The sequence below is a fragment of the Pedococcus sp. P2_D9 genome, assembly GCF_056404275.1.
Genome location: NZ_JBFUEI010000007.1, coordinates 1 through 54,667 on the forward strand (window position 1 = coordinate 1; position 54,667 = coordinate 54,667).

A 54,667-nucleotide genomic window follows, 5' to 3' on the forward strand; every position below is an offset into this window, starting at 1 on the left:
GCGCACGCGCACGAGGTTGCCGCCGTCATCCTGGAGCCGCTGCTCCAGGGCGCGGGCGGGATGCGGTTCCACAGCCCGCACGTGGTGCAGGTGCTGGCCGAGCTGGCGCGCGAGCACGGTGCGTTGGTGATCTTCGACGAGATCGCCACCGGCTTCGGGCGCACGGGCACCCTCTTCGCGATGGAGCGGGCTGACGTCGTCCCGGACATCCTGTGCGTCGGCAAGGCTCTGACTGGCGGCTACGTGTCCCTGGCGGCCGTGCTGTGCACGGAGGCTGTGGCCGAGGGCGTGAGCAGCGAGCGGGCCGGAGGCGCGCTCATGCACGGGCCGACGTTCATGGCCAACCCGTTGGCCTGCTCGGTCGCCCTGGCCAGTCTGAACCTCTTGCAGGACAACGATTTCAGCACCCAGGTGCGCGGTCTCGAAACCGGACTCACCACAGGCCTCAAGCCGGCCGAGGACATCGATGCAGTGGCTGAGGTGCGCGTCCTCGGCGGCGTCGGCGTGATCCAGCTGCGAGAGCCGGCCCGCGTCGCCGACCTCACGGCGGCCGCGTTGCACCGAGGGGTGTGGATCCGACCGTTCCGCGACCTTGTCTACACGATGCCGCCCTACGTCACGACTCCCGAGGACCTGGGCACCATCTGCGACGCCATGGTGCAGGCCGTTGCCACGGTCCACGGCTGAGAGGATGACGTCGTGAGCACCTTCCTCGACTGGCTGGCCGACCGGTCCAACGAGCGTGACCGCAAGGGACTTCGCCGCGAGGTCAGGCCGTTCAAGTCCGGTGAGCTCGTCGATCTCGCTGGCAACGACTACCTGGGACTGCGCCGGCACCCGGCCGTGATCGCGGGTGCCGTCGCCGCCGCCGAGACCTACGGCGGTGGGGCCGGGGCGTCACGGCTGGTCACCGGCACGCTGGAGGTCCACGAAGAGCTGGAGCGCGCCCTGTGCCGCCTCACTGGGGCGCCCTCGGCCCTCGTGCTGTCGACGGGATACCACGCCAACCTCGCGGTGCTCACGTCGCTGTCCGACCCCGAGACCCTCATCGTCAGCGACGCCCACGCGCACGCCTCCCTCATCGACGGTGCCCGCCTCAGCCGAGGCGCCGTGGCCGTCAGCCGCCACAACGACCTCGCGCACGTGCGCGAGCTGCTCGCCGCCCGCAGGCAACCCCGGGCGATCGTCGTGGTGGAGTCCGTGTACTCGGTCCTCGGCGACGCCGCCCCACTTGGCCCTCTCGCGGATCTCGCCGAGGAGCTCGGGGCTGTGCTGGTCGTTGACGATGCCCACGGACTCGGCGTCGTGGGGGAGCACGGTCAGGGCGGAGCCGCCCAGGCCGGCCTCATGGCCCGCGAGCACGTCGTGGTGACGGTGACGTTGTCGAAATCGCTTGCAGCCCAAGGCGGGGCGGTGCTGGCCCACGATACCGTGCGCGACCACCTCGTCAACACGGCACGGCCCTTCATCTACGACACGGGGCTCGCGCCGGCCGCCGCGGGCGCCGCGCTCGGAGCGCTCGACGTCCTGGCCCGCGACTCCGGTCTACCTGCCGCGGCACGGGCGAACTCCGCGCTGCTCGCCGCGGCCTGCGGGGTCGCCACCCCTGCGGGAGCGGTCCTCTCGGTCACCATGCCGGGACCGGACGAAGCGGTCGCAGCGGTCGCCCACGCTGAGCAACGCGGCATACGCATCGGTTGTTTCCGTCCGCCCTCGACGCCAGACGGCAGCTCGAGGCTCCGGCTGACGGCTCACGCCGACCATGGTCCCGACGTCCTCGACCATGCCATCGAGGTGCTTCGTGCCCTGGTCTCCCATGACTGAGCCGATCTCGCCTGAGCCGATCGCGTCCGACCCGATCTCGCTGCCCAAGGTCGTCCTCGTCACGGGCACCAGCACCGGGGTCGGCAAGACCGTGGTGACGGCCGCCCTCGCCGTGATGCTGCGCAGACGGGGCGCCGCGGTGGCAGTGGTGAAGCCCTTGCAGACGGGGGTGAGCGCCGACGAGGACGGCGACCTCCAGGTCGTGCAGGCMCTCGTCGGCGACGACCCGGGTGTCACCCTCCACGAGTTCGTGCGCCTGGACGCGCCGCTGGCGCCGGACACGGCGGCCCGACTGCAGGAGATCACGCTGCCCCCCGTCGCTGAGCACTCACGGTCGATCTCCGCCATCGCCAACGAGGTCGACGTCGTGCTCGTGGAAGGGGCCGGTGGCCTCCTCGTGCGCCTCGACAGTCGCGGAGGGACCCTGGCCGACCTGGGAACAGCGCTGCGCTACAAGGGAGTCAGCGCCGGCTACGTCCTCGTGGTGAGCCCTGGACTCGGCACCCTGAACCACACCGCCCTCACCGCCGAAGCCCTCGCCGCCCGAGACCTGCCGCTGCTGGGCCTCGTGGTGGGGTCCTACCCGGACGACCCAGACCTTGCCGAGCAGACGAACCTGCTCGACCTGCCGCGGGTTGCCGGCGCCCCGGTCCTCGGGCGCCTGCCAGAGGGGGCCGGCGCGTTGACCAGCGACGAGTTCCGCGACCAGGCGCCGCATTGGCTGTTCAGGACCTAGGCGTCACGTCGTGAGCGGCTCCGACGAAACAGTCTCGTTCCGGCTCTGGCCGCCGGTCGCCATCGGCGCGCCCCTGCTCGTGGGGTGGCTGGCCACCGCGCTCTGGGGAGACCCGGTCGACCTCGGCGCGTGGCGGGTTCCCGTGGGCTGGGCCCTGCTGCTGTTCTTCGTCGTGTTTAACGGCTGGTCTCTCTGGCTGTTCGGCCGTCACGAGACTGGTCTGCTGCCGGGGCAGGCGACGCACGCAATGATCCAGGAGGGGCCGTACCGCCTGTCCCGCAACCCGTTGTACGTCGGCCTCCTCGCGTTGTACCTCGCGGTGGCGTTGCTGGTGCCCACTTTCTGGGCGCTCATGCTCTTCCCGGCCGCGGTGCTGCTCGTCCTGTGGGGTGCGATCCGCCCCGAGGAGCGCTTCCTGCGCCAGCGGTTCGGCGCCCCCTATGACGACTACACGCGGCGCGTGCGTCGCTGGCTCTGACCGGGGCAGCGGTCGTCACCGATTCCCTACGCCCGCAGCCGAGCAGGAGGTAGATTCACGAGGGACGGGCAGACAGTTCGTCTCGGGGAGGTCGTGGCGAATGTTCGCAGTCATCCTGTACGCCTTGTTCGGCCTGGGAGCCGCAGCCTTCCTCGCGGTGCTGGTCCTCGGCGCAGTCAACCGGGTCCGGGGTCGCGACAACGGGGAGTGGCAGGACGAGCGACCCGACGGCCAACCGCCGAACGTGCGTCCGGGCCCCGGCTGGGGCAACGGGGGATCCTGGAACTGACCGCTCACGGGTGCCGCAGTCCCCGGGACGGCTCGGGATCCGCTCAGGTGGCGTCGGTCGCGCGATAGACCTGGATGCAGGTCGGACCGATCTCGACGGGACCCGGAGAGGTCGGGGGAGCCGGGGGGCCGGGCCGCTCGTTGGTCGAGTCCCACAACAGCTGGTATGCCGTGAGGCCGGGCACTTCGGGGAGCGTCACCTTCTCTGGGTCGCGGCCGCCGTGGAGCACGACGAGCACCGACGCGTGACCGACCCAGGCGCCGTTGAGCAGCATCTGCAGGGTGCGCGTGGAGGGGTCCTCCCACCGCCCGTTCTCCATCAGCTCGCCATCGGCTGCGAACCACGCCAGGTCGGTCGACCCGTCCTCGTGCACCTCGCGGCCGGTGAAGAAGGTGCGTTGGCGCAGCACGGGGTGGTCGGCACGCAGGCGGGTGAGGAACCGCGTGGTGGCGAGGAGGTCCTGCTGCCAGCCCTCGAGACGCCAGTCGAACCACGACGTCTCGTTGTCCTGGCAGTAGGGGTTGTTGTTGCCCCCCTGGCTGCGGCCGAACTCGTCGCCCGCGTTGAGCATGGGTACGCCGGTGGCGAGGAGCGTCGTCGCGAGCAGGTTGCGCGTCGAGCGGCGCCTGGCCTCCTCGACCTCCGGTTCGGCAGGGCCGGTCTCGGGTCCCTCGACTCCGTGGTTCCAGGACCGGTTGTTGTCGCTGCCGTCACGGTTCCCCTCGCCGTTGGGGCCGTTGTGCTTCGAGTTGTAGCGAGTCAGGTCCACCGTCGTGAAGCCGTCGTGTGCCGCCACGAAGTTCACCGACGCGACGGGTCCGCGGTCGCGGGAGCCGAACAGGTCCTGCGACCCGGCCATGCGGGTCGCGAGCTCGCGCACCCCGTGGCCCTGGTGGTGGCCCGCCGACTGTGCCTTGAGGTCGTCGAGCCAGAAGGTGCGCACCGAGTCGCGGAACCGGTCGTTCCACTCGGCGAACGGCGGCGGGAACTGGCCGGTCCGCCAGCCGTGGATGCCCACGTCCCAGGGTTCGGCGATCAGCTTGACGCGGGAGAGCACGGGGTCGGTGCGGAGCGCGACGAGGAACGGGTGGTTGGGGTCGTAGTCGTCGTTCTGGCCGCGCCCCAGGGCCACTGCGAGGTCGAACCGGAAGCCGTCCACATGGCACTCGTTGGCCCAGTACCGCAGGGAGTCGAGCACCATCTTGCAGACCATCGCGTGACGGAGGTCGAGGGTGTTGCCGCAGCCGGTGACGTCGATGTCCTGGCCGCGCTCGTCCAGCCGGTAGTAGGCACGGTTGTCCAGCCCGCGCCACGACAGCGACGCCCCGGTGCGACCGGCCTGCTCGGCGGTGTGGTTGTAGACGACGTCGAGGATGACCTCGATCCCCTCGGAGTGCAGCAGCCGCACCATGCCCTTGAACTCGTCGAGGGCGCCCTGAGGGTCCGTGGCCGAGGCGTACATCGAGTGCGGGGCGAAGAAGCCCAGCGTGTTGTAGCCCCAGTAGTTCGTCAGCCCGCGCTGGACCACCTCGGGCTCGGACGCGAAGGCGTGCACGGGCAGCAGCTCGACCGCGGTCGCTCCCAGCGCCTTGAGGTGGGCGATGACGGAGGGGTGGCACAAGCCGGCATACGTGCCTCGCAGGTGCTCGGGCACCTCGGGGTGCTGCATGGTGAGGCTGCGCACGTGGGTCTCGTAGACCACGGTGTCGGCGAGCGGCGTGTGCGGCGGGGAGTCGTCGCCCCAGTCGAAGCCCTCGTCGATGACCACGCAGCGCGGCACCGACCCGGCGCTGTCCAGCGGGCTGAGGACCAGGTCGTCGCCCTTGAGCCGGTGGCCGACGCGGTGGGCGAACACCTCCGGCCTCCACGACACGTCACCCTCGATGGCGCGGGCGTAGGGGTCGAGGAGCACCTTGGCGGGGTTGTAGCGCAAGCCCTCGGCGGGCCGCCACGGTCCGTCAGCGCGCAGGCCGTAGCGCTGACCGGCCACGACGCCGGGGAGGAAGCCGAACCAGATGCCGTGGGTGCGCTCGGTGAGTGGCACGCGACGCTCCGTGGTGCCGTCCTGGTCGCCTGCGTCGAAGAGGCAGACCTCGACCGAGTCGGCGTGACCTGCATAGACGGCGAACTCCGCCCCGCCCTCGACGAGGGTCATGCCCAGGGTGGGAGGAAGGTCACGCGGGCGCGGGGCGTGCGACATGGCCCTCAGCCTAGGCAGTGGTTACGGTTGGGCACATGACGGACCTCATCCGGCCTTCCGCCTCGACCCTCCGAGCCTCGCTCGTCCCCCTGTCGTGTCCCCGGGAGGTCCTCGCATGACCGACCCCACCTCGCTGCCCAACTTCCCGCCCCCCGCCAACGAGCACCCGCTCCGCGGTCGGGTCCTGGACGCCCTCATCGACCAGGGACTGGCGCCCAACGTGGACAACGACGGCGACGTCGCCTTCAGCGTGCAGGAGCAGCAGCTGTTCGTGCGGTGCACCGAGGGCGACTTCCAGATCATGCGCGTCTTCGGCCAGTGGGCCATCAGCGACACCGTTCCCAGCGACCCGCTGACGCGGCTGGCCACCTGCAACGAGATCACCCTGCAGATGAACGTCGTCAAGGCCGGCCTCGCCAACGACACCCTGGTCGTGACCAGCGAGCACATCGTCGACCAGGCCAGCAACGTGCCCGCCCTCGTGAACGTCTCGATCCAGCTGGTCCTGGCCGGCGTGCAGATGTGGCACGAGCGGATCATGGGCGGCGGGGACGACTCCGGCCCCGGAGCCGGCCAGCCCGCTCCCGAGGGCGACCCGGCATGAGCGAGGGCACCTCCACCAGCGTCGTCTCCCTCGAGGTCGAGGGCGGCATCGCGACGATCAGGATCAACCGTCCGCCGATGAACGCGCTCAACGCAGAGGTGCAGAGCGCCCTCTCGGCGGCGGCCGTCGAGGCTGGCCAACGCCGCGACGTCTCCGGGGTGATCCTCTACGGCGGCGAGAAGGTCTTCGCTGCCGGCGCGGACATCAAGGAGATGCAGCGGATGTCCTACACGGACATGGCCGACCATTCCGGCTCACTCCAGGACTTCACCCGCACCATCGCCAGGATTCCCAAGCCGACGGTCGCCGCCATCACGGGCTACGCCCTCGGCGGCGGGTGCGAGGTGGCCCTCGCGTGCGACTTCCGTGTCGCTGCCAGGAACGCCAAGCTCGGCCAGCCCGAGATCCTGCTCGGCGTGATTCCCGGTGCCGGCGGCACCCAGCGGCTGGCTCGCCTCGTCGGGCCGGCCAAGGCCAAGGAGATCGTCTTCTCCGGCCGGTTCGTGTCCGCCGACGAGGCGCTCGCGATCGGGCTCGTCGACGAGGTCGTCGAGGCCGAGGACGTGTATGCCGCCGCGAAGGCGCGGCTGGCTCCGTACGTCGGAGGCCCCGCCTACGCGATCCGCGCGGCGAAGGAGGCGATCGACCGTGGCCTCGAGACCGACCTCGACACCGGGCTGGAGATCGAGCGGATGCTGTTCAGCTCGCTGTTCGCGACCAGGGACCGTGAGATCGGCATGAAGTCCTTCGTCGAGAACGGCCCCGGCAAGGCGAAGTTCGAGGGCGCCTGAGCGATGGCACCCCCGACCAGAGCGGCCACGGCCGAGCAGGTGGCCGCTGCTTACGCCGACAACAAGCTGGCCCAGGTGCTCTACCACGACTGGGAGGCGCAGACCTACGACGACAAGTGGTCGATCTCCTTCGACGAGCGCTGCATCGACTACGCCCGCGACCGGTTCGAGGCCATCACCGGCTCGCCCGACCCGCTGCCCTATGCCACGGCGCTCGAGCTCGGGGCGGGCACCGGATTCTTCTCGCTCAACCTCAAGCAGGCCGGGATCCTCGACGCCGTGCACGTGACCGACCTGTCGCCGGGGATGGTCGAGGCCGCACGGGCCAACGCCGAGATGCTGGGATTCTCCGTCGAGGGCAGGGTCGCGGACGCGGAGCGAATTCCCTACGACGACAACATGTTCGACATCGTCGTCGGCCACGCCGTGATCCACCACATTCCCGATGTCGAGGCGGCGTTCCGCGAGATCCTCCGGGTGCTGAAGCCCGGCGGGCGGTTCGTTGTCGCCGGCGAGCCGACCAGGGTGGGAGACAGGTACGCCCGAACGCTCGGAAGCCTCACGTGGCACGCGACCAAAGCCGTCACCCAGCTCTCACCCCTGCGTGAGAAGTGGGCCAAGGACCAGGAAGCCCTCGACGAGTCGTCCCGCGCAGCCGCCCTCGAGGCGGTCGTCGACCTGCACACGTTCGACCCGGACGAGCTGGCCCGGACGGCTCTGCGAGCGGGTGCCATCGGGGTGCGCACCCAGACCGAGGAGCTCACTGCGGCCTTTGCCGGCTGGCCGATCCGGACCTTCGAAGCGGCGGTGAAGCCCGGCGTGCTGGGATGGAGCTGGGCGATGTTCGCCTACGGCACCTGGAAACGGCTGTCGGCGGTCGACCGGGTCCTCGCCAAGGCCGTGCCCGCGCGGTTCTTCTACAACGTCGGTATCACCGGCGTGAAGCCCTGACCGCTCGATCTCGCAGCGACGTGCACCGATCCGGAATGAGCCACGAGACCTCGGCAGCCGACGCGGACATGTCGCCCTCCGACCACGGCGAGCGTTCCGAGCACGGGCCGTTCGGACTGCCCCGACCTCTCGCGTGGGCCCGCTGGGTGGGCTGGGCGATGGCCAACCGAGCCTTCACCCGCCATCACCTGCTGAGCTACCTGCGGATGGCGCGGGCGAGTGCCCGCTACCCCTCGCTGCGGTTCGAGGGGCCGTGCTTCATCGGTCCGGACGTCCGGTTCGAGGTGCGCGAGGGTTACGGCCGGCTGGTCGTGGGCGCCTACACGCACGTCGGGGCGCACGCCCGGTTGCGGGCGCACGAGGGCACCCTGCGGATCGGCCCCAAGTCGGTCATCGGCATCCGCAACACGATCAACTGCTGGATCGACATCTCCATCGGGCAGGCCTGCCTGTTCGGCGACGACGTCTACATCTGCGACTTCGACCACGTGACGACGTCGCTGGAGGTGCCGATCAAGGACCAGGGCATCGTCAAGACGCCGGTGCGCATCGGCGACGACGTGTGGCTCGGCACCAAGGTCGTCGTCACCCGGGGCGTCGACATCGGCGACCAGAGCGTGGTCGCGGCCTCCGCCGTCGCGCGCGGTGAGTACCCGGCGCGCTCGGTCGTCGCCGGCATACCGGGCAGGGTCGTCAAGACCCGCGAATGAGCAGCGGACACGCGCCCCGCCCAGGCGCGAGGCGCGCGTCCACAGAGCTCACCCGAGTGAGAGCACGCCCGTCACGACCCCCGTGCCGGTGCCCGACTCGAAGTCCTGGGCGCCGACGTCGACGCCGTGGCCGCTGAGCTTGTCGTAGCGCCCCGTGCCCCCCATCAGGCTCACCGGCCCGGTGTTGGTGAGTCCGGTCTCGCCGAACACGATGAAGACGTGCTTCTGCGCGTAGAACTCGCCGCTGCCGTCCGCACAGGTGTAGACCGTCCGGATCAGCAGCGCCGCCTTGGGCTTCACCGGGTTGCCGGCGAAGACCCGCACGTCGTCGGACAGGGTGCCTGACGCGCAGAGGCCTCCCGTCGCGGTAAAGGTGGGGTCACCCTCGACAGACGCGTCGAAGGTCTCCGTGATGGTGAATGGCGTCGGCTCGGCAGCCGGGGCGGAGCCGACCCCGAGCCCGATGGTTGCGAGTGCCATGGCTGCCCCTGCAGCGGCCATGCGTTGCTGTTTCGACATGACCAGGCCTCTCGTTGGACGTGGTGACCGGCGGGCGCCGGGCCTCCTCCATTGGATGGCATCGTGTGGGCCCTCGCATCGCGGGAACCACCTAGGACACACGGGGGAGGCGGCCCTCGCCGCGACGTGCTCGGGGCTCACCCGAGGCGGGCGTCCAGTGCGGGGAAGGCGTTGTCCCGCAGGCCTTGTCGCCTGGCCTCGTCGACCGCCTGGGCACGGCGGCCGTCCTCGACGAGCTGGGCCAGGATGTGGAAGTCGCGTCGGTGCTCGTCGGCACGACGCCGGGCGTAGTCGACGGACTGCCCTCGGGTGACGAGGAACGCCCAGTCGCTCGACAGCGCGTGCCACAGGGTCTGGAGCAGCTGGTCGAGGTCGGGGCGTCGAGTGCGCAACCGCCCTGCGGCGCGCTCGCGGCCGAGCACGTCGAGCCAGCGACGCTGCAGCCATTCGTTCTCGTGCGCGATCTGGCGCACGGCCGGGCCATCCCACACAGAGTAGTCCTTGCCAGCGCCCCACGAGCCGGGCGCGAGGTCGAGGTCGCCCGCGACGTGGCCAGCGGCGAGGGCCTTCTCGAGCGTGGTCACGGTGATGCCGGCCCGCCGCAAGGCCCGGATCGTCTTGCCCAGGAACACCGGTCCTTCGTGCCACCAGTGCCCGAAGAGCTCGGTGTCGTATGCCGCGACGACCAGTCCCGGCTCGCCGCGCACCTCGTGCGCGTGCAGCAGCTGGTCGCGGACGGCGTCGACGAAGTGCGCCACGTCATGGTCCAGCTGGTCGCGTGCCTCGTCGGGGTCGTAGGGCCGTTTGCGGTCGACGTCCACGTCGGGCTCGGTGATCGCCCACAACCTGATGCCGGTGAACTCCTCGCGCGCATGGAAGTCGCGGTAGACCGGTGAGGCGGGGTAGCCGCTGCGCGAGGACCAGATGAGGTTGGTGACCTCGAGGTTGCGAGGCACGGCCACGACGTCGGTCCCGGCCACCCGCCACGCGGCGTGGGGATGACCGCCGGAGTCGCGCACGGTCTGCTCGTCGACGACGAAGTGCCCGATGCCCGCGTCGGTGAATGGCTGCGCGAGGGCCGGGTGCCAGCCACATTCGGGTGACCAGATCCCGCGGGGCCGTTCGCCGAGCCGCCAGGCGCTGTCGGCCAGGCCCGCCTGCAGCGCCAGAGCCGCGAGCTCGGGCAGGAGCAGGGGGAGGAACGGGTGCGCACTCGGGCCGCCCAGCAGCTCCACCACTCCCTGGTCACGCAGCCCGCGCAGGACCGGCGAGCCGCCCGCACGCCACCGTGACTCGAGCAGGCGCGCCGCGCCGGACGCACCGGCATACTCCCGCTCCGCCGTCGACCGGCGGTGCGGGTCGACGTCGAAGCCCATCTCGCGGGCGCGCATGCCCCACAGTCCAGCCCACGTCGCGGCGTCACGGCGCATCCGGGGATCGTCGAGCTGGGCGGCGAGCACGGGGGTGACGCCGAGGGTCAGCACGTCGCGATGTCCCTCTGCCGCAAGGGAGTCCAGCTCTGCGACCAGAGGCACATAGGACTCCACCCAGGCCTGGAACAGCCACTCCTCGCCCAGTGGCCAGACCCCGTGGCCGGGAAGCCAGGGCAGGTGGGAGTGCAGGACGAGGCAGAACGCGCCCGGCACGGGGGGAGTCACAAGCCACCAGTCTGCCGCACCGGGCGGCGAGCCTGGCGGGTCAGGGCGGTGGCTGGACGAGGCGGGCGAGCTTCTTCGGGGCCATGAGGCAGTAGCTGTCGGCCATCAGCTCGGCCACCTCGTCCCAGTCGGTGTCGTCGTCGATCACCATGCCGATGACGTGCGGACTCCAGTCCGGCTTGTAGAAAGGCAGCCCCGAGTGGACCAGGGCCTCGAGCTCCTCTCCGGAGGAGCGGAACGTGATGACGTCGGCGGGACTGCCCAGCCGCGCGGCCAGCCCGAACACCGAGCCGCCGCGGGGGTCGACGTGGGCGAGGTGGGCGAAGGTGCGCTGACGGATCCGCCACCGCACGCCGATCCAGGCGTCCTGCTCGTGCACCTCGGGCAGGGCGAGACAGATCGCGGCGACCCGGGCCACCAGGGCCGGGTCGAGATCGACGTCGACGTCACCCACGGCCGTGACCCTAGTCCGGGCCACCGACAACCCCACTCGCTGACCGGACCGCCGGAAACCGTTTGCCCGAGCCCCGCGCCCGTGACACGGTTCGGGAATGCCTTCCAGACTCGTCGGGGTCGACTTCGACGCACACGACCCCGCAGCACTGGCGCAGTTCTGGGGCTCGCTGCTCGTGCGGCCGGTGGAGGAGTACGGCGGGGGCTTGCTCCTCGCGGCCGACGAGACCCAGGTCGGCCTGCGCTTCGTGTCGAGCACGTCGGTCAAGACCCTGCAGAACCGCATCCACCTGCACCTCACGAGCGTCGACGCCGACGACCAGCAGCGAATCGTCGACGAGGCACTCGGCCTCGGCGCCCACCACCTCGACGTCGGCCAGCTGCCCGAGGAGGGGCACGTGGTCCTGGCGGACCCTGAGGGCAACGAGCTCTGCGTCATCGCGCCGGACAGCTCGTTCCTCGCGGGCTGCGGCTTCCTCGGTGAGCTGGCCTGTGAAGGGTCCCGCGACGTTGGCGTGTTCTGGAGCCAGGTGCTCGGCTGGCCGTTGGTGTGGGACCAGGACGGGGAGACGGCCGTCCAGTCCCCCGCGGGAGGGACGAAGGTCGCCTGGGGAGGTCCGCCGCTGGCTCCCAAGCCCACGAGGAACCGCCAACGCCTGCTGCTGGCCACCACGGGCGACCACGCGACGGAGGTGGCCCGCCTCCGCTCGCTCGGCGCCACGCGGGTGGACGACTGGGACCGGCTGGGCCGGGAGGGCGGCGGCACGACCTTGGCCGACCCCGACGGCAACGAGCTGCGCCTCCTCCCGTGATCGCCGCACCTGGCGGTCGGCCACAACCGGGGGCGCCGTTGCGCGTGCCCGCAGGGCCGGGGCTGCGCCACGGCCTGGTCATCGATGCCGGTGAGCTGGTCGAACGCTTCTCCCGCTCGTCCGGGCCCGGGGGACAGGGCGTCAACACCACGGACAGCCGGGTCGAGCTCGACTTCGACCCGGCGACGTCACGCGCTGTCGCCGCGCTGCCCGAGGCCACCCGCGAGCGCCTGCTCGCGCGGTTGGCGCCGAAGCTCGTCGGCGGCCGGCTGGTCGTCGTCGCGTCCGAACACCGATCCCAGCGCCAGAACCGTGTGGTCGCGCGGCAGCGCCTCGTCACCATGCTCCGGGAGGCGGCCGCGCCCGACCCGCCCACCCGTCGCCCCACCCGCCCGACCAAGGGTTCGCAGCGACGCCGGATCGAGAGCAAGAAGCGCAGGGGTCAGCTCAAGACCGGCCGCCGCACCGTCGACGACGGCTAGGGGATCATCAGCCGCACGATGCCGAAGAGGTCCAGGCAGTCCTCGTCAGACGCGCCGAAGACGAAGTCGTCCACGGTCACCGAGCCGACGATCTCGCGCAGTTCTCGGTCCCAGTCCTGGGGCGCCTGCTCCTGCTGGGCTGCCACGAGCGACCCGTACGCCGCTTCCCACCGGAGCAGGCGCTCGCCGTGGCCCAGACGCACCAGGGTCACCTCGGCCCCGGGCAGCCACCGATCCAGCTCGGCCACCAGCTCCTCGGCGTCGTACTCGCGGCAGTGGTAGAGGTTCGAGGGCTTGTCRCGCCGCCCGAGCCCAGGCGAGAAGGTCGGCCGGTTCGGCGTCGACAGCACCACCACCCCGCCCGGTCGCGTCACCCGGGCGAGCTCGCGCACGTAGTCGCCGGGCGTCCAGATGTGCTCGAGCACCTGGAGCGAGAAAGTCGCGTCCGCCGCGCCAGTCACCAGCGGCAGCGCCGTCAAAGCGCCCCGCAGGTAGGACGCCCGCTCACCTCCGTGGGTCCGCGCAGCGTGGGCGGTCGTCGCCGCGTCGTAGTCCAGGCCGACCACGCGCACTCCGGGCCAGAACACGTCGAGGAGGCCCGCTGCATACCCCTCGCCACATCCGGCGTCCAGGACGACGGCAGGTGCGGTGTGCACCCAGCCGGGGGCGGCCGCATACCCCGCCTCGTGGCGACGAAACCAGTAGTTCTCGTGCCAGACATGCGGTGCGGTGCGCTCCCCAGTCAATGAGAGAACGTGGGGCTCGACCTGCGGATATCCCGATTCTGGGGCCACCTGAAAGCCTCTCTTCGGCACTGCACGTCGAGACGCCAAGATATCCCCACCGTGGTCGCTCAGCCACGGGCGGATGTGGTCAGAAGGAGCTATTGCGGGCGGATTCGGGGCGGCGAAGACTGCGAGATGCAGGGGTAGCAGCTACCACCTGGGAGGCCATCATGCTGCGACGATTTTCGCTTGTCCTTCTGACCGGATTCCTGGTCCTACTCGCCGGTCCCGCCTATGCGGCACCCATCACCGAGACGCACACCGCAAAGGGGGTCGTCGAGACGTTCGTGGACGTCGTCCCCACCTGCGAAGGTGGCGGACCGCTGTACACGATCACCACGACGTCCAACTCCATCGAGCACGTGACCGCCTTCGACGACGGCCGCTCACACGAGACGTTCACGCAGACGGGCACCTTCACTGCGACACCGCTGGAGGACCCGGCCCTGCCTAGCTACGCCGGCAAGTTCACGGTCTGGGGCGGCTTCAACGCGAACGGGTCAGTTGTCGAGGGGACGTTCACGTTCAGCGTGCGCGGAAAGGGCTCGGACGGCTCAACCTTCTCGAACCAGAACGTGGAGCACTTCAACCAGCGCCCCGACGGTACGGTCCACGAGTTCTTCCACTGCCACTGAATGGTGATCGAGGGTCTTGGCTGAGCCCGCGGTTCGGGGCTCAGCCAAGACCTTGACCGGGCCGCGTCGTATCCCGCGATGTCCCGCCTGAGGCTCCGGACCTCGGCGGCGAGGTCGGCCACGGTCAACTTCTGGTCGCTGGGTTTGGGCTGCGCCATGCTCGTGCACCGATGGTGTGGGCACCGTCACCCTCCCTCACGAGCCGTGCGTGGACTTGCGCGGTTTGCCTCGTGGTGAGCGTCACGCGGTGCTGGCGTGTCGATCGGGGGCGCGGGCTGTAAGGATGGCACCTGACCCATTTTTCGATACTCACTGTCGATACCCGATGTCGATCCAAGCGGTATCCATTCCAAGAAGGGGACGATCAGTTCATGAACATCGTCGTCTGCGTGAAGTACGTGCCGGATGCACAGTCCGACCGCACGTTCAACGACTCCGACAACACCACCGACCGAGTGGGCGTTGACGGTCTGCTGTCCGAGCTCGACGAGTACGCCGTCGAGGAGGCCCTCAAGCTCGTGGAGGCCGGCGAGGGAGAGGTGACCGTCGTCACCGTCGGCCCGGACCAGGCTGCCGACGCACTCAAGAAGGCCCTGCAGATGGGCGCCGACAAGGCCATCCACGTCAAGGACGACGCGATCCACGGCTCCGACGCCGTGGCGACCTCGCTGGTCCTCGCGGAGGCGATCAAGAAGACCGGCACCCCCGACCTCGTCATCACCGGCATGGCCTCGACCGACGGCACGATGAGCGTCGTCCCGGCGATGCTCGCCGAGCGCCTCGGCCTGCCGCAGGCGACCTTCGCGTCCGAGCTGTCCGTCGACGGCTCGACGGTGACGATCCGCCGCGACGGTGACGCCGCCTCGGAGACGATCGTCGCGACGCTGCCTGCGCTCGTGTCGGTCACCGACCAGATCAACGAGCCGCGCTACCCCTCGTTCAAGGGGATCATGGCCGCGAAGAAGAAGCCGGTCGAGGAGTGGGCCCTGGCCGACCTCGGCATCGACGCGTCGCAGGTCGGCCTCGACGCCGCCTGGACCAAGGTCGAGTCGTTCACCAAGCGCCCCCCGCGCGAGCAGGGCCAGATCGTCACCGACGACGGCGACGGCGGCACCAAGCTCGCGGAGTTCCTGTCCGCGCAGAAGTTCATCTGAGCCGGCCAGCCTGAGCTCCCAACAACGCCTAAGAGAGGAACCACTCATGGCTGAAGTACTCGTCCTGGTCGACCACGCGAACGGCACCGTTCGCAAGACCACCTCAGAACTGCTCACCATCGCCCGCCGCCTCGGCGAGCCCAGCGCCGTCTTCGTCGGCTCCGGGTTCGACGCTGCGAAGGAGACGCTGGCCAAGTACGGCGCGGAGAAGGTCTACCGCGTCGAGAACGCGGACGTCACCGACTACCTCGTGGCGCCCCAGGCCGAGCTGCTCGCGCAGCTCGTCGAGAAGACCTCCGCTGCCGCGGTCCTCATCCCGAGCAACTCCGCCGGCAAGGAGATCGCCGCCCGGCTGGCCATCAAGACCGACTCCGGCCTGATCACCGACGCCGTCGACGTGCAGGCCGGTGAGGGTGGCGGCGTGTCCACGACCCAGTCGGTCTTCGCTGGTTCCTACAGCGTGAAGTCGACCGTGACCAAGGGCACCCCGATCATCACGGTCAAGCCCAACTCGGCCGCTCCAGAGGAGGCTGCCGGCGCGGCCGCCGACGAGGCGTTCGAGCCGACCATCTCCGAGGCTGCCAAGGGCGCCAAGGTCACCGAGTCCAAGCCCAAGGAAGCCACCGGCCGCCCTGAGCTGACCGAGGCCGCGATCGTGGTCTCCGGTGGTCGCGGCACCGGCGGCGACTTCTCGCCGGTCGAGACCTTCGCGGACTCCCTCGGTGCCGCTGTCGGCGCCTCCCGCGCCGCCGTCGACGCCGGCTGGTACCCGCACACCTCGCAGGTCGGCCAGACCGGCAAGCAGGTCTCGCCGCAGCTCTACGTCGCGTGCGGCATCTCCGGCGCCATCCAGCACCGGGCGGGCATGCAGACGTCCAAGACGATCATCGCCATCAACAAGGACGAGGAAGCCCCGATCTTCGAGCTCGTCGACTTCGGAGTCGTGGGTGACCTGTTCACGGTCCTCCCGCAGGCCACCGAGGCCGTCAATGCTTCCAAGGGCTGAGGCTTCCAAGGGCTGAGGCCTCGAAGGGCTGACCACAGCACACTGATTCACCGAAGGCCCCCGACCACGCTGGTCGGGGGCCTTCGCTGCGTGCCGGGCACACGGCATACCCCTGTGCACGGAGGCTTGGTATGCCGGCCACCCGGCACACCGAGAACGCCCCGGACCACAGGGGGTGGTCCGAGGCGTTCCCCCGGTCTGCGCCGTGCGCACGCAGGTACCGGACGAGGTTCCCGGGTCCCCCTCACAGGGCCCGGGAACCTCGCGACCTTCCGCTGGCTGCTAGCGGATGGCGTTGGCGGCAGCGACGACGTCGACCAGGCCGTGGCCCTTGTCGAAGCTCGTCGTGCCATTGGTGCCTGCCTCGTAGGGTGCACCGTTGGTGTACTTGTAGGCAGTCGACTCGATCGCGGCCTCGATCTGCGCCGGGGTGGCGTTCGGGTTGGCCTGGAAGAGCTGCGCGACGATGCCCGAGATGTGCGGGGTGGCCATCGAGGTGCCGCTGATGGTGTTGTAGTCGCCGCCGTCCTTCGGATCGAGCCCCGATGAGCAGATCGGCAGGTAGACGCGACACGAGCTGGTGATGTCCTCACCCGGCGCCGAGATGTCCGGGTAGGTCGACTTGTCGCCGGCCTTGCCGCGGCTCGAGAAGTCCGAGACGGTGCCGTCGCGAGTGCCGGTGTTCTGGTCGAAGAACGAGGCCACCGACAGGATGCCGGGGGTCGGGTCCTTGCCGGGCGGGTTGGACAGGTCCTTCGACCCGTCGCCGCCGTCGTTGCCGTTGGCCCAGACCGAGACGACGCCCTCCTTGACCAGTGCACGCTGGATCTTGGCCGTGGCCGAGTTCGGGTCGAACGCGCCACCACCGCTGGGGCCGTAGGAGTTCGACGTCACCTTGATCGGCGGGCAGGTGCTGGCCGGGACGCCCGCGCCACACGGGGCGTTGTGGTTCTCGAGCACCCAGTTGAGGGCTGCGTCGGCGCCGATGATGAACAGCACGGCACCGGTGCTGATGCTGACCAGGCTCGAGCCCGGGGCGGCACCGTGCATCTTGGTGCCGTCTGACAGCGTAACGTCGCGACCCGCGACGATCCCGTTGACGTGCATGCCGTGCCCGCCACCGGACAGCAGGTCGGTGTTGGCCGAGCCGGCGTCGACGGGGGCGCAGGTGCTCTCGGTGAGCGGCTCACACACCATCTTGAGGTTCTTGACGACGGCGGAGGTGCCGTCGGGGTTCTTCAGGAACGGGTGCGTCGGGTCCACCCCGGAGTCGATCACCGCGACGGAGACCCCCTTGCCGTCGAGCGCGGTCCCGTTGGCGCCGGTGAGGGTGTTGCGGGCCTCGTCGCCGCGGGTGGCCTTGTTGGAGGTCGACAGCAGCATCTCGATGGGCTGGTTGCCCTCGACGTAGGTCACGCCGGGCTGTGACCGGACTGCCTGCACCTGGGCGGGGAGTCCCGTGGCCACGACGACGCCGACCTTGTCGAACGTCGTCACCTTGCGAAGGCCAACCGCCTGCACGGCCTGGGTGGCGGCCGCGGTGTCCGTGCCGTGCACGAGGACGGTGGTCGGGGTGGCGGCCTTGAGCACCCCCAGCTGGGAAGCCAGCCACGGTTGGACCGGAGCGAGGGCCTTGCCTGAGGACAGCAGGCCTGCCGAAGCGGGCGTGGCGAGGGCCATGGCGGCCAGGGCGGCCGTGGCGGCCGTCGCGACGACTGCCCGGGTTCTCTTCGCGGTGTGCATGTAGTTCCCTTCGTGAGACCAGCACCGGTGGTGGTCGGTATGCCGTGTCCAACGAGGGGAGGCGGGCGCGGTTACGCCCGGTAGGTAAAGGGACGGTCAGGAAAGCCGGGCCCCGTGCTACTGCGTCACGCTGATGCCACCGGGACGCCCTGCGAACTCCGCTTGGAGGCCCCCCACGTGGTCCGGCGTGCCCTCGACGAGCACGGCGAACACGGTGTACGGCAGGACCACGAGGTTGGCGAGCGCCGGGACACCCACGCGCACCCCGCCGTCCACCGTGGGCCGGACGGACTTGATCCCCTGGGGAAGTACTCCCCACACCAGGGACCGGCCGTCCGCCAGGGCGATCGTGTCGTAGCCGAAGGCGGTCTCCGGGTCCGCGCCGGCGAGCTCGGTCTGCAACCCCCCCGACCCCACGACGACGGCCTCGCGGTCGACGCTCAGTGTCAGGGGGGCTCCCAGGCGAACCTCGCCCAGCGAGATGGTCAGCTCCACGGCCTTCCTCGGCGGCGTGGTCGTCGACGGCGGTCCGGTGACGGTCACGTCGTAAGGCGGCAGCAGGGAAGGGGCCTCACCGTCCAGGTCCAGCGCCAGACCCGCACCGCCCCCACCGTCGCCGAGGGCCCAGCTGGGCATGCCTGCGTTGGTCGTCAGCCAGCCCACGTCCCTGGCGATGGTGGTCACCGCCTGCGGCGCGGCAAACGAGATGACGTATGCCGTGAAGTCACCGGCATCCCGCGTCACCACGGTGTGCTCGGCCATGGAGGCGGCGAGGCTGGGCTGGTAGACGATGTCGTCGGCCTTGCCGCGGACGACCCCGACGAGGACGCGCTGCCCCGAGGTGCCGTCGACCTCCCGCCACGCCGCCCCGGTGCGGAGCAGGGCCGCGCTGATGGGCGGGGCGCTGGCGCCGTCGCGGGTGACCTTGACGGTCATCACGCCACCGTCCACCCGCAGGGCATAGGAGCCCCCGGATGCCACGATGGTGGTCGCCCCGGAGAGCTCGGGGTTCGTCGGCTGCCAGACATAGCTGCCGGAAGTGATGCCGCTGGGGGTGCCGGCCGGTGGGGCGGTGCGTGCCTCACCGGACAGCTGGAGCACAACTGCCACCACCAGGGCCGCGGCGACGGCCGCTGCAGCACCGGCCGCAAGCCACCGGGCGGTCCGGCGGCGCTGGCGTCGACGTCCTTCGGCGAGGACGTCCGCGAGGGAGACGTGCATGGCCGGGGCGGGGTCCGTGCGAAGGCGTTCGATGAGGTCGAGGTCACTGGACATGGGCTTCCCCCTTGTCGGAGATGAGGCTTCGCAGGCGCTCGAGCCCGCGGGAGGACGACGACTTCACGGTGCCGACGCTGACTCCCAGCAGCTCGGCGACGGCGCGCTCGGACAGGTCGGCGTAGTGGCGCAGCACGACGACCTCGCGCTCGCGAACGGGCAGCTCCTGGAGGGCCCGCACGAGGTCGAGCCGCGTGCCGGCGTCGTCGGTCGCCCTGCGTTCGTCGACGTCGTCCCGGACGTCTTCGACCAGCACGAGCCGGCGATCCTTGCGCCAGGTGCTGACCACGAGATTGCGCAGGATGCGGTGGCAGTAGGCCTCGGGTTCGTCGAGACGGACCCTTGGCCAGATCCCGAACAGCCGGACCAGTGACTCCTGGACGGCGTCCTCCGCGCGGTTCGGGTCACCGGTCAGGAGCCAGGCCGTCCGCAGGAGCCGGGGCATGACCCGCTCCGCGAACTGCCCGAACGCGGCCTCCTCGCTCTGCTGCACCCCGCCCCCTCCACCCGACAGTCCCGAGCCCTGACGGTAGTCCCGAACACGGCAGCGGCCGGGGCTCGTCGCCCGCTGACGTACCCAACGCCACACTCCGACCGAAGGTTGAGCGGTTGACGAGTAAACTTTCGACGGTGACCGCCTACCTCGACCATGCCGCCACCACGCCGATGCTCCCATCGGCCATCGCGGCGATGGCCGACCAGCTGGCCACCACCGGCAACGCGTCCTCGCTGCACACCTCCGGCCGGATGGCTCGCAGGGTCGTCGAGGAGTCGCGCGAGCGGCTGGCCAAGGCGCTCGGCGCACGACCGTCCGAGGTGGTCTTCACGTCTGGGGGCACCGAGTCCGACAACCTGGCCGTCGCCGGCACGTTCGAGGCGAGGCGGGAGGCAGACCCGGGCCGGGTGCGCATCGTCTGCAGCGCGATCGAGCACCACGCCGTCCTCGACTGCGTCGAGCACCTGGTCGCCCAGGAGGGGGCCAAGGTGACGTGGGTCGAGCCCGACGCGCTCGGCTTCATCACGACCGACGCTGTGCGCGCCGCGATCGAGGAGGACCCCGACTCGGTGGCCCTGGTCACCGTCATGTGGGCCAACAACGAGGTCGGCACCGTGCAGCCCGTGGCAGCGCTCGCGGCCCTCGCCCATGAGTTCGGGGTGCCGTTCCACACCGACGCGGTGCAGGCCGCAGGCCACCTCCCCGTGGACTTCGCCGAGTCGGGAGCCGACCTGATGACGGTCACCGCCCACAAGGTCGGTGGGCCGGTGGGCGTCGGCGCGCTGCTCGTGCGCCGCGATGCAGTGGTCGTGCCCCAGACCTTTGGTGGGGGACAGGAGCGGCAGATCCGCAGCGGGACCCTCGACGTCCCCGGGATCCGCTCCTTCGCTGTGGCCATGGAGGAGTCCGTCGCCAGCATCTCGATGGAGGCGCCTCGGCTGATGGCGTTGCGGGACAGGCTGATCCGTTCGGCGATGGATCTCGGCTACGACATCAGGGCGACGGGCGCGTGGGAGGCCGACGACGGCATACACCGGCTGCCCGGCAACGCGCACCTGCTCGTTCCCGGCTGCGAAGGCGACTCCCTCCTCTACCTCCTCGACGCCGTCGGCGTTGAGTGCTCGACCGGTTCGGCCTGCCAGGCAGGTGTGCCGCAGCCGTCGCACGTTCTGCTGGCCATGGGGATCCCCGAGGAGTCCGCGCGGGGTGCGCTGCGCCTGACGTTCGGCCACACCTCGACCGACGCCGACGTCGACGCGGTGCTGGCCGCCCTGCCCGCGGCGATCGAGCGCGCCCGGCGGGCCAGCGGATGGACCGACTGATGCGGGTCGTCGCCGCCATGTCCGGCGGGGTGGACTCCGCCGTCGCCGCGGGGCGGATGCTCGACGCGGGGCACGAGGTCGTCGGCGTGCACCTCGCCCTGTCGCAGAGTGCTGCGACGCTGCGCGAGTCGGCCCGTGGCTGCTGCACGATCGAGGACGCCGGGGATGCCCGCCGCGTCGCCGACATGCTCGGGATCCCTTTCTACGTCTGGGACATGGCCGAGCGGTTCAAGCGCGACGTCATGGAGGACTTCGTCGCGGAGTACTCCGCCGGACGCACCCCCAACCCCTGCCTGCGCTGCAACGAGAAGATCAAGTTCTCCGCGCTGCTCGACAAGGCGGTCGCGCTGGGCTTCGACGCGGTGGCGACCGGCCACTACGCCCAGGTCGTCGAGGGCGACGACGGCGGCCGAGAGCTGCACCGTGCCGTCGACATGGCCAAGGACCAGTCCTACGTGCTGGGGGTGCTCGACGCCGACCAGCTGGATCGGGCGTTCTTTCCCTTGGGTGACACGGCGAAGCCGGAGATCCGCGCCGAGGCCAAGGAGCGCGGCTTCTACGTCGCCAGCAAGCCCGACTCGCACGACATCTGCTTCATCGCCGACGGCGACACCCGCGGCTGGCTCACGTCTCGGTTGGGGGAGCAGCCCGGCGAGATCGTCGACGCCGAGTCGGGCGAGGTGGTGGGCGCGCACCGGGGCGCCTATGCCTACACCGTCGGTCAGCGACGGGGGCTGGGTCTCGATCGGTCGGTCATGGACGGTGACCCGCGTTACGTCGTGTCGGTGGACGCGGCGGCCAACCGCGTCATGATCGGCACGTCAGACCTGTTGGGGGTCAACGCGATTCGCGGTGACCACGCCCGGTGGTGCGGTCCGCCGCCCGAGGGCGTCGTCGAGGTGGGCGCCCAGGTGCGCGCGCACGGCGAGGAAGTGCCCGCGCAGGCGTGGGCCTCCGGAGACGACGTGGAGGTGCGGCTCGCTGGTCGGCTCCGGGGCGTCGCGCCGGGCCAGTCAGTGGTCCTCTACGAAGGAACGCGCGTGGTCGGCTCGGCGACGATCGCGTCCGCCTGGCTCGAGCGCTGACTCGTATGGTGCGCGGCGGGATCCAGGACGGGTCACCGCTGGCGCGGGTGCGGTCGCTGTGTCTCGCGCTCCCGGAGACGGAGCAACGGGAGTCGCACGGTGAGCCCTGCTGGTTCGCCGGTGGGAGGAAGGCTTTCGTGATGGCGGCGCAGGAGCACCACGACGACCGCACGGCGATCTGGACGGCTGCACCGGAAGGGGTGCAGTCCGCACTGGTCGCAGCCGAGCCGCGTCGTTACTTCCGGCCGCCGTATGTGGGTCATCGGGGGTGGGTCGGGGTCTATCTCGACGTGGACGACATCGACTGGTCGCACGTCGAGGAGATCATCGAGGACGCTTGGCGCTGCGTTGCACCCAAGCGGCTGATCACGCACCACGACGCGATTCTAGGTCCGGGCGCGTCGCTCCCGAGGGTGCCTGCGCACTCCAGGACCCGGGAGCGAGGTCGGGATGGTCCGGGGGCAGGGACCATCCCGGCATGTTGTGCCTGACGCTGCTGTCAAACCATCTCGGGGAGGTGGAGATGAGCCAGCACCACCTCCATCTCTGCCACGTCGTCGATGGTCGAGCCGATGTCCCTGCTCGCTGCTTCGCGAATGCCGGCAGCGGCATCGCGGCTGGCTTCGAGCTGCTCTCGGCGCTCGAAGGTGACGGTGCCCACCGCTCGGCCGGTCTCGCGGCTGATGAGCAGACTGGCGCTGCAGAACCCATCGAGCTCCTGAACCCTGGGGAGGACGGCCATCCTGAAGACGTCGGAAGCGCGTTCGGCATGATCGGCCATCCCGCTCAGCCAGGTGACCCGAGCGCAGGCGCCTTCGGGCATGGCGTGGTCGCGGTGGACGACGGCGACCTCCCACGTGTCCACGGTGCTGGTGCTGGCACCCAGGGCCTGCTCGGCTGCATCACGCAGCGGAAGGACCTTGCCGGCGCTGTCCCGCAGCGCAGCCTCTGACTCCCACGACGATGTGGCGATGCAGCGGCCGGACGCGCGGTCCACGAGCATCGACATCCCGACACATCCATCCATGGCGGTGATCGCCGGCGTGACCTCGTCACGGACGTTGGCGATCCCGTCGTCGATCTTGGAGGGGTCTGCCTGGACGGTTGTGGTTCGTGCATACACGACGAAACTCCTCTGCTCGGGGTAGCACCCCGACGGCGCTACCGTCAGGGCTAACACTGCTCCCACGCCCGGTCCGCGGCAAGAGTGATCCCAGGGGATCTTGAGTGCCCTCTCCGAACGCAGGAGCCGTCCGGCGATCGGAGAGGAACGCTCAGGCGCGGGGGATCCAGCCCGGGGCCCGCACGCCGTTTCCGGTGAGGTTGTCGCACTTGACGAACTGTGTCCCCACGCGGGCGAGCGGGCAGTGGCCCTCGTCGGGGATCGTGTGGACGACGGTCGGGCCCGCGTCCTGGCGGGCGGTGGCAGGGACGGAGCCGGTTCCCAGGACGAGCAGGCCGGCCAGTGCGATCGTGGTGGTGATGGTGCGGCGAGTGGTGGACATGATCGGTTCCTTCGAGGGTCGAGGGCGGTCGACCTGAGTGCCGGACCTCCCGTGGTCAGACCGTTGTGACACGGGGTGGTTCCAGGCTGGTGCTGAGGCGGTATCAGCCGGGTAACAGCACGGTTGACTCCGGTTCCAGGCCGGAACCGTCTCCGCCACATGACGAGGCCCACCCTCCCTTCGGGGAGAGTGGGCCCAGTCGTGGGTCAGGCCAGCGACCTGGTTACGGCTCCTCGCCACCACCGGCGAGGAAGCCACGGTGACCGTTGCAGGAGTCGCCCGGCTGGAAGCCCGACGCCTTGCGCTCGGCTGGGGTCGCCCCGAAGGACGACTTGCTGTGGCCCCAGTTCTGGGGCGGCGCACCGCCGGGACCGGGGAACCCGGCACCATCGCCGTCCTCCAGTCCGGAGAACGCGCAGATCGAGTTGGCGTGGGCGGCGCCCTGCGCGGGCTTGCCAGTGCCGGTGATCTCGCCGGCACTGGCGGCTGACACTCCGACGAGGACGAGGACCCCGGCTGCCGCCGGGACGATGATCAGACGCTTGAGGCGCATGCGTGCTCCTTCGGTTGCAGATGGCCGCCCTGCACATCGCGCGGCTTGCCTCGACGCTAGAACTCCATGCAGGCTCCCCGCCTCCACCGGGGCCATGACTCCGGCTAGAACATCTGCATTGATTCGACGAGGGAATGGGCGCGAATCGGTAGGTTCGGGGCATCTGTGTGCCGAGTTCGACCGCGGGTCCGCGACCGCGTCGTTCGCCCTCGGTGAACCCAGGAATCCCACCGTGCCGACCGCTCGTTGACACTGGCATGACCACAGACCCGGCGGCCACGGACCCCGCGGCCTCTGACCCGGCCAAAGAGTCGGCCGCGCTGGACGCCTACTCGGCGATTGTCACCTCCGTCGCGGCACAGCTGACGCCCAAGGTTGCGGCCCTGCGGATCCGGTCGCGCCGCGGAGAGTCCTCGGGGTCTGCCGTGGTGCTGACCGGCGAGTCGCATCTCCTCACCAACGCGCACGTCGTCGGCGACGCGAGCGGAGGCAGTGCCGAGTTCGCCGACGGAACGGTCGCGCACTTCGAGGTCGTTGGCCGTGACCCGCTGTCCGACATCGCGGTCATCCGCGCGGACCGCGAGGTGCCGGCGCCGCCGGAGTACGGCGACGCGAGCTCGCTCCTCGTGGGTTCGCTCGTGGTGGCCGTCGGCAACCCGCTGGGCCTGTCGGGCACCGTGACGGCCGGAGTGGTGAGCGCCCTCGGCCGCAGCATGCCGGTGCGTACCCGCACGACCGCGCGCCTGATCGAGGACGTCATCCAGACCGACGCCGCGCTCAACCCCGGCAACTCCGGTGGGGCGCTCGCCGACAGCCGCGGTCGGGTCGTCGGGATCAACACGGCTGTCGCCGGAATCGGCCTCGGCATGGCGGTACCAATCAATGCCACGACCCACCGGATCATCTACGCGCTGATGCACGACGGGCGGGTGCGGCGCGCCTACCTCGGGCTCGTGAGCACTCCCGCACGGCTGACGCCGGCGCAGGCCGAGCGGTACGGGCAGCGCGGCGCGCTGCGAGTGGTCGAGGTCGTCGAGAAGAGCCCGGCGGCGACGAGTGGCCTGCTCGCGGGCGACCTGGTCCTTGCGATCGACGGCGCCCCGCTCGGCGATGCCCAGTCGCTGCAGAAGCGCCTGTTCACCGAGGCGATCGGGAGGCGGATGGAAGTCACCGTCATCCGCAACGGCGCACTGGTGGACGCGGTGGTCCTGCCGAGCGAGCTCCCCGACTGAGGGAGCAGTCAGCCGCCGTCCTCGCCCCTGTCCTCGCCGCGTCCCGTGTCGGTCTGGCCATCGCCGTCGTCGCTGTCGAAGAAGATGAACGCCATGTTGGATGGCGGGTCGCGCTTGGCCAGAAAGCGCCGCACGTCGACGCCATGGCGGGCGGCGCGTTGCAGGAACCGGCCGTAGGCGGCCTGCTCGCGAGCGCCCGGGCCGTACTCGGTGCCCGACGCGTGCTCGCGGCGGTCGACGGGTTCGCCTGACCGACGTCGGCGCTCGATGCCAGCGCTTGTCTCGCGAAGGGCGGCGTCGAACTCGTCGGCGTTGTCGAACGCGGCCACAGCGACGTTGCGAAATTCGCGGCGCTGCGGGTCGTAGCGGTGGTGATGCACCACGAAGCGACGGATGCTGTCGTCGTCCGGGTCCACTCGAGCCATGGGTAGAGACTAGGGATCCTGCCCTCAGGCGTGTCGGTACCGCTGACTAGTCTCGGGGCGTGGCTCGCGCAACCGGCATCGGATCTCTCCCGGGCACCGACATCCGCGAAGCCCTCAAGGGCGTCCGCGACATCCTCGGTGACGGACACCTGCCCTATCTGCCAGAGCTCCCGGCTCGCGGACCCGGCGCCGACATGATCGGTCGGGCGGCCGGACTGCTGGTCGACCTGCACGTGGACCTCCAGCCCAGCGGCTGGCGCTTCGTCGAGCGCGGCGGGCACGACGCCCAGCGCACCAAGGCCCTGCTGGGCCAGGACCTCGACGAGCTCGCCGAGGCGTTCGACGGCTACGCGGGTGACCTCAAGATCCAGTGCACCGGCCCGTGGACCCTCGCCGCCGGCATCGAGCTCCAGCGCGGTGAGAAGGCACTGGCCGATCCGGGGGCGCTGCGCGACCTCGTCGGCTCGCTCGCCGAGGGTTTGCGGGTCCACCTGGCCGATGTCGCCCGCCTCGTCCCCGGTGCCTCGCTCGTGCTGCAGCTCGACGAGCCGTCCCTGCCTGCCGTCCTCGCCGGTCACCTGCCCACGGCCTCCGGCTACGGGCACCTGCGCCCCGTCGACCCCCTCGCCGCCATGAACGGTCTGCGCGACGTGCTCGCCGCCGCGACCGACAACCCCGCCATCGAGGCAGCGGCGACGGTCGTGCACTGCTGCGATCCCGGCATACCCCTGCCTTTGCTCCGGGCGACCGGGGTCGGCGCCGTGAGCCTCGACGTCACCTCCCTCACCCCCCAGCGCTGGGAGTCGATCGCCGCCACCGTCGAGGACGGCGTGGCCTTGTATGCCGGGTGCCTGCCGACCGATGCCAGCGGCACCGTCCGCGGTGCCGCCGACGTGGTGAGCCGCGGCTGGCACGACGCCGGGATGTCTGCGAAGTCCTTGGGCGACCTCACCGCGAGCCCGGCCTGCGGTTTGCCCGGACTCACACCAGAGGGGGCCTGGCGCGTTCAACGCGCAGCGGTCGCCGTGGCCGCGGAATGGTCGGAACGAGCCGAGAGTTGACCCACCAATGAGCACCAGTGTCGCCACCCCCACCGTCGCCAGCTCCCCGGTGACCCGGGTGCCCTGGCAGGCCAAGTACGTCCTGCTCGCCTTCATCTGGGGGTCGAGCTTCCTGTTGATGAAGGTCGGGCTGCGGACCATGGCCCCGCTGCAGATCTCGGGGCTACGCATCTTCGCCGGCACCGCGACCCTGCTGGCGCTGTTGGCCGTCACCCGTGGCCGGCTGCCCCGCGCGCGCCGCACCTGGGCCCATCTCGCCGTGTCGGGCGTCTTCCTCACGGCGCTGCCTTTCAGCCTGTTCGCCGCCGGTGAGGTGCGCGTCTCCTCTGCACTGGCCGGGATCGGAAACGCCACCACCCCGTTGGCCGCCGTCTTCTTCGCGCTGGCCCTGCTGCCGAGCGACCGCCTGTCCCCACGCAAGCTGGCTGCCGTCGTCATCGGGTTCGCCGGCGTCATCGTCATCATGCAGCCGTGGGAGTCCGCCGGCCGCCCCGACCTGCTGGGCTTCGGCATGACGCTCGTCGCCGGCGCGTCCTACGGCCTGGGCTGGACCTACAACCGGCGCTTCCTCGGGGGCGCAGACCTGGGTGGGCTCTCGATGCCGACCGCGTTGCTGCTGGTGGGGTCCGCGCTCATGGTGCCGGTCATTCTCGTGTGGTGGCTGTTCAACCGCGACGCGTACGCCGCCCCGTGGGCCGGGCACGTCAACCTCGATGGCGGGGGAGTGCTGCTGCCGCTGCTCTGCGTCCTCGTGCTGGGCGTCGTCGGGACCGGGCTCGCCTACATGCTCCAGTTCGACGTCGTGCGTGGCGCGGGTGCCACGGTCAGCACCACCGTCACCTACCTGATTCCGGTCGTGTCGGTGCTGCTGGGCGTCGTCGTCCTGGGTGAGCACCTGGCCTGGCCGCAGCTGCTGGGCGCCGCCATCGTGCTCGTCTCAGCCGTGGTCATCGGCCTCCCCGCCAAGCGTCGCAAGGACGCCTGACCTCGTCCCTCAGACGTCGGCCGGCTTGTGCACCTCGCGCCGTAGGATCTTGCCGGTGGGGCCCTTGGGCAGCTCGGGGACGGCCCAGATGTGCCGCGGGTACTTGTAGGCGGCAATCCGCTCCTTGACGAAGGCCTGCACGTCCTCCAGCGTCGCGGTGGCGCCGGGACGCAGCGCGACGGCAGCGCCCACGTCCTCGCCGAGCAGCTCGTCCGGCACCGCGACCACAGCGGCCTCGAGCACGTCGGGGTGGGTGTAGAGCACCTCCTCGACCTCGCGCGGGTACACGTTCATGCCGCCGCGCAGGATCATGTCCTTCTTGCGGTCGACGATCGTGTAGTAGCCCTCGTCGTCCACGGTGGCCAGGTCCCCGGTGCGGAACCAGCCGTCGGGGATGGCCTCGGCGGTGGCTTCGGGGTTCTGCCAGTAACCCTTCATGACGTTGTCGCCGCGGATCGCGATCTCGCCGACGCCCTCGCCCGCTGCGACGTCGTTGCCCTCGAGGTCGATCAGCTTCATCTCGCAACCGGGGATCGCGACCCCGATGGTGCCGGGCTTGCGCTCCATGGTCGGCATGTTGAAGGACGCCACCGGAGAGGTCTCGGACAGGCCGTAGCCCTCCAGGATCATGCAGCCGAACTTCTCCTCGAACGCCTTCATGACCTCCAGCGGCATGGCGGACCCACCCGAGCAGCAGGTACGCAGCGACGTCGCATCGAGGGCGTCGGAGTCGGGGTGGTTGAGGATCGCTGCATACATCGTGGGGACGCCCATGAAGATGGTGACCTTCTCGTTGCCGATCACCTTGATCGCCTCGGCCGGGTCGAACCGGGGGATGAGCGCCAGCGCCGCGCCGGCGATGACCGCGGCGTTGAGGCCCACGACGAGCCCGAACACGTGGAACAGCGGCAGGCAGCCCATCACCACGTCGTCCGGCGTGGTCGCCTGGATCTCGACGGCACTGCGGTGCGCGTTCAGGTGGACGTTCCTGTGGGTCAGCTCGGCGCCCTTGGGCCGACCGGTCGTGCCCGAGGTGTAGAGCACGATCGCGGTGTCCTCGTCGTCGCGCTCGACCGGCTCGGCGATCGGGTCACCGCCCTCGAGGGCGCCCTCGACGGGACCCATGGGACCGCACGTGATGATGCGGGTGCCCGAGTTCTTGGCTCCCTCGGTGGCCTCCGCCACGAAGTCCGGCCAGACGAAGGCGACCTTGGCCCCGGAGTTGGTGAAGAAGAAGTCGATCTCGCCGGACTTGAGCAGGGGGTTCATCGGCACCACGATCGCGCCGGCCAGCAGGGAGCCGAAGAAGACGACAGGGAAGGCCGGCACGTTGGGGAGGATGATCGCCACGCGGTCACCGGGCTCGATGCCTGCTGCCTTCAGCGACCCCGCCACCTGTGCAGCCATGCCGTGGATCTGGGCGTAGCTGATGTCGTTGCCCATGAACTTGATGGCCGGCTGGTCCGGCCGCTCCTGGGCGGTGGTCACCAAGTTGGTGGCGAGATTGGTCATGGCGCAGGCTCCTCGGCGGTGGGGGTCCGGTTTCAGCCATCCTCGCCGAGAGCGCGTCCTTTGGCTACGGATTCCGGTATGCCGTGTCCCACGGCCCGCGCCCGTCTGCGACACAGGTGTCGGAGGCGTACGGCAGGATGGGCAGCGTGACTGAGAACGCCTCTACAGCTGCCACTGGGTCTGCGCTGGAGCCAGCCACGGACGCGGCTCGCCACGAGTGGGCAGAGCTGGCCGAGCAGGCCACTGCGGCCCAGTTCGCCTACCACGTCAGGGATGCGCCGACGATCAGCGACGGTGACTACGACCGGCTGATCCGCCGGCTCAACGAGCTGGAGGAGGAGTTCCCCGAGCTGCGCACCCCCGAGAGCCCGACCCAGCAGGTCGGCGGCGCCGTCTTCTCGACCGACTTCACCGCGGTGGACCACCTCGAGCGCATGCTGAGCCTCGACAACTGCTTCTCGCCCGAGGAGCTCGCCGCCTGGGCGGCGAGGGTGGCGCGCGATGCGGGGTCCGCGGCATACCACTATCTGTGCGAGCTGAAGATCGATGGCCTGGCCGTCAACCTCCTCTATGAGAAGGGCCGCCTCGTGCGCGCCCTGACCCGCGGCGACGGGCGCACGGGCGAGGACGTCACCAACAACGTCAAGACCATCCAGGGCATCCCGCACCAGCTCGCCGGGTCCAACCACCCGGCGCGCGTCGAGATCCGGGGCGAGGTCTACTTCCCGGTCGAGGCGTTCGGCGACCTCAACGCGAGCCTGGTCGAGGCAGGCAAGGCGCCCTACGCCAACCCGCGCAACACTGCCGCCGGTTCGTTGCGGCAGAAGGACCCTCGCGTCACGGCCAGCCGTGGCCTGCGGATGCTCGTGCACGGCATCGGGCTGCGCGAGGGCTTCGAGCTGACCCGGCAGTCGCAGGCCTACGACCTGTTCCGCGAGTGGGGGCTGCCCATCTCGACGCACTACCGCGTCCTCGAATCGGTCGAGGAAGTCCAGCAGTTCATCGACCAGTACGGCGCCGAGCGACACAGCGTCGAGCACGAGCTGGACGGCATCGTCATCAAGGTCGACGAGATCTCGCTGCAGCGCCAGCTCGGGTCCACCTCGCGGGCGCCGCGCTGGGCGATCGCGTTCAAGTACCCACCCGAGGAGGTCAACACCAAGCTCCTCGACATCCTCGTCAACGTCGGCCGCACCGGTCGGGTGACGCCGTTCGGGGTGATGGAGCCGGTGGTGGTCGCGGGCTCGACCGTCGAGCGCGCCACGCTGCACAACGCCGACGAGGTGCGTCGCAAGGGCGTGCTCATCGGCGACACCGTGGTGCTGCGCAAGGCAGGCGACGTGATCCCCGAGATCCTCGGGCCCGTGGTCGACCTGCGCGACGGCACCGAACGCGAGTTCGTCATGCCCACCGAGTGCCCCTCCTGCGGGACCCCCCTGGCGCCGGAGAAGGAGGGAGACAAGGACATCCGTTGCCCGAACTCCCGCACCTGTCCGTCGCAGCTGCGGGAGCGACTCGCCGGACTGGCCGGTCGTGGTGCGTTCGACATCGAGGCGCTGGGCTGGGAGGGCTCCGTCGCCCTCCTCGAGTCGGGCGTCCTCGAGGACGAGAGTGGCCTGTTCGGGCTGGCCGGTGAGGCGGGGCGCGCTCGACTGGCGACGGTGCCGCTGTTCACCCGAGCGGCCAAGAAGTCCGACCCCCCGGAGTCCGTCGTCGATGGAAAAGTACTGTCCGCCAACGGGATCCGACTCTCCGAGAACCTCGAGCAGGCCAAGCAGCAACCCCTCTGGCGCGTCATCGTCGCCCTGTCGATCCGCCACGTCGGGCCGACGGCAGCGCGGGCGCTGGCTCAGCACTTCGCCACGATGGACGCACTTCGCGATGCGGCGAAGGAGCGTCCCAAGGAGCTGGCGGGCGTCGAGGGTGTGGGCGGGGTCATCGCCGACGCCGTCGCAGCCTGGTTCGCCGTCGACTGGCACGACCAGATCGTGAGGCAGTGGCAGGCCGACGGAGTGGTCATGGCGGACGAGCGCGACGAGTCGGTGGAACAGACCCTCGCTGGGATGACCATCGTCGTCACCGGTTCGCTCGAGGGCTTCTCGCGCGACTCGGCCAAGGAGGCGATCCTGTCTCGCGGCGGCAAGGCGTCCGGGTCGGTGTCGAAGAAGACCGACTACGTCGTGGTGGGGGAGAACGCCGGGACCAAGGAGGACAAGGCCCGCGAGCTGGGTCGGCCGATCCTCGACGAGGCCGGCTTCCGCCGGCTCCTGGAGACAGGCCACCCGTGATCGACAAGGCCACCTTCCTGAGGTTCTGCGACGAGGCGCTGGTGGCCATGCGCGACATCGTCGTCGACCTCGGCGACGACCTGGCCAACCGGCGGCCCGACCTGCCCGACGCCAACAGTCCGTTCGCGATCCTCACCCACTGCCTCGGGATGTGTGCCGCCTGGGCATCCACGACCAACCTCGGTGAGGTCGTCCCGCGTGATCGGCCGAGCGAGTTCACCGCGACGGGGGCGGTGACCGACCTCGCGGCTGAAACCGATCGCCTGCGTCGGAGCCTGTCCGAGTGGGTGGCGGCCAGCGACGTGGGCGCGCCGCCTGCCAACCCGGATCCGCGGGACAGGTACGCCACACAGGGCGAGGTGCTGCTGCACGTCTACGAGGAGCTCGCCCAGCACCGTGGTCAGCTCGAGCTCACCCGCGACGTCCTGGTCGCCGACCGCGCCCGCGACCGTCAGCCCTGAAGATCGACCGGCGCGGCGCACGTCCACTGGCGCCCGCACCTGACCGGGTCAGCCGCTCGCGATCACATTCCGCCGCCGTTGAAGCCGCCCATGCTCATGCCCCCGGTCCACTTGCCGCCAGCCCCCGTCTCGCGCTCCTTGAGACAGAGCGAGCACCGGATGTAACGCTCACCGTCCAGGGTGTTGGCCCACTCCCAGCGGTGGTGGAGATTCGTCCGGCAGAGGAGCGGCTTGGTCGGTGTGGTCATGATGGCCTCCAGGGGAGCGACCTGGGTGCCTCGGACGGCCGAGCGCAATGCCAGGGAGTGGGTCAGGATGCGCGCGGCGTGGCGGGTCTGGTGTGGACCGGGCACCTCCGCGAGCTCTGCGAGGAACTCCAGCCGGTAGCGGTCTCGCACCGCGCCCGCCGGGAGAGCGTGCGTCGCGAGGCGCACGATGCGAGACGGCCAGCGCAGTGGCGCCTCCCCGTGCGTCCTGGCAGGCAGGGGTGCGGGCATCATGCCGTTCCGCCCAGTGGATTCGTCCGCAGCGTCCCACGGCTGCGATATGCGCGCGACAAGGCATCGCGAGCGCTGACAGCGCCCGTCGCGGTGAGCCGGTAGTAGCGACGCTGAGGCCTGCCCTCGACTCGTGGGTCGATGTCCTCCCAGCTCGACTCCACCCAGCCGATGCCCTCGAGACGAGCCAGGATCGGGTGGATGGTCCCGCTCGGCAGCCCTGCCTGTTCGCCGATCTCGAGGCCGTAGAGCTCGCGACCGGGGTCGGCGAGCAGGGCACCCAGCACCAGCTGGGTGGCGATCGTCATACGCGGCTCTGGACGTGGGGTCATGGTCTTACTTTACCTAGCCCCTAGGTAGAGGACAAGGGAGGTGAGCCGGCGGTGGTCGGCGCTGCACACGCGGCATACCGGGTTTGTGTGGGGGACCCACATTGAGGGCCGCGCGCCGCGGGCGTTGCATGACCACCATGCCCCTGACCACGTCCCTGACAGTGACGTCACGCCGCCGCAGCGGAGCCCTGGCCACCGCGGTCGCTCTCGCCGTCGGGGGAGCGCTCGCCGCGGCTGCTCCCGCCGCCGCCGACAAGCCGCAGGGCGGGCACTGTGCACGCCAGGACAAGGTCGCAGTGCCGGGAGCGCAGCTGCAGGAGGTCGCGTGCCTCGACGACCTCACCACCGCCGGCACTCTCGCCAGCGGCCACACCAACCCCAATGACTGGGCCGGCCTCAACGCTGCCGGGACGAAGAACCCCACGGGTGTGCCCGGCCTCCAGGTCGACGGGTACTTCCCCGACACCTCGACCACCAACTCCAACAACGGCTGGAAGCACGACAGCCAGTTCGTCATCCGGATCCCCGACAACTGGAACGGCGGCCTCATCGTCAGCGGGGCACCCGGCGTCCGCGCCCAGTACGCCAACGACTTCATCATCGGCGACTGGGTGCTGAGCAAGGGGTACGCCTTCGCCTCGACCGACAAGGGCAACACGGGTGCGTCGTTCTACGACGACGGATCCGCGCCGGGCGGCTCCATCGCCGAGTGGAACGAGCGCGTCACCGAGCTGACCGTCGCCACCAAGCGGGTCCTGAAGCAGGTCTACGCCAAGGCGCCTGCACGCACCTACATGTTCGGGATCTCCAACGGGGGCTACCTCACCCGGTGGCAGCTCGAGAACCGCCCCGACCTCTACGACGGCGGGCTCGACTGGGAAGGCACGCTGTTCCGCGCCGAGGGCCCGAACCTGCTCACCTACCTGCCCACCGCGCTGAAGAACTACCCGCTGTATGCCGCGACCGGCGACCAGGCGGCCCACGACGCGATCATCGGTGCGGGGTTCGTGCCGGGGTCGGAGTTCCTGTGGCCGTTCCACGAGACCGTCTACTGGGACCTGACGCAGCGCATCTACCGCGAGGAGCTCGACCCGACCTACGACGGTGACCTCAAGGCAGGAACTCCCTTCTGCGCCAGCGGAACTCCGCACTGCGACGCCGACTACGACTACACGTCGCGGCCCCAGTCGGTGAAGGACGCGGTGGCCTCCGTGCAGCTCACCGGGGCCATTGGCAAGCCCATGGTCACGGTGCAGGGCACCCTTGACACGCTGCTGCCGCCCGCCACTGACGGCGACGTCTACGACCGACTGGTCGACCAGGCTGGTGCCGGGGCGCTGCACCGCTACTACAGCGTCGCCGACGGCACCCACACCGACGGTCTGTATGCCGCGTTCCCCGACCGGTTGCGGCCTCTCCTGCCGTGCGCGCGCACGGCGTTCGACGACCTCACGGCGTGGGTCGAGCGCGGGGTGCAGACGCCGGCGGACGGATTGCGAGCCCGGCCGGCCTCGGGTGACCTCGTGAACTCCTGCGAGCTCTGAGGCGGGGGTGCCTGGGGCTCAGTCGGCGTGCCCGGCGTCCTTGACCCCGCGCACGGCCGCGCTCGCCTCGTCGATGATCGAGGCCATCGCGGCACTGGCGGCCTTGCCGTCTCCGGAGCCGATGGCCTGGGCCACGTCGGTGTGCAGGCGGATGGCCAGGGGGTTCGGGGTGCGTGGCATCAGGTCGTGGTGGGTCCGACCGGAGAGCACCTCGTCGACGACGGTGGCCAGGGCGGCGAGCATCTCGTTGCCCGACGCCTCGAGCATGGTGCGGTGGAAGTCCTTGTCGGCCCCCAGGTAGGCCACCAGGTCCCCGGACTTGGCGTGCACGGTCATCTCCATCACGGCCGCGGCCATCGCGCCGCACTGCTCGGGGGTGGCGCGGTCGGCGGCGAGCTCGGCGGCCACGGGTTCGAAACCACGCCGCAGCTCGCCGAGTGACACGAGCTGGTCCTCCCGGTCGGGCCCGGCGAGGCGCCAGCGGATCACCCTCGGGTCGAAGACGTTCCACTGCGACCGGGGACGCACCCGTACCCCGAGCCGGCGCCGCGTCTCGACCAGGCCCATCGACGACAGCACGCGCACCGCCTCGCGCACGACGGAGCGCGAGACGCCGAAACGCGCGTCCAGCTGGTCGATGCGCACGACGCTGCCGACCGGCACGGTGCCCGACACGATCTCCTGACCCAGCTTGTCGAGCACGCTGGCGTGCAGCCCGACGTCGCTTCCGCTTTCGGTCCCGCCTTCGGTCCCAGCCTCGGTCCCGCCTTGGGTCCCGGGCCGGGTCGAGGGGTCGTCAGGCGTGGTGGGGTCGACGGGCATGGCCCAAGCCTGCCAGACAGGACGTGTCCGCACGGGTCAAGATATAAATAATATTTATTTGACCAAGACTCTTGTTAAAACGGTTCTTATGCTTCACCCTGATCTCCAGGAACTCGACGACGAGCCCGAGCCGACACAGGAGTCAGCCCATGCCTGAAGTGATGGAACGTCCCGCACCGCCCCTTGTCGTGATGATGGGGGTGTCCGGGTCAGGCAAGACGACCGTCGGCGCGGCCCTCGCCCAGCGACTGCGCGTCCCGTTCGCGGACGCGGACGACTTCCACCCCGAGGCCAACATCGCCAAGATGTCGGCGGGGATCCCGCTCGACGACGAAGACCGCGGCCCGTGGCTCCAGGCCATCAGCGCCTGGCTGGTTGACCACGGCTCCACTGGGGGCGTCGCGAGCTGCTCCGCGCTCAAGCGCGACTACCGGGACGTCCTCACCCTCGCCGGCCCGCACGCCGTGTACCTGCACCTGCACGGCGACCGCGACGTGCTGGCCGCCCGCGTGGCGGGGCGTCCCGGGCACTTCATGCCGGCCGCCCTCATCGACTCGCAGTTCGCGACCCTCGAGCTGCTCCAGCCAGACGAGATCGGTGCCGCGCTCGACGTGGACCAGCCCGTCGACACCCTCGTCAACCAGTCCCTGACCATCCTCAGCTCCCTCGCTTCGAAAGGCGTGACCCAGCCGTGAACACCGACTTCCTCTCCTTGCTGCAGCCGGCCCTGAGCGCGGCTGATGCCGCGCCGCTGCCCGACATCCCCGCCGCCCGGCTGATCCCGGCGGCGCTGCTCGGCATCGCCGTCATCGTCCTGCTGATCACCCGCTTCAAGCTGCACCCGTTCCTCGGACTGACCCTGGGGTCACTCACCGTCGGCGCCGTGGCCGGCGTGGCGATGTCCGACACCATCGCCAGCTTCACCAAGGGATTCGGGTCGACCGCGGCCGGGGTCGGCACCCTGATCGCCCTCGGGGCGATGTTCGGCAAGCTGCTGGCCGACTCGGGTGGCGCTGACGAGATCGTCGACACCATCGTCGGCCGATCCTCTTCGCGCACCCTCCCGTGGGCGATGGCCGGCGTCGGCGCGCTGATCGGCCTGCCCATGTTCTTCGAGATCGGCCTCGTCCTGCTGATGCCGGTGATCTTCCTGGTCGCCCGCCGCTCGGGGCTGTCCATCATCAAGGTCGGTATCCCTGCCCTTGCCGCCCTGTCGGCCATGCACGGCCTCGTGCCTCCGCACCCCGGACCCCTCGTCGCCATCGACGCCCTCAAGGCCAACCTCGGCATCACCCTGGCCTTCGGTGTCCTCGTGGCGCTGCCGACCATCGCGATCGCCGGTCCACTGTTCGCCCGCTTCGCAGGCCGCTGGGTCGACGTCCCCGCACCTGAGCTGTTCGCGACCGACGACGAGCGCGAGGCCAGGCTCCAGCGCCCGACCTTCGCCGTCACCCTGCTCGCAGTCCTCACCCCCGTCGTCCTGATGATGGGCAAGGCCCTGGCCGACATCTTCGCCGCCGAGGACAACCCGGTCCGCACCGTGCTCGACTTCCTCGGCACGCCGCTCATCGCGCTGCTCATCGCCGTCATCGTCGGCATGTTCACCCTCGGCCGCGGCGCCGGCATGGGCACCAAGGAGCTCTCCTCCTCGCTCGAGAAGTCGCTTCCGCCCATCGCCGGCATCCTGCTCATCGTCGCCGCTGGTGGTGGCTTCAAGCAGACTCTCGTCGACACCGGCATCGGCGGCCTCGTCGCCGACTGGGTGCAGGGCAGTGGCGTGAGCATCCTCCTCCTCGCCTGGGTGGTCGCCGTCATGATCAGGCTCGCCACGGGTTCCGCGACCGTCGCGACGGTCACCGCCTCCGGCATCCTGGCGCCCTTGGCCGCTGGTATGAGCGCCCCCGAGGTCTCCCTTCTCGTCCTCGCCATCGGCGCCGGATCGGTGTTCTTCTCGCACGTCAACGACGCAGGCTTCTGGCTGGTCAAGGAGTACTTCGGCCTCTCGGTCGGACAGACCATCAAGACCTGGTCGCTCATGGAGACGCTCTTGTCGGTGTCGGGCCTGGTGTTCGTCCTCCTCCTCGGCCTGGTCGTCTGACCCTCCCCCCGCAGGAAGCCCAGGTATGCCGCGCGGCCCAGCCGCGCGGCATACCTGCGTCGTGGTGTGGTCGGGTTCTGCGGCGGTCGGGGCGCACAGCCGTGGGGCATTAGAGTTGGGTCTCGTGGCCGTCGACTTCCAGCAAGAGATCAAGCAGCTCCGCAACACCATGGACTCCGTGCGCGAGGTGACCGACCTGGCGTCCGTCCAGCAGCAGATCACCGAGCTGGAGGCCAAGGCGTCGGCACCCGACCTCTGGGACGACCCGGAGGCCGCGCAGCTGGTCACGTCGGCGCTGTCCCGCGCGAACTCCGAGTACGAGCGCGTCGTCGAGATGGACTCTCGCATCGAGGACCTCGAGGTGCTCGTCGAGATGGGCACCGAAGACGGCGGGGACGCCGCCACGATGCTCGAGGCGGAGAAGGAGCTCGCCTCGCTGCAGAAGGCCGTCGGCGAGCTCGAGGTCCGCACCCTGCTGTCGGGGGAGTACGACGAGCGTGCGGCCGTCATCACGATCCGCGCCGGCGCGGGTGGCGTCGACGCCGCCGACTTCGCCGAGATGCTGATGCGCATGTACCTGCGCTGGGCCGAGCGCCACGGCTACCCGGCCCAGGTCATGGACACGTCCTACGCCGAGGAGGCGGGGCTCAAGTCCGCGACCTTCGAGATCAACGTGCCCTACGCCTTCGGCAACCTCTCCGTCGAGGCCGGCACCCACCGCCTCGTGCGGATCAGCCCGTTCGACAACCAGGGGCGGCGCCAGACGAGCTTCGCCGCGGTCGAGGTCATCCCGCTCATCGAGCAGACCGACTCCATCGAGATCCCCGAGAACGAGATCAAGGTCGATGTCTTCCGCTCCAGCGGCCCCGGAGGCCAGAGCGTCAACACCACCGACTCCGCTGTCCGCATGACACACATCCCCACAGGCATCGTCGTCTCCATGCAGAACGAGAAGTCCCAGATCCAGAACCGCGCCGCCGCCCTGCGCGTCCTGCAGTCCCGCCTGCTCGTCCAGCGCCAGGCCGAGGAGGCTGCCGAGCGCAAGGAGATGGCCGGCGACGTCAAGGCCAGCTGGGGCGACCAGATGCGCTCGTACGTTCTGCAGCCCTACCAGATGGTCAAGGACCTGCGCACCGAGTTCGAGGTCGGCAACCCCTCCGCGGTCTTCGACGGCGACATCGACGGCTTCATCGAGGCCGGGGTCCGGTGGCGCAAGGAGCAGGAAAAGCTCGCTCAGTAGTCGGCTCGCGGGGGCGCAGGCGCAACGCCGAGGAGGTGGCGCTGCGCGGCATACCACGGTGGGCGACCTATCCTCGGGTGGGTCGTGCGCGTTCGCGCGCATTGCCCGTATGCCGTCCCATTCGTCCCCCCGTAAGGCTCACCTCACGCGCATGATCCGTTTCGAGAACGTCAGCAAGGTCTACGCCCGGTCCAGCCGACCGGCGCTCAGCGACATCAACCTCGAGATCGAGCGCGGCGAGTTCGTCTTCGTGGTCGGCGCCTCCGGGTCCGGCAAGTCCACCCTGCTGCGCCTGGTCCTCAAGGAAGAGGGCGTCACGCAGGGCAGCGTGCTCGTCGCGGGCCAGGATGTCGGCAGCCTGCCCCACCGGAAGGTGCCCCGGCTGCGGCGCGAGATCGGGACCGTCTTCCAGGACTTCCGGCTGCTGCCGAACAAGAACGTCTACCAGAACGTCGCCTTCGCGCTGCAGGTGCTCGGTCGCTCGGGTCATGCCATCAAGCAGGTCGTCCCCGAGACGCTCGAGATGGTCGGGCTCGAGGGCAAGGAGAAGCGGCTGCCGCACGAGCTGTCCGGTGGTGAGCAGCAGCGCGTCGCCATCGCGCGCGCGTTCGTCAACAAGCCGCCGATCCTGCTGTGCGACGAGCCGACCGGAAACCTCGACCCGACCACGAGCCTGGACATCGTCCGGCTGCTCGACCGGATCAACCGCACCGGCACCACGATCGTGATGGCCACCCACGACGACGACATCGTCGACCAGCTGCGCAAGCGGGTCGTCGAGCTCAGGAACGGCCACATCATCCGCGACGAGAACAAGGGCGTCTACGGCAGCGGCAGCTGACCACCGCGCCCGACGCCCCACCGCCCCCGACGCCCAGCCAGCACGGCACGCCCGGCAGCGCCCGACAACAGAAAGCACTGGAGACCCACCCCCATGCGACTGCAGTTCATGCTCAGCGAGATCGCGATCGGCCTGCGCCGCAACCTCTCCATCGCCGTGTCGGTGCTGTTGGTGACGATGGTGTCGGTCTACCTCATGGGCATCGGGTTCCTCGCCCAGGGACAGGTCGACACCCTCAAGGGCTACTGGTACGACCGCATCCAGGTCTCGATCTTCATGTGCGGCAAGGACTCGCTCGACGTCAACTGTGGCGGCAAGGCGGTGACCGAGGAGCAGCGGAACTCGTTGCGGTCCCAGCTCGACGAGATGAAGCCACTCGTCAAGAACGTCTACTACGAGTCCGAGCAGCAGGCCTTCGACCGGTTCAAGGAGCAGTACCGGAACTCGCCGCTGTCGGACTACCTGCAGGTCGGTGACATCCCGGAGAACTTCCGCGTCCAGCTCAGCGACCCCAAGAAGTACGACGTCGTGGTGAGTGCCTTCGAGGGGGCGCCGGGGGTGGGACGCGTGCAGGACCAGCAGAAGACGTTGGACAAGCTCTTCACCGTGATGAACGTCGTGACCATCGGGTCGCTCTTCCTCGCCGGACTGATGGTGCTGTGCTCGGTCCTGCTGATGGCCACGACGATCCGACAGGCGGCCTTCAGCAGACGACGCGAGACCGGGATCATGAAGCTGGTGGGCGCCTCGAACTTCACGATCCGGCTGCCCTTCGTCATGGAGACGGTGCTGGCGGCCCTCACCGGCACCGGTCTGGCCATCGTCGGACTCTGGGTGACGGCTGACTCGCTGCTGCCCAAGGTCTCGGCCGTGCTGCAGGACGCGCCCCTGGTGGGCACGACCGACATCTGGTTCGTCGCCCCGTGGCTGGTCGGGTTCATGCTCGTGGTGTCGGTCCTGACGTCCTGGGCCACCCTGCGCCGCTACCTGCGCGTCTGACCTCCACCCGCCATCGGGCGGGTCCCGTCGATCGGCCCCGCCACCCAGCGGGCTGATCGGACAAGTCACAGGTCTCAATCCCGGGAAACAGGTGTGGTGTGTGTTACCAATGAGGCCTATGAGCGCAATCCCCCCGCGTCTGTACGCGTCTCATCGTGTCCGCCTGACGGCCCTCGGGCTGGCCTTCGCCTGCGCCATCGGCCTCGGCGCCCCGTCGTCGGTCGCTGCTGCTCCCGGCCACCCGTCCTCGGTCGCCTCGGCGCCCGCCGACGACCCGGGCAAGGCCAAGAAGCAGGTGGACAAGGAGATCGACGCGCTGAAGGGCGAGCTCGAGGACACCTCGGCCAGCCTCAAGAGCGCGTACGTCGCCCTGCGTCGCACCCAGGCCGCCCTCCCCGTGGCGCAGGCCGCCCTCGACCGAGCGACTGCCGCAGTGTCCAAGGCGGACGCGTACAACGACGAGATGGCCGTCCAGCTCGACGTCGCCCGCGCCAACGAGGCGCGGGCAGTCGACGAGCTCGCGGCCACCCGCGCCAAGCTGGCGCAGACCCGTACCCGCGTGGCCCGGTTCGCCTCCCAGCTGTACCAGGACCAGGGGATGGGCCAGCTGTCGGTGGCGCTGAGCGCGACCACCCCGGACGACTTCGCCAACCGCATCGCCATGAACGACACGGTCATGGACGTCCAGAACCAGTCGCTGTCCCGGCTCGCGACCGCGCGGGCCGCCGCGACCGCCCAGGAGGCCCACATCAAGGCCCTCAAGGTGCAGGTCCAGGCCGCCAAGAAGCAGGCGGAGGCCGCGCTGGCCAAGGCCCAGCGGGCGCGGGGCGCAGCGGCCGAGGCCAAGCAGAAGCTGGACGCCCTCGCGGCCCAGCAGGTCGCCCAGTCCACGGCGCTCGAGGCCCAGATCAAGGCCGAGAAGGCCCAGCTCGTCGCTGCCCAGAAGGAGCAGGCGAGGCTGCACAGGATCCTCGTGGCCCGCGCCAAGGCCGCCAAGGCCGCGGCCGCTCGTCGGGCGGCCGCCCTGCGCAGGGCGGGCAAGAAGGTGCCGGCAGAGCCGTCGTCCTCCGGTGGCTTCCTGTCCCGACCGTCAGGAGGGTGGATCTCCTCCGAGTTCGGCATGCGCTACCACCCGATCCTGCACTACTGGCGGCTGCACGCCGGGCGCGACTTCGCGGCCGACTGCGGCACGCCGATCCGTGCCGCCGCGAGCGGCACCGTCATCTCACGCGGCTGGGGCGGGGGCTACGGCAACCGGATCATGATCGACCACGGCATCGTCCGCGGCGTCGACCTCGTGACCACCTACAACCACATGAGCCGGTATGCCGTGCGCGGCGGCCACGTCTCGCGCGGCCAGATCATCGGCTACGTCGGCACCACCGGGTCGTCCACCGGGTGCCACCTGCACTTCGAGACCTATGAGGACGGCACCCCCAAGGATCCACGTCGTTGGCTGTGACCCGGCGACGGCGCAGGTAAACCGACTGGCCGGCATACCCCGTCGTGCAGGTAGCGTGGCCTCGCTGGGTCGGGACTCGACCACGCGATGATGCAGCCAAAAATCGAAGGACGTGGACGGGCAGTGGCCAAGGAACAGGGTCGCAAGGTGGTGGCGAGCAACAAGAAGGCGCGCCACGACTACCTCATCGAGGACACCTTCGAGGCCGGGCTGGTCCTGATGGGCACCGAGGTCAAGTCCCTGCGCGAGGGGCGTGCGTCGCTCATCGACGGCTACGCCGCCTGGCGCGGCGACGAGCTGTGGCTCGAGGGCGTGCACATCCCTGAGTACGTCAACGGCAACTGGACCAACCACACCCCGCGTCGCCGCCGCAAGCTGCTGCTGCACCGTGCCGAGCTCGCCAAGATCATGAAGAAGTCGTCCGAGAGCGGCCACACCATCGTCCCGCTGCAGCTGTACTTCAAGGACGGCCGGGCGAAGGTCGAGATCGCGATCGCCAAGGGCAAGAAGCAGTACGACAAGCGACACGCGCTGCGCGAGCGCCAGGACACCCGTGACACGCAGCGCGCCCTCAGCCAGGCGCGACGAGCCTCGGGCGAGGGACGCTAGGGACATGCGCCTGCACGGGGGGACGCACCGGTATGCCGTGGGCTCCGGGTTGGCAGTGCTGCTCGCCTTCGCTGCGATGGTCCTTGCGGGGGGCAGCGCGCAGGCTGCGGCGAGCGATGACCTGGCCACCCGGTTCCACGTCGACATCTCCGTCAACCACGACGGCTCGGTCGACGTCGTCGAGAACATCACCTGGCACTTCCCGCAGGGGGAGGAGCGCCACGGGATCGAGCGGTTCGTCACTGTGCGGGTCGGCTACCAGGACCGCAAGGACGCCTACCGCGAGTACCCGATCTCCGACGTGTCGGCCTCCTCCCCGTCCGGGGCACCGGCCGACGTGTCGGTCGACGACGCCACCGACGGGTCCTCGGTGAGGATCCGGGTCGGACGGGCCGACCAGACGGTGAGCGGCACGCAGACCTACGTCGTGCGCTACCACCTCGGCTCCTACGTCAACGGCTTCCCCGACCACGCAGAGCTCTACTACAACCTGGTCGACGCGTCGGACGACAACACCTACCAGGACGTCAGCGCCACGGTGACGGGGGCGAGTCCCAGCGACAGGGCCGAGTGCTTCATCGGGGAGTTCGRGTCCACGGAGCGGTGCACCGCGACACCGGGAGCGAGCGCCGAGTTCAGCGCCCCCGAGGCTGGCAACGGGCGTGGTGTCTCGATCCTCGCGTCGCTGCCGATCGCCGACTTCGGGTCGCTCGACCCGGTGCTGCACGAGGGCAACGTGTCCGACGACGGCAGCGTCATCACCTCCGACACGTCCAAGGCGCTGGGCTACCTCACCCTGGGGGCGGGGGTGACGCTGCCCCTGCTCGCGGCCGGCCTGATGGGCACCCTGGTCTACACGCGCGGTCGCGACGAGCAGTATGCCGGGCTGGTGCCGGGCCTGACTCCGGCGCTGGGGCAGGACGGGCAGGTCGTCAAGGGACGTAACGGGCCGATCGCGGTCCGGTTCACTCCTCCGGACGGCGTCCAGCCCGGTCTGGTCGGCACGGTCATCGACGAGGTGGCCAACACGATCGACGTGTCCGCCACGATCATCGACCTCGCTGCCCGTGGCCACCTGACCATCGCCGAGGAGGAAGGTGGCTTCCTGCGCAGCAAGGACTGGCGACTCACCCGCACCACGCCGACGGCGGAGCAGGCGCGGACCGCGCTGCTGCCGTACGAGGAGGCGCTCCTGCTCGGCCTCTTCGAGAGCGCCCCGACACGGACGCTGTCCAGCCTCAAGAACACCTTCAAGCCCACGCTCCAGCGGGTCCAGGAGCTGATGTACGACGAGGTCGTGCGACGCGGGTGGTTCCGTCGGTCGCCGGAAGGCCAACGCGGGACGTGGACGGCCCTCGGCGGCATCATGGTGATGGGCTCGGTGTTCGGGGGCGCGTGGGCGGGCGGACCCCTCGCCAGGGCCGGCTCAGGCACCGGTTCGCCGATCCCTCCGGCCTTCGTCCTGCTGGGGGGCGCGGCAGTCGCCGGGTTCATCGTCGCGCTCCTGGGGCGGCGCATGGCTGCCCGCACCGCGGACGGCAGCGCGGTCAAGGCCCAGTCCGAGGGCTTCAAGAAGTACCTCGTGACGGCGGAGGCCAACCAGATCAAGTGGGAGGAGGCGCAGGACATCTTCAGCCGCTACCTGCCCTACGCGATCGTCTTCGGCGTGGCCTCGCAGTGGGCCGGCACCTTCCGCCAGGTGGCGGAGTCCGCAGCCGCCGCAGGACACACCCTCACCCCACCCCTCTGGTACATCGGGTCCGGCGGCTTCGACTACGACGGCATCGCACAGGACATGGACTCGTTCGCCACGACTGCGGGCGGGACGTTCACGAGCACTCCGGGCAGCTCGGGTGGTTCCGGCTTCTCGGGCGGTGGCGGCTTCTCCGGCGGTGGGGGCGGTGGGAGCTCGGGCGGTTCCTGGTAGGGGTGTGCGCCGGCTCGGGGGCGACAAGGGGCGGACAGGGGGCGGACGCAGGGGCGGACACAGGGATGCCGCGCACGACCGCTCCGATGGGGGCGGTTCGCACGCGGCATACCCGCGTCAGGCCTGGGTGAAGGCGATCAGTCCTTGAAGGCGTCCTTGACCTTCTCGCCCGCCTGCTTCAGGTCGGCTCCCGTCTGGTCGGCCTTGCCCTCGGCCTCGAGTCGCTCGTTGTCGGTCACCTTGCCGGTGGCCTCCTTGGCCTGGCCGGTGGCCTTGTCCTTGGCGTTGTCGAGCTTGTCGTCAAATCCCATGATGGGCTCCCTTGGTTGGGTGCGATCTCGTTGGGTGTTTCTACTGCTGACACAGCCGCTTCTTGACCGCGTGCTCTTCGACCGTAACCCCAAATCGATATCACCGCAGGTCAGGGGCATGGCAGGGGCGTGGGAAAGCCCCTAGCCGAGGACGAGGAGGAGGTCGCCGCCCTCCACCTGCTGCTGCGGGCCGATGGCCAGCCGCTGGACCGTCCCGGCCACCGGTGCCGTGATGTTGGCCTCCATCTTCATCGCCTCGATCGTGGCAACCACCGCGCCGGCCTCGACGGTGGAGCCCTCCTCGACGGCGAGGCTGACGACCCCGGCGAACGGGGCTGCTACCTGCCCCTTCGCAGCCGGGTCAGCCTTCTCGGCCGCCTTGACGTCGACGGCGATCCGCTCGTCGCGCACCTGCACCGGACGCAGCTGCCCACCCATGGTGAACATGACGGTCCGCATCCCCCGGTCATCGGGGTCGGACACCGACTGCAGGCCGAGGAGCAGCCGCTTGCCGGGCTCGAGGTCGATCTCGTGCTCGAAACCCACCTCGAGGCCGTGCAGGAACTCGCGGGTGCCGAGGACGGCGAGGTCGGAGTAGGCATCCCGCGACTTCTCGAAGTCAGAGGTCGGGCCCGGGAACAGCAGCCGGTTGAGGGTGTGCCGCGGGCTCGCCTCGAGTGCTTCGCTGTCCTCTTCGCTGAGCTCGCTGACCCGCGGCCTGGTGGTGCGGCCCTCCAGCGCCTTGGTGCGGAACGGCTCGGGCCAGCCGCCGGGTGGGTCGCCGAGCTCGCCGGAGAGGAAGCCGATGACGGAGTCCGGGATGTCGTACTTCGTGGGGTTGGCCTCGAAGTCCGACGGGTCGGCCTTCGCGCCCACGAGGGCCAGAGCGAGGTCGCCGACCACCTTGCTGCTCGGGGTGACCTTGACGATGTTGCCGAGGATGCGGTTGGCCGCGGCATACATGTCCTCGACCTCCTCGAAGTGGTCGCCGAGCCCGAGGGCGATCGCTTGCTGGCGCAGGTTGGAGAGCTGGCCCCCGGGGATCTCGTGCGTGTAGACGCGACCGGTGGGGGAGGGCAGGCCGGACTCGAACGGGAAGTACAGCTGCCGCACCGCCTCCCAGTAGGGCTCCAGGTCGTTGACGGCGCCCAGGTCCAACCCGGTGGCGCGCGGGGTGCCGTCGGTGGCCGCGACCAGGCTCGACATCGGTGGCTGCGAGGTGGTGCCGGCCATGGCTGCGCTGGCGACGTCCACCGCGTCGACGCCCGCGTCGATGGCGGCCAGGAGGGTGGCGAGCTGCCCACCTGCGGTGTCGTGCGTGTGCAGGTGGACGGGTTGGTCGAACCGCTCGCGCAGCGCCGTGACGAGGGTGCGTGCCGCAGGAGCCCGCAGCAGGCCGGCCATGTCCTTGATGGCGATGACGTGCGCGCCGGCCTCGGCGATCTGCTCGGCCAGCCGCAGGTAGTAGTCGAGGGTGTAGAGCTTCTCGGCGGGGCTCGTGAGGTCACCGGTGTAGCAGAGCGCGACCTCGGCGACGGCAGTGCCGGTGGCCCGGACCGCGTCGATGGCGGGGCGCATCTGCCCGACGTCGTTGAGGGCGTCGAAGATCCGGAAGATGTCGATGCCGGTGCTGGCGGCCTCGGTGACGAAGGCGTCGGTCACGGCCGTGGGGTAGGGGGTGTAACCGACCGTGTTGCGCCCGCGCAGGAGCATCTGCAGCGGCAGGTTGGGCATCGCCTCCCGCAGGCGCGAGAGGCGGTCCCACGGGTCCTCGGCCAGGAAGCGCAGGGCCACGTCGTACGTCGCGCCTCCCCAGGCCTCGACGGACAGCAGCTGGGGCGTCAGCCGGGCGACGTGCGGGGCGACGTGCATGAGGTCACGGGTGCGGACCCGGGTGGCGAGCAGCGACTGGTGGGCGTCGCGGAACGTTGTCTCCGTGACCCCCACCGCCTCCTGGGCCCGCAGGGCCTCCGCGAACGCCTGGGGGCCGTGCAGCAACAACCGGTCGCGCGCACCGGGCGGCGGGGGAGTCGCGCGGTCGATCGCGGGCAGCTTGGAGCGGGGGGAGACCCGCGTGCGCCCGGGGCCGTGCGGCTGGTTGACCGTGACGTCCGCGAGGTAGGTGAGCAGCTTGGTGCCTCGGTCGGCGGGAACTCGCGCGGTGCGCAGCTCGGGGCGCTCGTCGATGAACGCGGTGGTCAGCCGGCCGGCCTGGAAGTCGGGCTCCTCGAGCAGGGCCTGGAGGAACGGGATGTTGGTCGAGACGCCGCGGATCCGGAACTCGGCCAGCGCGCGCCTGGCCCGACGCACTGCGGTCGGGAAGTCCCGGCCGCGGCAGGTGAGCTTGACGAGCATCGAGTCGAAGTGGGCGCCGATCTCGGCCCCGACGAAGATCGTCCCGCCGTCGAGGCGGACGCCCGCGCCTCCGGCCGAACGGTAGGTCGTGATCCGTCCGGTGTCGGGACGGAACTCGTTGGCCGGGTCCTCCGTGGTGATGCGGCACTGCAGCGCCGCGCCGCGGATCTGCAAGGTGTCCTGCGAGAGGCCCAGGTCCTCGAGGGTCTCGCCGCTGGCGATGCGCAGCTGGGAGCTGACCAGGTCGACGTCGGTGATCTCCTCGGTGACGGTGTGCTCGACCTGGATGCGCGGGTTCATCTCGATGAAGACGTAGCGGCCGTCGGGGGCGAGGAGGAACTCCACGGTGCCCGCGTTGACGTAGCCGATCTCCTTGGCGAAAGCGACCGCGTGGGCGCACATCTGTTCGCGCAGCTCGGGTGGGAGGTTCGGGGCCGGGGCGATCTCGACGACCTTCTGGTGCCGTCGCTGCACGGAGCAGTCGCGTTCGAAGAGGTGGATGACGTTGCCCGCACCGTCGGCGAGGATCTGCACCTCGATGTGCCGCGGGCTGACCACTGCCTCCTCGAGGAAGACCGTCGGGTCACCGAACGCGGACTCGGCCTCGCGCATGCAGGCCTCCAGCGAGTCGCGCAGGTCCTCGCGCCGCTCCACCCGCCGCATGCCGCGACCGCCGCCTCCGGCGACCGCCTTGGCGAAGATCGGGAAGCCGATCTCCTCGGCGGCAGCCACGAGGGCGTCGATGTCGGTGCTCGGCTCGGCACCCTTGAGCGTGGGCAGTCCGGCCTTCTTCGCGGCGGCGATGGCGCGGGCCTTGTTGCCCGTCAGGTGCAGCACCGAGGCCGGCGGCCCGACGAACGTCACGCCGGCATTCGCACACGCTTCGGCCAGGTCGGGGTTCTCGGACAGGAAGCCGTAGCCGGGGTAGACGGCGTCCGCACCCGCCTCGACGGCGGTGCGCACGATGCCCTCTGGGTCGAGGTAGGCCCGGACCGGGTGTCCCTCGTCACCGATCCGGTAGGCCTCGTCGGCCTTCAGGACGTGCTCGGACTTGCGGTCCTCGTAGGGGAAGACGGCGACCGTCTTGGCGTTGAGCTCGGTCGCGGCGCGGAACGCGCGGACCGCGATCTCACCACGGTTGGCGACGAGGACCTTGCTGAACACGTGACCTCCAGGGGATCGGCACCCAGGGGTGATGGGTCCGGTGAGGGGATGTGCGGCGTGCGTCCGATCCTAGTGAGGTCCCGACTCGTGAGACGGCGCGCCCGCCATGCGGACCAACCACTGCGGGTATGCCGTGTGCTCCGGGCGCGCGAAGGCGCGCGTCGCCCCGCCGCACGGCCTGCGGACGACCGCGGTGGGGGGCTGCCTGCGGGCCCGCCCGATGGCTACGCTGGACGGGCGTGCAGGGGGCCCCGGCGCAGGCGGGGCAGGCACTCCGGTGGCGTCGACGTCGAACCGAGGCGGCTCATGGCAGGCAGGCACGTGCGCAAGGCCCCCGTCGTGATCTCCCGCGTGATCGCCACCGTGATGGTGTCAGCGCTCCTTCTCGCCGTGGGAGTGGTGGCCGCGACGATCTTCACGGGCGGCGAGCGTCGCGCAACCGGGGGCCCGCAGGCCCAGGCGCCTCACACCGCGCGCCCCTCGGCCGTCCCTACCCGCCCGACCACCCGCCCGACCCGCGACGGCTCGCCCGGTCACGCCTCGGGTGGCTCGTCGTCCCGGGCCGGGGGCGGAGCGGTGGGGGGTGCAGTGGATTCAGCGGGTTCCGATGACGGCGGGACGGCGCTGCCGGCACAGGCGCTGGCGCTTCCGGGCAGCTCCGGCACCACCAGCGCCGGGGGAGTGGCTCCCGTGGGCCTGCCGATCTCCCTGCCGGGAGGTGGCGCTTTGGCCCGGGGATGGCTGCAGCGCAGCGACGACGGCCGCGCCCACGGGAAGGCGCTCGGCCTCCGCGGTCGGGTGGCGGCCGGCCACGGATGCCGCCCCACACCGACCAAGGCCAAGCGGCTCAGGGCGCAGTCCGAGCCCCGTGCCTGCCGCTGAGGGTGCTGGACCAGCCCCGCTCAGCTCGCTGCGGTGAAGCGCTGGCGACGGTGCCGCGGACGCTCGAGCTCGTCGACCAGGGCGACGGCATAGTCCTCGGCACTGATCGAATCGCCCGCGGGGGTGTCGAGCGCCACGGTGTAGGCACCGGTGCGCTCGCCCGGGGCGATGACGGGCGCGGGGGAGAAGAACGTCCAGTCGAGCTCGTCGGGTGCACCCTGGAAGATGTCGAGCGCGGCGGCGCCGGCGCGTGACTCGGCGAGGTACTCGACGGGGAAGCCTGGTGAGTCGAGCAGGCGCGTGCCGTCCGGCGTGAGAAGGGAGCCGGCGCCGCCCACGAAGAGCACTCGCGCGCCGGCAGCGTGGTCGACGAGGTTCTGGACCGCTGCCAGCCATGCCTCGTGGCTTCCCCCGGTGCGGCTCGGCCCGGTCGCCGACACCACCACGTCGTGGCTGGTGGCAGCCTCCTTCACGGCGGTCTCGTCGGCGAGGTCGCCGGTGGCGGCGACGGCACCGGTGGGGAGAGGGGAGCCGCTGCGCGTGTAGCCGGTCACCTCGTGGCCGCGCGAGAGGGCCTCGGTCGCGATGCGAGAGCCGATCATGCCGCTGGCGCCGAACAGGGCGATCTTCATGGGTGTGCCTTCCGTGGGGTCCGTGCTGACGTGGACGACAGTAACCATTGGTTACTGAGCACTTCAACGTGCTATAAGTACCTCATGGTTACCAAGCAGGCCAGAACGGCTGTCGAGGCTCCCGGCGAGGGACGCGGCAACGCCTTCGACCCCGACTGCCCCACCCGGGTGGTGCTCGACAGGATCGGCGACAAGTGGACGGTCCTGGTGATCGGCGCTCTGGCCGGTGGTCCGCTGCGTTTCACCGAGCTGCGTGCGCGGGTCGGTGGCGTGGCGCCCAAGGTGCTCACCCAGACGGTCCGCGCGATGGAGCGTGACGGCCTGCTCACTCGCACCGTCTTCGCCCAGGTGCCGCCCCGGGTGGACTACGCCCTCACCGAGCTCGGGATCTCGCTCGGAGGGCCGATCGCCGTGCTCACGGACTGGGCCGAGACGCATGTCAGCACGATCCTCGCTGCTCGGGACGAGTTCGTGGCGCAGGAGGCGTCGGTTGCCGGAGGCTGAGGCCGCACTGCGCACGGCGGCATACCTGCACGACGTGGCGCAGCCACGGCCAGGTTGCGGCCGCGGCTGCGCCTCGCGCTGGGTCGCTCAGAGGTCGAGCGGGCGAAGCACCTGAGAGATCCCGTGGGCGATCTGACGGTTGCCCTTGTTGAGGTCGGGTGCCACGACCCAGGGGTTGCGGTCGTCGGGGTCGGCGTCCACCAGCTGCACGAAGTGCCTGCAGACCACGTCGACCTGCACGGTCCCACCCGAGGCGGTGGTGAGGGTCGCGCCGTCGGAGCGGAGGGCCTGCCGGTACGTCACCGTGGCGCCGGGGACGACGTGGTAGAGCAGCACCGCCTCCACGGTGTCGATGCCGAGCGAGGCCACATCGGCGAAGACGGCCGACTCCGAGGTGTAGCGCTTGCCGGTGAGGTCCGACGCGAGCCGGCGGAAGGCCCTGTCGGTCGGCAGGAACGCCGTGAGGGGGACGGTGCCGTCGGCCAGCACGCCCACGGCTGAGCCGGGCTTGGCGGTCAGCACGGCGGTCACCGCGTTGTCGACGATGTCGAAGTCGTTCCACTGGTGGTCGAAGCCGGAGCCGTCCTCGGCGAGGACGGCGGCCAGGCTCCGGGTGCCGGTCGCGGACGGGTCCGTGCCGTGGCCGGCCCCGTGCGCTGAGGCGGTTGGCGCGCCGGCCAGGGCGGCAGTGCCCGCGAGGCCGAAGGCGGCCACGGCGGTCATGAGACGTCGAGCGATCATGTCTGTTCCTCCAGGAATCCACTGCGGTGTGGTGGTCCCGGGCTGTGGTCACCGCGTGTCACGCGCCCGGACCCTGCGCAGGTGATTCGGCGGCGGCCGGGGACCAGATTGGACAAACCTTGGACAGATTTGCCCCGGAGAGCTCGTGCGACAGAAATGGGCGCCGAGGGAAATGCGTGAGGGGCTGTCGCTGTTGGACGGTAGGCTGGGAACAGCAACAACTGAACAGCGGTCGTGTGAACACCCCTGCACTCGCAGGAGCACGGGGGTGATCGGTTTCGACATTGGTCGGCATTTCAGGGGAAGCGGGTCGAGGATGCCTGGTTATCTCGTTAACGCTCCTGGCAAACCAATAGGTGCCGATTCCAAGCGCACCGACTTTGCCCTCGCCGCCTGAGCGAGCTCCAAAGTCCGTCAGCCTGAGCTAGTTCTCGTCTCAGTGTCTGGCGTCAACTAGAGAACTTGCTGCGTAGTCATGTCGAGGGGCTGCGCGGGACTCTTACTCGACTGGGCCTGTCAGTGGACGTGTGCGTGCGAGCACTGGGGCCGAGAAAATCCTTAGCGCACTGCACCCGGAGAAGTCCTGGTTTCCCGTCAATGGACGCGGGTTCAATTCCCGCCACCTCCACCACCGCGGTGTTCACACGGCAGTTCAGCCTCGAGGCCCGGTCGTTCGCGACCGGGCCTTCGTGGTGCCCGGGGGCACCACCCCGGCCGCGCGGCATACCGGCAATGCCGCAGGCCAGTGGGTATGCCGACTGGTCGGCTTTGCGAGGATGGCCCGATGCTGCGCGACGACACCTCGGCCGAAGAGCGGATCGGGTCCCGCGACCTGACCGACTGGCGAACCTCCCTTGGCCGCCGGCTGGCGTCGGTGGTCGTGCGCCGGGCCGTCGGGCTCGCCCGGTGGAGCGCAGCGCACGTCGTCCTGGTCGTGACCGCCCTCGTCGGTGGCGCCGCCGCCGTGGCGCTGACCGCCGCGGCGACCGAGGTCTACGAGGCGGTGGTCGACGCCGACGGAATCGCGGGGCTCGACCAACCGGTGCTCGACCAGGCGATCGCCTGGCGCACACCCGGTCTCGACCACGCGGTGACGCTCTACACCGACGTCGGCGGGCCGATCGGGATGCCGATCGTCGCGACCGTCCTGACCCTGCTCATGGTCTGGCGATGGCGGTCCCGAACTCCGTTGGTGCTCATGGTGATTGCGGCGATCGGCTCGCTCGCCATGACGACCACCGGAAAGGCCCTGATCGGCCGGGCGCGGCCGCCCCTGTCCGAAGCCGTGGCGCCCTACGAGAGCTCGCCGAGCTTTCCGAGCGGGCACACGCTGAACGCCACGGTGCTCGCTGCAGTCCTGGTCTACCTCGTCCTCCGTCGCCTCGACGCCGCGTGGGCACGCATCGTGAGCGTGGCGGTGGGTGCCGTCTTCGTCGTGACGATGGGACTGAGCCGGGTCTTCCTCGGCCACCACTGGCTCACCGACGTGGTGGCGGGGTGGGCGCTGGGACTCGCGTGGGCGGCGGCAGTGATCACGGCGCACCGCCTCTTCCTCACGGTCCGTCGTGAGACGCAAGGCCGCTGACGAATCCGATGTCGAGGACGGCACGCACGCGCCGGTGGGTCAGGCCAGGTCGGCGACCCAGTGGTCGCCCTCCTCGCGGAAACCGAGGCGCGCGTAGTAGGGGTTGACCATGCCCGGGGGCGTCACGATCTGGCGGATGCCCTTGCCCCGGAACAACCCGCTGCTGCGGTATACGAACTCGCCGGGGGAGAAGTCGCGGAAGCGGGGCGTCACGTAGTCGAGCTCGACCTGGGCGACGCCGTCTCCGGCATCGCGCACGACGACCACCCCGACGGTCTCGTTGCCGCGTTCGACGAGATAGGCGCTGCGGCCGGTCCCGAGGTCGGCCGGGTCGAACTGGGGGAAGTACCGGGCGATGTCCTTGCCCTGGACCTTGAGGAAGTGCTGGAGGTAGGACTCGTCCGGACCGACGGCCACCACCTCGTAGACCGACTCGTCGCCGCGCTCACGCAGCAGCTTGGTGATCATCCAGACGTTGATGCCCGCGGTGACGGTGTTCATGCCGACCATCGGCCAGACGTGCAGCATCGCGTTGAAGAGGATGAGCGTGCAGCTCGCCGTGAGGTTGAGCAGCCGGAAGCGCAGGACGCGCTGCTGGAGCAGGGAGAAGATGAGCAGGGCTGAACCTGCCCACCCGAGGGCTTGGATGGACCACGACGACATGGGACGCAGTCTGCCAGTGAGGCAACGGGCGCCCGTCGACGACCTTTGTGCTCAACGGTCCCCGTCCGACCAGCTCGAGCGGAACCGTGCGGAGAGCGCGTACCGCAGGAGGGCGACGTCACCGATCTGCTGCACCTCGACGAGGGTGGCGCGGCGCTCTTCGGACCACGGGAAACGGCCGTCGTCGACGAACCTCCTTGCACCGGAGTCGCCGACGAACACCGGGGCGACCACCAGCTGGAGCTCGTCTGCCAGGTCCTCGGTGAGGAACTGGGTGAGCACCGAACCGCCACCTTCCACCATGAGACGGCGCAGGCCCCGGGTGTGGAGGTCCTCGGCGACTCCGCGGAGCCTCACCGGCTCGCCCGCATCGACAACCGTCGCCACCTCGCCAAACCGCCGCCGCACAGCGGCGGCCGCCCCGCTGGGGCAGTACACGAGCTTCTCGCCGCCGCCGGCGAGGAAGAACGCTGCGTCCGGGTCCAGATGGCCCCCGGTGGTCACCGTGACCTTGGTCGGGGACGGAGGACAGCCGCGCGCCACTCGGTCGGCGCGGCGCGCGGCGGAGCGCACGAGCAACCGGGGATCGTCCTCGCGGATGGTGCCGGCCCCGACGAGGATGGCGTCGCAGGTGGCCCGCTCGGCGTCGACGCGGTCGAAGTCGGCGGCGTTCGACAGCCGCAACCGCCCCGCTGACGCGCTGTCGAGGTAGCCGTCCATCGAGATGCTGCAGCTGAGCAGGGTGTAGGGGCGGTCGGTCACGAGCCTGTTCCCGGGCCGTCGGGGCGAGCGGAGTGCACGACGGGGACGGGGACGGAGACGAGAACGGGAACCGGGACCGCGGGGACCGCCTCCGCGAGCTGCGCCCGCGCCGGGTGAGTGCGCCCAGATTTCGCCACGAGCATCACGACCGCCCCCGGGAGGCTCGCGGCGAACACCAGCACTCCGTAGACCACGGCGGTCGACAGTCCGGCGTCGGCGCCGAGTCCGGCCGCCCCGAAGGCCCAGGCCGCCACACCTTCCCGCGGCCCCCACCCGGCGACGTTCAGGGGCACCCCCATGGAGACGAGCACGACGAAGGCGAGGGGCACGAGCCGTGCCGTCGGTGCGGTCGCCCCGGCAGTCCGGGCCGCCACGACGAACGTCAGCACGTGCCCCATGACGGCCAGCGCGGATGCCAGGACGACCAGCGGCCAGGTGTGCCGGGCGCAGAGGGCCCGGCGCAGCTCCGCCAGGGTCGCGGTGACGCGCGCGCTCACCCAGCCGACGTCCGGTCGACGCCGAGCCAGACGCCCGACGAGGACGCCTGCCGCTCCGACCACCGCGGCCACCCACACCCATCCCAGGACGGGTCGTAGGGGAGAGGGGAGCACTGTCAACGCCACAAGGGCCATCACGGCCTGCACGACCTGGCCGGCGCTGCGCTCCC

The 54,667-nt window shown here is 70.3% G+C and carries 57 protein-coding genes and 1 other RNA gene (1 of these 58 cut by a window edge); 35 read left to right on the forward strand and 23 right to left on the reverse strand.

The genetic code is table 11. The features are described 5' to 3' along the window. The 5 genes from AC1DXJ_RS12335 to AC1DXJ_RS12355 form a co-directional block, all read left to right on the forward strand. Positions 1 to 687: aminotransferase class III-fold pyridoxal phosphate-dependent enzyme (locus tag AC1DXJ_RS12335; protein WP_477637100.1), on the forward strand; the 687-nt coding region annotated here is incomplete at its 5' end. A 12-nt stretch (positions 688 to 699) separates the two neighbouring features. Next, the gene (locus AC1DXJ_RS12340) at positions 700 to 1,824 is read left to right on the forward strand and encodes an 8-amino-7-oxononanoate synthase (protein WP_477637101.1); all 1,125 of its coding nucleotides are present in this window, start codon (positions 700 to 702) and stop codon (positions 1,822 to 1,824) included. Beyond that, positions 1,817 to 2,560: a dethiobiotin synthase gene (gene bioD, locus AC1DXJ_RS12345; RefSeq protein ID WP_477637102.1), complete on the forward strand. Its 744-nt coding sequence runs from the start codon at positions 1,817 to 1,819 to the stop codon at positions 2,558 to 2,560. The genes AC1DXJ_RS12340 and bioD overlap by 8 nt, the downstream gene beginning before the upstream one ends. Positions 2,561 to 2,570: 10 nt before the next feature. Further along, a complete protein-coding gene (locus tag AC1DXJ_RS12350; RefSeq protein WP_477637103.1) occupies positions 2,571 to 3,038 on the forward strand; it encodes a methyltransferase family protein in 468 nt (155 codons plus the stop codon). Positions 3,039 to 3,138: 100 nt separating this feature from the next. Next, positions 3,139 to 3,327, forward strand: coding sequence for a hypothetical protein (locus AC1DXJ_RS12355; protein ID WP_477637104.1), 189 nt, complete (start codon positions 3,139 to 3,141; stop codon positions 3,325 to 3,327). Positions 3,328 to 3,370: 43 nt separating this feature from the next. Here the strand turns inward: AC1DXJ_RS12355 and glgX are convergent, their stop codons facing one another. Continuing rightward, a complete protein-coding gene (gene glgX / locus AC1DXJ_RS12360; protein WP_477637105.1) occupies positions 3,371 to 5,527 on the reverse strand; it encodes a glycogen debranching protein GlgX in 2,157 nt (718 codons plus the stop codon). 115 nt (positions 5,528 to 5,642) lie between these two features. On the opposite strand from glgX, the gene AC1DXJ_RS12365 reads away from it, so the two are divergent. The 4 genes from AC1DXJ_RS12365 to AC1DXJ_RS12380 are packed head-to-tail and all read left to right on the forward strand — an operon-like array spanning position 5,643 to position 8,583. After that, a complete protein-coding gene (locus tag AC1DXJ_RS12365; protein WP_477615126.1) occupies positions 5,643 to 6,131 on the forward strand; it encodes a T3SS (YopN, CesT) and YbjN peptide-binding chaperone 1 in 489 nt (162 codons plus the stop codon). Beyond that, positions 6,128 to 6,922, forward strand: coding sequence for an enoyl-CoA hydratase/isomerase family protein (locus AC1DXJ_RS12370; protein WP_477637106.1), 795 nt, complete (start codon positions 6,128 to 6,130; stop codon positions 6,920 to 6,922). Before AC1DXJ_RS12365 ends, AC1DXJ_RS12370 begins: the two co-directional genes overlap by 4 nt. A gap of 3 nt (positions 6,923 to 6,925) precedes the next feature. Beyond that, the gene (locus AC1DXJ_RS12375) at positions 6,926 to 7,873 is read left to right on the forward strand and encodes a class I SAM-dependent methyltransferase (RefSeq protein ID WP_477615128.1); all 948 of its coding nucleotides are present in this window, start codon (positions 6,926 to 6,928) and stop codon (positions 7,871 to 7,873) included. A 35-nt stretch (positions 7,874 to 7,908) separates the two neighbouring features. Then, entirely contained in the window at positions 7,909 to 8,583 is a 675-nt protein-coding gene (locus AC1DXJ_RS12380) for an acyltransferase (RefSeq protein ID WP_477615129.1), read from the forward strand. 48 nt (positions 8,584 to 8,631) lie between these two features. Here the strand turns inward: AC1DXJ_RS12380 and AC1DXJ_RS12385 are convergent, their stop codons facing one another. From AC1DXJ_RS12385 to AC1DXJ_RS12395, 3 genes are all read right to left on the reverse strand, one after another. Next, a complete protein-coding gene (locus AC1DXJ_RS12385; protein ID WP_477624364.1) occupies positions 8,632 to 9,063 on the reverse strand; it encodes a hypothetical protein in 432 nt (143 codons plus the stop codon). A gap of 176 nt (positions 9,064 to 9,239) precedes the next feature. Next, complete coding sequence (locus AC1DXJ_RS12390) at positions 9,240 to 10,760, reverse strand: 1,4-alpha-glucan branching protein domain-containing protein (RefSeq protein ID WP_477637107.1); 1,521 nt, start codon at positions 10,758 to 10,760, stop codon at positions 9,240 to 9,242. A 40-nt stretch (positions 10,761 to 10,800) separates the two neighbouring features. Then, positions 10,801 to 11,214, reverse strand: coding sequence for an MmcQ/YjbR family DNA-binding protein (locus AC1DXJ_RS12395; protein WP_477615132.1), 414 nt, complete (start codon positions 11,212 to 11,214; stop codon positions 10,801 to 10,803). Between the two features lie 97 nt (positions 11,215 to 11,311). Here AC1DXJ_RS12395 and AC1DXJ_RS12400 point away from each other — a divergent pair, with 97 nt between their 5' ends. Further along, positions 11,312 to 12,025, forward strand: a complete 714-nt coding sequence (locus tag AC1DXJ_RS12400; RefSeq protein WP_477637108.1) for a VOC family protein — start codon at positions 11,312 to 11,314, stop codon at positions 12,023 to 12,025. Next, entirely contained in the window at positions 12,022 to 12,507 is a 486-nt protein-coding gene (arfB, locus tag AC1DXJ_RS12405) for an alternative ribosome rescue aminoacyl-tRNA hydrolase ArfB (protein WP_477615134.1), read from the forward strand. Before AC1DXJ_RS12400 ends, arfB begins: the two co-directional genes overlap by 4 nt. Here arfB and AC1DXJ_RS12410 read toward each other — a convergent pair. Continuing rightward, positions 12,504 to 13,253, reverse strand: coding sequence for a class I SAM-dependent methyltransferase (locus AC1DXJ_RS12410; RefSeq protein WP_477637109.1), 750 nt, complete (start codon positions 13,251 to 13,253; stop codon positions 12,504 to 12,506). The genes arfB and AC1DXJ_RS12410 overlap by 4 nt on opposite strands. A 209-nt stretch (positions 13,254 to 13,462) precedes the next feature. Between AC1DXJ_RS12410 and AC1DXJ_RS12415 the strand changes: the two genes are divergently transcribed. The 3 genes from AC1DXJ_RS12415 (at position 13,463) to AC1DXJ_RS12425 (ending at position 16,087) form a co-directional block, all read left to right on the forward strand. Continuing rightward, positions 13,463 to 13,927, forward strand: a complete 465-nt coding sequence (locus AC1DXJ_RS12415) for a hypothetical protein (RefSeq protein ID WP_477615136.1) — start codon at positions 13,463 to 13,465, stop codon at positions 13,925 to 13,927. 371 nt (positions 13,928 to 14,298) lie between these two features. Continuing rightward, complete coding sequence (locus AC1DXJ_RS12420) at positions 14,299 to 15,081, forward strand: electron transfer flavoprotein subunit beta/FixA family protein (RefSeq protein WP_477637110.1); 783 nt, start codon at positions 14,299 to 14,301, stop codon at positions 15,079 to 15,081. Positions 15,082 to 15,127: 46 nt separating this feature from the next. After that, positions 15,128 to 16,087, forward strand: coding sequence for an electron transfer flavoprotein subunit alpha/FixB family protein (locus AC1DXJ_RS12425; RefSeq protein WP_477637111.1), 960 nt, complete (start codon positions 15,128 to 15,130; stop codon positions 16,085 to 16,087). Positions 16,088 to 16,369: 282 nt separating this feature from the next. Here the strand turns inward: AC1DXJ_RS12425 and AC1DXJ_RS12430 are convergent, their stop codons facing one another. The 3 genes from AC1DXJ_RS12430 to AC1DXJ_RS12440 all read right to left on the reverse strand — a co-directional run bounded on the left by AC1DXJ_RS12430 (position 16,370) and on the right by AC1DXJ_RS12440 (position 19,598). Continuing rightward, on the reverse strand, positions 16,370 to 17,830 hold the full coding sequence (locus tag AC1DXJ_RS12430) for a S8 family peptidase (protein ID WP_477637112.1): 1,461 nt from the start codon (positions 17,828 to 17,830) through the stop codon (positions 16,370 to 16,372). Positions 17,831 to 17,947: 117 nt separating this feature from the next. Further along, positions 17,948 to 19,105, reverse strand: coding sequence for a hypothetical protein (locus tag AC1DXJ_RS12435; RefSeq protein WP_477637113.1), 1,158 nt, complete (start codon positions 19,103 to 19,105; stop codon positions 17,948 to 17,950). Continuing rightward, complete coding sequence (locus tag AC1DXJ_RS12440) at positions 19,095 to 19,598, reverse strand: SigE family RNA polymerase sigma factor (RefSeq protein ID WP_477637114.1); 504 nt, start codon at positions 19,596 to 19,598, stop codon at positions 19,095 to 19,097. The genes AC1DXJ_RS12435 and AC1DXJ_RS12440 overlap by 11 nt, the downstream gene beginning before the upstream one ends. A 137-nt stretch (positions 19,599 to 19,735) precedes the next feature. Here AC1DXJ_RS12440 and AC1DXJ_RS12445 point away from each other — a divergent pair, with 137 nt between their 5' ends. Genes AC1DXJ_RS12445 through AC1DXJ_RS12455 form a run of 3 tightly spaced genes read left to right on the forward strand, consistent with a single transcriptional unit; the run spans position 19,736 to position 22,499 of the window. Then, entirely contained in the window at positions 19,736 to 20,923 is a 1,188-nt protein-coding gene (locus AC1DXJ_RS12445; protein ID WP_477637115.1) for a cysteine desulfurase family protein, read from the forward strand. Continuing rightward, positions 20,923 to 22,008 carry a tRNA 2-thiouridine(34) synthase MnmA gene (mnmA, locus tag AC1DXJ_RS12450; protein WP_477632562.1) on the forward strand — a complete coding sequence of 362 codons (1,086 nt, stop codon included), beginning with the start codon at positions 20,923 to 20,925 and terminating at the stop codon, positions 22,006 to 22,008. The genes AC1DXJ_RS12445 and mnmA overlap by 1 nt, the downstream gene beginning before the upstream one ends. 5 nt (positions 22,009 to 22,013) lie before the next feature. Beyond that, the gene (locus tag AC1DXJ_RS12455; protein WP_477637116.1) at positions 22,014 to 22,499 is read left to right on the forward strand and encodes an MmcQ/YjbR family DNA-binding protein; all 486 of its coding nucleotides are present in this window, start codon (positions 22,014 to 22,016) and stop codon (positions 22,497 to 22,499) included. An 8-nt stretch (positions 22,500 to 22,507) separates the two neighbouring features. On the opposite strand, the gene AC1DXJ_RS12460 is transcribed toward AC1DXJ_RS12455, so the two are convergent. The 3 genes from AC1DXJ_RS12460 to AC1DXJ_RS12470 form a co-directional block, all read right to left on the reverse strand. Beyond that, complete coding sequence (locus AC1DXJ_RS12460; RefSeq protein WP_477632563.1) at positions 22,508 to 23,131, reverse strand: antibiotic biosynthesis monooxygenase; 624 nt, start codon at positions 23,129 to 23,131, stop codon at positions 22,508 to 22,510. Positions 23,132 to 23,282: 151 nt separating this feature from the next. Beyond that, positions 23,283 to 23,513: a hypothetical protein gene (locus AC1DXJ_RS12465; protein WP_477615146.1), complete on the reverse strand. Its 231-nt coding sequence runs from the start codon at positions 23,511 to 23,513 to the stop codon at positions 23,283 to 23,285. A 223-nt stretch (positions 23,514 to 23,736) separates the two neighbouring features. Then, the gene (locus AC1DXJ_RS12470) at positions 23,737 to 24,066 is read right to left on the reverse strand and encodes a hypothetical protein (protein WP_477637117.1); all 330 of its coding nucleotides are present in this window, start codon (positions 24,064 to 24,066) and stop codon (positions 23,737 to 23,739) included. A gap of 257 nt (positions 24,067 to 24,323) precedes the next feature. On the opposite strand from AC1DXJ_RS12470, the gene AC1DXJ_RS12475 reads away from it, so the two are divergent. Then, positions 24,324 to 25,298 (forward strand): S1C family serine protease, encoded by a 975-nt coding sequence (locus AC1DXJ_RS12475; protein WP_477637118.1) that lies wholly within the window; start codon positions 24,324 to 24,326, stop codon positions 25,296 to 25,298. A gap of 8 nt (positions 25,299 to 25,306) precedes the next feature. On the opposite strand, the gene AC1DXJ_RS12480 is transcribed toward AC1DXJ_RS12475, so the two are convergent. After that, a complete protein-coding gene (locus AC1DXJ_RS12480; protein WP_477637119.1) occupies positions 25,307 to 25,714 on the reverse strand; it encodes a hypothetical protein in 408 nt (135 codons plus the stop codon). A 68-nt stretch (positions 25,715 to 25,782) separates the two neighbouring features. Between AC1DXJ_RS12480 and AC1DXJ_RS12485 the strand changes: the two genes are divergently transcribed. Together AC1DXJ_RS12485 and AC1DXJ_RS12490 are read left to right on the forward strand one after the other, a co-directional pair. Next, the gene (locus AC1DXJ_RS12485; RefSeq protein WP_477615150.1) at positions 25,783 to 26,784 is read left to right on the forward strand and encodes a uroporphyrinogen decarboxylase/cobalamine-independent methonine synthase family protein; all 1,002 of its coding nucleotides are present in this window, start codon (positions 25,783 to 25,785) and stop codon (positions 26,782 to 26,784) included. A gap of 7 nt (positions 26,785 to 26,791) precedes the next feature. Beyond that, the gene (locus tag AC1DXJ_RS12490) at positions 26,792 to 27,769 is read left to right on the forward strand and encodes a DMT family transporter (protein WP_477637120.1); all 978 of its coding nucleotides are present in this window, start codon (positions 26,792 to 26,794) and stop codon (positions 27,767 to 27,769) included. A 9-nt stretch (positions 27,770 to 27,778) separates the two neighbouring features. Here the strand turns inward: AC1DXJ_RS12490 and AC1DXJ_RS12495 are convergent, their stop codons facing one another. Continuing rightward, complete coding sequence (locus AC1DXJ_RS12495; RefSeq protein WP_477615152.1) at positions 27,779 to 29,281, reverse strand: long-chain-fatty-acid--CoA ligase; 1,503 nt, start codon at positions 29,279 to 29,281, stop codon at positions 27,779 to 27,781. 137 nt (positions 29,282 to 29,418) lie between these two features. On the opposite strand from AC1DXJ_RS12495, the gene ligA reads away from it, so the two are divergent. After that, on the forward strand, positions 29,419 to 31,569 hold the full coding sequence (ligA, locus tag AC1DXJ_RS12500) for an NAD-dependent DNA ligase LigA (RefSeq protein ID WP_477615153.1): 2,151 nt from the start codon (positions 29,419 to 29,421) through the stop codon (positions 31,567 to 31,569). After that, positions 31,566 to 32,030, forward strand: coding sequence for a mycothiol transferase (locus tag AC1DXJ_RS12505; protein WP_477615154.1), 465 nt, complete (start codon positions 31,566 to 31,568; stop codon positions 32,028 to 32,030). Before ligA ends, AC1DXJ_RS12505 begins: the two co-directional genes overlap by 4 nt. A 62-nt stretch (positions 32,031 to 32,092) precedes the next feature. Here AC1DXJ_RS12505 and AC1DXJ_RS12510 read toward each other — a convergent pair whose 3' ends face one another. Together AC1DXJ_RS12510 and AC1DXJ_RS12515 are read right to left on the reverse strand one after the other, a co-directional pair. Then, positions 32,093 to 32,530, reverse strand: coding sequence for a hypothetical protein (locus AC1DXJ_RS12510; RefSeq protein WP_477615155.1), 438 nt, complete (start codon positions 32,528 to 32,530; stop codon positions 32,093 to 32,095). Then, positions 32,527 to 32,859, reverse strand: a complete 333-nt coding sequence (locus AC1DXJ_RS12515) for a PadR family transcriptional regulator (protein WP_477615156.1) — start codon at positions 32,857 to 32,859, stop codon at positions 32,527 to 32,529. The genes AC1DXJ_RS12510 and AC1DXJ_RS12515 overlap by 4 nt, the downstream gene beginning before the upstream one ends. Before the next feature lie 137 nt (positions 32,860 to 32,996). On the opposite strand from AC1DXJ_RS12515, the gene AC1DXJ_RS12520 reads away from it, so the two are divergent. After that, a complete protein-coding gene (locus AC1DXJ_RS12520; protein WP_477637121.1) occupies positions 32,997 to 34,403 on the forward strand; it encodes a tannase/feruloyl esterase family alpha/beta hydrolase in 1,407 nt (468 codons plus the stop codon). Between the two features lie 18 nt (positions 34,404 to 34,421). Here AC1DXJ_RS12520 and AC1DXJ_RS12525 read toward each other — a convergent pair whose 3' ends face one another. Next, entirely contained in the window at positions 34,422 to 35,225 is an 804-nt protein-coding gene (locus tag AC1DXJ_RS12525) for a FadR/GntR family transcriptional regulator (RefSeq protein ID WP_477615158.1), read from the reverse strand. A 149-nt stretch (positions 35,226 to 35,374) separates the two neighbouring features. Here AC1DXJ_RS12525 and AC1DXJ_RS12530 point away from each other — a divergent pair, with 149 nt between their 5' ends. The 8 genes from AC1DXJ_RS12530 (at position 35,375) to AC1DXJ_RS12565 (ending at position 44,401) form a co-directional block, all read left to right on the forward strand. Then, on the forward strand, positions 35,375 to 35,920 hold the full coding sequence (locus AC1DXJ_RS12530) for a gluconokinase (protein ID WP_477615159.1): 546 nt from the start codon (positions 35,375 to 35,377) through the stop codon (positions 35,918 to 35,920). Beyond that, positions 35,917 to 37,323, forward strand: a complete 1,407-nt coding sequence (locus tag AC1DXJ_RS12535) for a GntP family permease (RefSeq protein ID WP_477637122.1) — start codon at positions 35,917 to 35,919, stop codon at positions 37,321 to 37,323. The genes AC1DXJ_RS12530 and AC1DXJ_RS12535 overlap by 4 nt, the downstream gene beginning before the upstream one ends. Before the next feature lie 124 nt (positions 37,324 to 37,447). Then, a complete protein-coding gene (gene prfB / locus AC1DXJ_RS12540; protein WP_477615161.1) occupies positions 37,448 to 38,563 on the forward strand; it encodes a peptide chain release factor 2 in 1,116 nt (371 codons plus the stop codon). A 151-nt stretch (positions 38,564 to 38,714) separates the two neighbouring features. Continuing rightward, the gene (gene ftsE, locus AC1DXJ_RS12545; RefSeq protein ID WP_477615162.1) at positions 38,715 to 39,404 is read left to right on the forward strand and encodes a cell division ATP-binding protein FtsE; all 690 of its coding nucleotides are present in this window, start codon (positions 38,715 to 38,717) and stop codon (positions 39,402 to 39,404) included. 93 nt (positions 39,405 to 39,497) lie between these two features. Continuing rightward, positions 39,498 to 40,403 (forward strand): permease-like cell division protein FtsX, encoded by a 906-nt coding sequence (gene ftsX / locus AC1DXJ_RS12550; protein WP_477615163.1) that lies wholly within the window; start codon positions 39,498 to 39,500, stop codon positions 40,401 to 40,403. 118 nt (positions 40,404 to 40,521) lie between these two features. Further along, the gene (locus AC1DXJ_RS12555) at positions 40,522 to 41,865 is read left to right on the forward strand and encodes a peptidoglycan DD-metalloendopeptidase family protein (protein ID WP_477615164.1); all 1,344 of its coding nucleotides are present in this window, start codon (positions 40,522 to 40,524) and stop codon (positions 41,863 to 41,865) included. Positions 41,866 to 41,988: 123 nt separating this feature from the next. Beyond that, positions 41,989 to 42,474: an SsrA-binding protein SmpB gene (gene smpB / locus AC1DXJ_RS12560; protein ID WP_477615165.1), complete on the forward strand. Its 486-nt coding sequence runs from the start codon at positions 41,989 to 41,991 to the stop codon at positions 42,472 to 42,474. A gap of 4 nt (positions 42,475 to 42,478) precedes the next feature. Further along, positions 42,479 to 44,401: a DUF2207 domain-containing protein gene (locus AC1DXJ_RS12565; protein WP_477637123.1), complete on the forward strand. Its 1,923-nt coding sequence runs from the start codon at positions 42,479 to 42,481 to the stop codon at positions 44,399 to 44,401. A 137-nt stretch (positions 44,402 to 44,538) separates the two neighbouring features. On the opposite strand, the gene AC1DXJ_RS12570 is transcribed toward AC1DXJ_RS12565, so the two are convergent. Then, positions 44,539 to 44,712, reverse strand: coding sequence for a CsbD family protein (locus AC1DXJ_RS12570; RefSeq protein WP_477615167.1), 174 nt, complete (start codon positions 44,710 to 44,712; stop codon positions 44,539 to 44,541). Between the two features lie 141 nt (positions 44,713 to 44,853). Next, complete coding sequence (locus AC1DXJ_RS12575) at positions 44,854 to 48,231, reverse strand: pyruvate carboxylase (protein ID WP_477615168.1); 3,378 nt, start codon at positions 48,229 to 48,231, stop codon at positions 44,854 to 44,856. 306 nt (positions 48,232 to 48,537) lie between these two features. Here AC1DXJ_RS12575 and AC1DXJ_RS12580 point away from each other — a divergent pair, with 306 nt between their 5' ends. Next, entirely contained in the window at positions 48,538 to 49,113 is a 576-nt protein-coding gene (locus AC1DXJ_RS12580) for a hypothetical protein (protein ID WP_477637124.1), read from the forward strand. 20 nt (positions 49,114 to 49,133) lie between these two features. Here the strand turns inward: AC1DXJ_RS12580 and AC1DXJ_RS12585 are convergent, their stop codons facing one another. Beyond that, the gene (locus AC1DXJ_RS12585; protein ID WP_477615170.1) at positions 49,134 to 49,745 is read right to left on the reverse strand and encodes an NAD(P)-dependent oxidoreductase; all 612 of its coding nucleotides are present in this window, start codon (positions 49,743 to 49,745) and stop codon (positions 49,134 to 49,136) included. A gap of 84 nt (positions 49,746 to 49,829) precedes the next feature. Between AC1DXJ_RS12585 and AC1DXJ_RS12590 the strand changes: the two genes are divergently transcribed. Next, positions 49,830 to 50,249: a winged helix-turn-helix transcriptional regulator gene (locus tag AC1DXJ_RS12590; protein ID WP_477615171.1), complete on the forward strand. Its 420-nt coding sequence runs from the start codon at positions 49,830 to 49,832 to the stop codon at positions 50,247 to 50,249. An 87-nt stretch (positions 50,250 to 50,336) separates the two neighbouring features. Here AC1DXJ_RS12590 and AC1DXJ_RS12595 read toward each other — a convergent pair whose 3' ends face one another. After that, entirely contained in the window at positions 50,337 to 50,990 is a 654-nt protein-coding gene (locus tag AC1DXJ_RS12595; RefSeq protein WP_477615172.1) for a fasciclin domain-containing protein, read from the reverse strand. Between the two features lie 264 nt (positions 50,991 to 51,254). Between AC1DXJ_RS12595 and ssrA the strand changes: the two genes are divergently transcribed. Continuing rightward, positions 51,255 to 51,621, forward strand: a transfer-messenger RNA (tmRNA) gene (gene ssrA, locus AC1DXJ_RS12600). 153 nt (positions 51,622 to 51,774) lie between these two features. Beyond that, positions 51,775 to 52,575 carry a phosphatase PAP2 family protein gene (locus AC1DXJ_RS12605; protein ID WP_477615173.1) on the forward strand — a complete coding sequence of 267 codons (801 nt, stop codon included), beginning with the start codon at positions 51,775 to 51,777 and terminating at the stop codon, positions 52,573 to 52,575. Positions 52,576 to 52,614: 39 nt separating this feature from the next. Here the strand turns inward: AC1DXJ_RS12605 and AC1DXJ_RS12610 are convergent, their stop codons facing one another. The 3 genes in view from AC1DXJ_RS12610 to AC1DXJ_RS12620 are tightly spaced (at most 51 nt apart) and all read right to left on the reverse strand, a layout consistent with a single transcriptional unit that may run on beyond the window. Next, positions 52,615 to 53,238, reverse strand: coding sequence for a hypothetical protein (locus AC1DXJ_RS12610; RefSeq protein WP_477615174.1), 624 nt, complete (start codon positions 53,236 to 53,238; stop codon positions 52,615 to 52,617). A gap of 51 nt (positions 53,239 to 53,289) precedes the next feature. Then, positions 53,290 to 54,000 (reverse strand): RibD family protein, encoded by a 711-nt coding sequence (locus AC1DXJ_RS12615; RefSeq protein ID WP_477637125.1) that lies wholly within the window; start codon positions 53,998 to 54,000, stop codon positions 53,290 to 53,292. Then, on the reverse strand, positions 53,997 to 54,667 hold the 3' portion of the coding sequence (locus AC1DXJ_RS12620) for a lysylphosphatidylglycerol synthase transmembrane domain-containing protein (RefSeq protein ID WP_477637126.1). Its footprint extends 364 nt past the window's final position; only the last 671 of its 1,035 coding nucleotides appear in the window; the start codon falls outside the window, past its right edge — the gene reads right to left on this strand; its stop codon occupies positions 53,997 to 53,999. The genes AC1DXJ_RS12615 and AC1DXJ_RS12620 overlap by 4 nt, the downstream gene beginning before the upstream one ends.

Bases quoted from the DNA above. Each gene is read 5' to 3' on its own strand.
- AC1DXJ_RS12355 (WP_477637104.1), top strand. From the start codon at position 3,139: ATGTTCGCAGTCATCCTGTACGCCTTGTTCGGCCTGGGAGCCGCAGCC.
- glgX (WP_477637105.1), bottom strand. From the start codon at position 5,527: ATGTCGCACGCCCCGCGCCCGCGTGACCTTCCTCCCACCCTGGGCATG.
- AC1DXJ_RS12365 (WP_477615126.1), top strand. From the start codon at position 5,643: ATGACCGACCCCACCTCGCTGCCCAACTTCCCGCCCCCCGCCAACGAG.
- AC1DXJ_RS12370 (WP_477637106.1), top strand. From the start codon at position 6,128: ATGAGCGAGGGCACCTCCACCAGCGTCGTCTCCCTCGAGGTCGAGGGC.
- AC1DXJ_RS12375 (WP_477615128.1), top strand. From the start codon at position 6,926: ATGGCACCCCCGACCAGAGCGGCCACGGCCGAGCAGGTGGCCGCTGCT.
- AC1DXJ_RS12380 (WP_477615129.1), top strand. From the start codon at position 7,909: ATGAGCCACGAGACCTCGGCAGCCGACGCGGACATGTCGCCCTCCGAC.
- AC1DXJ_RS12385 (WP_477624364.1), bottom strand. From the start codon at position 9,063: ATGGCACTCGCAACCATCGGGCTCGGGGTCGGCTCCGCCCCGGCTGCC.
- AC1DXJ_RS12400 (WP_477637108.1), top strand. From the start codon at position 11,312: ATGCCTTCCAGACTCGTCGGGGTCGACTTCGACGCACACGACCCCGCA.
- AC1DXJ_RS12415 (WP_477615136.1), top strand. From the start codon at position 13,463: ATGCTGCGACGATTTTCGCTTGTCCTTCTGACCGGATTCCTGGTCCTA.
- AC1DXJ_RS12420 (WP_477637110.1), top strand. From the start codon at position 14,299: ATGAACATCGTCGTCTGCGTGAAGTACGTGCCGGATGCACAGTCCGAC.
- AC1DXJ_RS12425 (WP_477637111.1), top strand. From the start codon at position 15,128: ATGGCTGAAGTACTCGTCCTGGTCGACCACGCGAACGGCACCGTTCGC.
- AC1DXJ_RS12430 (WP_477637112.1), bottom strand. From the start codon at position 17,830: ATGCACACCGCGAAGAGAACCCGGGCAGTCGTCGCGACGGCCGCCACG.
- AC1DXJ_RS12435 (WP_477637113.1), bottom strand. From the start codon at position 19,105: ATGTCCAGTGACCTCGACCTCATCGAACGCCTTCGCACGGACCCCGCC.
- mnmA (WP_477632562.1), top strand. From the start codon at position 20,923: ATGCGGGTCGTCGCCGCCATGTCCGGCGGGGTGGACTCCGCCGTCGCC.
- AC1DXJ_RS12455 (WP_477637116.1), top strand. From the start codon at position 22,014: ATGGTGCGCGGCGGGATCCAGGACGGGTCACCGCTGGCGCGGGTGCGG.
- AC1DXJ_RS12465 (WP_477615146.1), bottom strand. From the start codon at position 23,513: ATGTCCACCACTCGCCGCACCATCACCACCACGATCGCACTGGCCGGC.
- AC1DXJ_RS12470 (WP_477637117.1), bottom strand. From the start codon at position 24,066: ATGCGCCTCAAGCGTCTGATCATCGTCCCGGCGGCAGCCGGGGTCCTC.
- AC1DXJ_RS12475 (WP_477637118.1), top strand. From the start codon at position 24,324: ATGACCACAGACCCGGCGGCCACGGACCCCGCGGCCTCTGACCCGGCC.
- AC1DXJ_RS12490 (WP_477637120.1), top strand. From the start codon at position 26,792: ATGAGCACCAGTGTCGCCACCCCCACCGTCGCCAGCTCCCCGGTGACC.
- AC1DXJ_RS12495 (WP_477615152.1), bottom strand. From the start codon at position 29,281: ATGACCAATCTCGCCACCAACTTGGTGACCACCGCCCAGGAGCGGCCG.
- ligA (WP_477615153.1), top strand. From the start codon at position 29,419: ATGGGCAGCGTGACTGAGAACGCCTCTACAGCTGCCACTGGGTCTGCG.
- AC1DXJ_RS12510 (WP_477615155.1), bottom strand. From the start codon at position 32,530: ATGATGCCCGCACCCCTGCCTGCCAGGACGCACGGGGAGGCGCCACTG.
- AC1DXJ_RS12515 (WP_477615156.1), bottom strand. From the start codon at position 32,859: ATGACCCCACGTCCAGAGCCGCGTATGACGATCGCCACCCAGCTGGTG.
- AC1DXJ_RS12520 (WP_477637121.1), top strand. From the start codon at position 32,997: ATGCCCCTGACCACGTCCCTGACAGTGACGTCACGCCGCCGCAGCGGA.
- AC1DXJ_RS12525 (WP_477615158.1), bottom strand. From the start codon at position 35,225: ATGCCCGTCGACCCCACCACGCCTGACGACCCCTCGACCCGGCCCGGG.
- AC1DXJ_RS12530 (WP_477615159.1), top strand. From the start codon at position 35,375: ATGCCTGAAGTGATGGAACGTCCCGCACCGCCCCTTGTCGTGATGATG.
- ftsE (WP_477615162.1), top strand. From the start codon at position 38,715: ATGATCCGTTTCGAGAACGTCAGCAAGGTCTACGCCCGGTCCAGCCGA.
- ftsX (WP_477615163.1), top strand. From the start codon at position 39,498: ATGCGACTGCAGTTCATGCTCAGCGAGATCGCGATCGGCCTGCGCCGC.
- AC1DXJ_RS12555 (WP_477615164.1), top strand. From the start codon at position 40,522: ATGAGCGCAATCCCCCCGCGTCTGTACGCGTCTCATCGTGTCCGCCTG.
- AC1DXJ_RS12570 (WP_477615167.1), bottom strand. From the start codon at position 44,712: ATGGGATTTGACGACAAGCTCGACAACGCCAAGGACAAGGCCACCGGC.
- AC1DXJ_RS12580 (WP_477637124.1), top strand. From the start codon at position 48,538: ATGGCAGGCAGGCACGTGCGCAAGGCCCCCGTCGTGATCTCCCGCGTG.
- AC1DXJ_RS12585 (WP_477615170.1), bottom strand. From the start codon at position 49,745: ATGAAGATCGCCCTGTTCGGCGCCAGCGGCATGATCGGCTCTCGCATC.
- AC1DXJ_RS12590 (WP_477615171.1), top strand. From the start codon at position 49,830: ATGGTTACCAAGCAGGCCAGAACGGCTGTCGAGGCTCCCGGCGAGGGA.
- AC1DXJ_RS12595 (WP_477615172.1), bottom strand. From the start codon at position 50,990: ATGATCGCTCGACGTCTCATGACCGCCGTGGCCGCCTTCGGCCTCGCG.
- AC1DXJ_RS12605 (WP_477615173.1), top strand. From the start codon at position 51,775: ATGCTGCGCGACGACACCTCGGCCGAAGAGCGGATCGGGTCCCGCGAC.
- AC1DXJ_RS12610 (WP_477615174.1), bottom strand. From the start codon at position 53,238: ATGTCGTCGTGGTCCATCCAAGCCCTCGGGTGGGCAGGTTCAGCCCTG.